The organism is Bradyrhizobium sp. MI1.11 (assembly GCF_055811255.1).
Window position 1 is genome coordinate 1 of the sequence record NZ_JBVVPM010000035.1, and the last position, 57671, is coordinate 57671.

43 protein-coding genes, 1 tRNA gene and 1 pseudogene are annotated in these 57671 nt (G+C 61.9%); 26 read left to right on the forward strand and 19 right to left on the reverse strand.

Going from position 1 to position 57671, the window contains the following annotated elements:
* The first annotated feature begins 344 nt into the window (after positions 1-344).
* The 3 genes from AC0L30_RS28640 (at position 345) to AC0L30_RS28650 (ending at position 2824) form a co-directional block, all read left to right on the forward strand.
* Positions 345-1190, forward strand: coding sequence for a CmcJ/NvfI family oxidoreductase (locus AC0L30_RS28640; RefSeq protein WP_473405741.1), 846 nt, complete (start codon positions 345-347; stop codon positions 1188-1190).
* A gap of 103 nt (positions 1191-1293) precedes the next feature.
* Entirely contained in the window at positions 1294-1605 is a 312-nt protein-coding gene (locus AC0L30_RS28645; RefSeq protein WP_007601095.1) for a septal ring lytic transglycosylase RlpA family protein, read from the forward strand.
* A gap of 49 nt (positions 1606-1654) precedes the next feature.
* Complete coding sequence (locus AC0L30_RS28650; RefSeq protein WP_473405742.1) at positions 1655-2824, forward strand: Gfo/Idh/MocA family protein; 1170 nt, start codon at positions 1655-1657, stop codon at positions 2822-2824.
* A 311-nt stretch (positions 2825-3135) separates the two neighbouring features.
* Here AC0L30_RS28650 and AC0L30_RS28655 read toward each other — a convergent pair whose 3' ends face one another.
* The 9 genes from AC0L30_RS28655 to AC0L30_RS28695 all read right to left on the reverse strand — a co-directional run bounded on the left by AC0L30_RS28655 (position 3136) and on the right by AC0L30_RS28695 (position 14520).
* Positions 3136-4446 (reverse strand): ABC transporter substrate-binding protein, encoded by a 1311-nt coding sequence (locus AC0L30_RS28655; RefSeq protein WP_473405743.1) that lies wholly within the window; start codon positions 4444-4446, stop codon positions 3136-3138.
* 188 nt (positions 4447-4634) lie between these two features.
* Positions 4635-5876 carry an ABC transporter substrate-binding protein gene (locus AC0L30_RS28660; RefSeq protein WP_473405744.1) on the reverse strand — a complete coding sequence of 414 codons (1242 nt, stop codon included), beginning with the start codon at positions 5874-5876 and terminating at the stop codon, positions 4635-4637.
* Positions 5877-5919: 43 nt separating this feature from the next.
* Complete coding sequence (locus AC0L30_RS28665) at positions 5920-7401, reverse strand: ATP-binding cassette domain-containing protein (RefSeq protein WP_473405745.1); 1482 nt, start codon at positions 7399-7401, stop codon at positions 5920-5922.
* The gene (locus AC0L30_RS28670; RefSeq protein ID WP_219683503.1) at positions 7401-8327 is read right to left on the reverse strand and encodes a branched-chain amino acid ABC transporter permease; all 927 of its coding nucleotides are present in this window, start codon (positions 8325-8327) and stop codon (positions 7401-7403) included. The genes AC0L30_RS28665 and AC0L30_RS28670 overlap by 1 nt, the downstream gene beginning before the upstream one ends.
* 1 nt (position 8328) lies before the next feature.
* Positions 8329-9204 (reverse strand): branched-chain amino acid ABC transporter permease, encoded by an 876-nt coding sequence (locus AC0L30_RS28675; RefSeq protein WP_007601104.1) that lies wholly within the window; start codon positions 9202-9204, stop codon positions 8329-8331.
* A gap of 104 nt (positions 9205-9308) precedes the next feature.
* Positions 9309-10550 carry an ABC transporter substrate-binding protein gene (locus AC0L30_RS28680; RefSeq protein WP_473405746.1) on the reverse strand — a complete coding sequence of 414 codons (1242 nt, stop codon included), beginning with the start codon at positions 10548-10550 and terminating at the stop codon, positions 9309-9311.
* Positions 10551-10802: 252 nt separating this feature from the next.
* On the reverse strand, positions 10803-11906 hold the full coding sequence (locus AC0L30_RS28685; protein WP_473405747.1) for an NAD(P)/FAD-dependent oxidoreductase: 1104 nt from the start codon (positions 11904-11906) through the stop codon (positions 10803-10805).
* A 10-nt stretch (positions 11907-11916) separates the two neighbouring features.
* The gene (locus AC0L30_RS28690) at positions 11917-13101 is read right to left on the reverse strand and encodes a calcium-binding protein (protein ID WP_473405748.1); all 1185 of its coding nucleotides are present in this window, start codon (positions 13099-13101) and stop codon (positions 11917-11919) included.
* 198 nt (positions 13102-13299) lie between these two features.
* Positions 13300-14520, reverse strand: coding sequence for an SMP-30/gluconolactonase/LRE family protein (locus tag AC0L30_RS28695; RefSeq protein ID WP_473405749.1), 1221 nt, complete (start codon positions 14518-14520; stop codon positions 13300-13302).
* 280 nt (positions 14521-14800) lie between these two features.
* Here AC0L30_RS28695 and AC0L30_RS28700 point away from each other — a divergent pair, with 280 nt between their 5' ends.
* From AC0L30_RS28700 to AC0L30_RS28720, 5 genes are all read left to right on the forward strand, one after another.
* Complete coding sequence (locus AC0L30_RS28700) at positions 14801-15064, forward strand: hypothetical protein (RefSeq protein WP_247288140.1); 264 nt, start codon at positions 14801-14803, stop codon at positions 15062-15064.
* A gap of 438 nt (positions 15065-15502) precedes the next feature.
* Complete coding sequence (locus AC0L30_RS28705) at positions 15503-17065, forward strand: 2-isopropylmalate synthase (protein WP_007601112.1); 1563 nt, start codon at positions 15503-15505, stop codon at positions 17063-17065.
* 223 nt (positions 17066-17288) lie between these two features.
* The gene (locus AC0L30_RS28710; protein ID WP_354128132.1) at positions 17289-18293 is read left to right on the forward strand and encodes a TRAP transporter substrate-binding protein; all 1005 of its coding nucleotides are present in this window, start codon (positions 17289-17291) and stop codon (positions 18291-18293) included.
* A gap of 194 nt (positions 18294-18487) precedes the next feature.
* Positions 18488-19123, forward strand: coding sequence for a Spy/CpxP family protein refolding chaperone (locus tag AC0L30_RS28715; protein ID WP_473405750.1), 636 nt, complete (start codon positions 18488-18490; stop codon positions 19121-19123).
* Positions 19124-19312: 189 nt separating this feature from the next.
* Positions 19313-19388: transfer RNA gene (locus AC0L30_RS28720), tRNA-Lys, on the forward strand.
* 749 nt (positions 19389-20137) lie between these two features.
* Here AC0L30_RS28720 and AC0L30_RS28725 read toward each other — a convergent pair.
* A complete protein-coding gene (locus AC0L30_RS28725; protein WP_219684610.1) occupies positions 20138-21016 on the reverse strand; it encodes a GNAT family N-acetyltransferase in 879 nt (292 codons plus the stop codon).
* Between the two features lie 278 nt (positions 21017-21294).
* Here AC0L30_RS28725 and AC0L30_RS28730 point away from each other — a divergent pair, with 278 nt between their 5' ends.
* The 3 genes from AC0L30_RS28730 to AC0L30_RS28740 all read left to right on the forward strand — a co-directional run bounded on the left by AC0L30_RS28730 (position 21295) and on the right by AC0L30_RS28740 (position 24327).
* Positions 21295-22218 carry a 2-hydroxyacid dehydrogenase gene (locus AC0L30_RS28730; RefSeq protein ID WP_007601116.1) on the forward strand — a complete coding sequence of 308 codons (924 nt, stop codon included), beginning with the start codon at positions 21295-21297 and terminating at the stop codon, positions 22216-22218.
* A gap of 14 nt (positions 22219-22232) precedes the next feature.
* A complete protein-coding gene (locus AC0L30_RS28735) occupies positions 22233-22589 on the forward strand; it encodes a cupin domain-containing protein (protein ID WP_007601117.1) in 357 nt (118 codons plus the stop codon).
* A gap of 280 nt (positions 22590-22869) precedes the next feature.
* Positions 22870-24327 carry an NAD-dependent succinate-semialdehyde dehydrogenase gene (locus AC0L30_RS28740; protein WP_219684609.1) on the forward strand — a complete coding sequence of 486 codons (1458 nt, stop codon included), beginning with the start codon at positions 22870-22872 and terminating at the stop codon, positions 24325-24327.
* A gap of 239 nt (positions 24328-24566) precedes the next feature.
* Here AC0L30_RS28740 and AC0L30_RS28745 read toward each other — a convergent pair whose 3' ends face one another.
* Positions 24567-25256 (reverse strand): haloacid dehalogenase type II, encoded by a 690-nt coding sequence (locus AC0L30_RS28745; protein ID WP_007601119.1) that lies wholly within the window; start codon positions 25254-25256, stop codon positions 24567-24569.
* A 314-nt stretch (positions 25257-25570) separates the two neighbouring features.
* On the opposite strand from AC0L30_RS28745, the gene AC0L30_RS28750 reads away from it, so the two are divergent.
* Complete coding sequence (locus AC0L30_RS28750) at positions 25571-26944, forward strand: aspartate aminotransferase family protein (protein ID WP_219684608.1); 1374 nt, start codon at positions 25571-25573, stop codon at positions 26942-26944.
* A gap of 95 nt (positions 26945-27039) precedes the next feature.
* Here AC0L30_RS28750 and AC0L30_RS28755 read toward each other — a convergent pair whose 3' ends face one another.
* A complete protein-coding gene (locus tag AC0L30_RS28755; RefSeq protein WP_018453188.1) occupies positions 27040-27516 on the reverse strand; it encodes an Lrp/AsnC family transcriptional regulator in 477 nt (158 codons plus the stop codon).
* Positions 27517-27631: 115 nt separating this feature from the next.
* Entirely contained in the window at positions 27632-28957 is a 1326-nt protein-coding gene (locus AC0L30_RS28760) for an NAD(P)/FAD-dependent oxidoreductase (RefSeq protein WP_007601123.1), read from the reverse strand.
* A gap of 754 nt (positions 28958-29711) precedes the next feature.
* Here AC0L30_RS28760 and AC0L30_RS28765 point away from each other — a divergent pair.
* The 10 genes from AC0L30_RS28765 to AC0L30_RS28810 all read left to right on the forward strand — a co-directional run bounded on the left by AC0L30_RS28765 (position 29712) and on the right by AC0L30_RS28810 (position 42414).
* Positions 29712-31415, forward strand: a complete 1704-nt coding sequence (locus tag AC0L30_RS28765; protein WP_473405763.1) for an ABC transporter ATP-binding protein — start codon at positions 29712-29714, stop codon at positions 31413-31415.
* Complete coding sequence (locus AC0L30_RS28770) at positions 31412-33076, forward strand: peptide ABC transporter substrate-binding protein (protein WP_473405751.1); 1665 nt, start codon at positions 31412-31414, stop codon at positions 33074-33076. Before AC0L30_RS28765 ends, AC0L30_RS28770 begins: the two co-directional genes overlap by 4 nt.
* Positions 33077-33152: 76 nt before the next feature.
* Entirely contained in the window at positions 33153-34103 is a 951-nt protein-coding gene (locus tag AC0L30_RS28775) for an ABC transporter permease (RefSeq protein WP_007601128.1), read from the forward strand.
* Positions 34104-34139: 36 nt separating this feature from the next.
* Positions 34140-35018: an ABC transporter permease gene (locus tag AC0L30_RS28780; protein WP_007601129.1), complete on the forward strand. Its 879-nt coding sequence runs from the start codon at positions 34140-34142 to the stop codon at positions 35016-35018.
* Positions 35019-35171: 153 nt separating this feature from the next.
* Positions 35172-36482 (forward strand): NAD(P)/FAD-dependent oxidoreductase, encoded by a 1311-nt coding sequence (locus AC0L30_RS28785; protein WP_007601130.1) that lies wholly within the window; start codon positions 35172-35174, stop codon positions 36480-36482.
* An 87-nt stretch (positions 36483-36569) separates the two neighbouring features.
* A complete protein-coding gene (thrC, locus tag AC0L30_RS28790) occupies positions 36570-37997 on the forward strand; it encodes a threonine synthase (protein ID WP_219684605.1) in 1428 nt (475 codons plus the stop codon).
* Positions 37998-38391: 394 nt separating this feature from the next.
* Positions 38392-39264: a GNAT family N-acetyltransferase gene (locus tag AC0L30_RS28795; protein ID WP_219684604.1), complete on the forward strand. Its 873-nt coding sequence runs from the start codon at positions 38392-38394 to the stop codon at positions 39262-39264.
* Between the two features lie 11 nt (positions 39265-39275).
* Positions 39276-40469, forward strand: a complete 1194-nt coding sequence (locus tag AC0L30_RS28800; RefSeq protein WP_473405752.1) for an alanine racemase — start codon at positions 39276-39278, stop codon at positions 40467-40469.
* 68 nt (positions 40470-40537) lie between these two features.
* Positions 40538-40960, forward strand: coding sequence for an FAD-dependent oxidoreductase (locus AC0L30_RS28805; protein WP_473405753.1), 423 nt, complete (start codon positions 40538-40540; stop codon positions 40958-40960).
* Positions 40957-42414, forward strand: a complete 1458-nt coding sequence (locus AC0L30_RS28810) for an aldehyde dehydrogenase family protein (protein WP_473405754.1) — start codon at positions 40957-40959, stop codon at positions 42412-42414. Before AC0L30_RS28805 ends, AC0L30_RS28810 begins: the two co-directional genes overlap by 4 nt.
* Before the next feature lie 86 nt (positions 42415-42500).
* On the opposite strand, the gene AC0L30_RS28815 is transcribed toward AC0L30_RS28810, so the two are convergent.
* Positions 42501-43403 (reverse strand): LysR family transcriptional regulator, encoded by a 903-nt coding sequence (locus AC0L30_RS28815; RefSeq protein ID WP_473405755.1) that lies wholly within the window; start codon positions 43401-43403, stop codon positions 42501-42503.
* A 44-nt stretch (positions 43404-43447) separates the two neighbouring features.
* Here AC0L30_RS28815 and AC0L30_RS28820 point away from each other — a divergent pair, with 44 nt between their 5' ends.
* The 4 genes from AC0L30_RS28820 to AC0L30_RS28835 all read left to right on the forward strand — a co-directional run bounded on the left by AC0L30_RS28820 (position 43448) and on the right by AC0L30_RS28835 (position 48199).
* Entirely contained in the window at positions 43448-44515 is a 1068-nt protein-coding gene (locus tag AC0L30_RS28820; protein WP_473405756.1) for a four-carbon acid sugar kinase family protein, read from the forward strand.
* Positions 44512-45516, forward strand: coding sequence for a 4-hydroxythreonine-4-phosphate dehydrogenase PdxA (gene pdxA / locus AC0L30_RS28825; protein WP_007601137.1), 1005 nt, complete (start codon positions 44512-44514; stop codon positions 45514-45516). Before AC0L30_RS28820 ends, pdxA begins: the two co-directional genes overlap by 4 nt.
* Positions 45516-46550, forward strand: coding sequence for a cupin domain-containing protein (locus tag AC0L30_RS28830; RefSeq protein WP_354128136.1), 1035 nt, complete (start codon positions 45516-45518; stop codon positions 46548-46550). The genes pdxA and AC0L30_RS28830 overlap by 1 nt, the downstream gene beginning before the upstream one ends.
* A 329-nt stretch (positions 46551-46879) precedes the next feature.
* Positions 46880-48199: an NAD(P)/FAD-dependent oxidoreductase gene (locus tag AC0L30_RS28835; RefSeq protein WP_473405757.1), complete on the forward strand. Its 1320-nt coding sequence runs from the start codon at positions 46880-46882 to the stop codon at positions 48197-48199.
* Between the two features lie 321 nt (positions 48200-48520).
* Here the strand turns inward: AC0L30_RS28835 and AC0L30_RS28840 are convergent, their stop codons facing one another.
* From AC0L30_RS28840 to AC0L30_RS28860, 5 genes and pseudogenes are all read right to left on the reverse strand, one after another.
* Positions 48521-49960, reverse strand: a complete 1440-nt coding sequence (locus AC0L30_RS28840) for an FAD-binding oxidoreductase (protein WP_354128137.1) — start codon at positions 49958-49960, stop codon at positions 48521-48523.
* 1084 nt (positions 49961-51044) lie between these two features.
* The gene (locus tag AC0L30_RS28845) at positions 51045-51365 is read right to left on the reverse strand and encodes a hypothetical protein (RefSeq protein WP_007601140.1); all 321 of its coding nucleotides are present in this window, start codon (positions 51363-51365) and stop codon (positions 51045-51047) included.
* Positions 51366-51416: 51 nt separating this feature from the next.
* Positions 51417-56244, reverse strand: a pseudogene (locus AC0L30_RS28850) (NAD-glutamate dehydrogenase).
* A gap of 169 nt (positions 56245-56413) precedes the next feature.
* The gene (locus tag AC0L30_RS28855) at positions 56414-56833 is read right to left on the reverse strand and encodes a CBS domain-containing protein (protein WP_473405764.1); all 420 of its coding nucleotides are present in this window, start codon (positions 56831-56833) and stop codon (positions 56414-56416) included.
* Positions 56834-57066: 233 nt separating this feature from the next.
* A complete protein-coding gene (locus AC0L30_RS28860) occupies positions 57067-57372 on the reverse strand; it encodes an aminoacyl-tRNA deacylase (RefSeq protein ID WP_473405758.1) in 306 nt (101 codons plus the stop codon).
* Positions 57373-57671: the final 299 nt, after the last annotated feature.

Sequence of the window (57671 nt, forward strand, 5' to 3'; positions counted from 1 at the left end):
CGCCGCAGCCGACCAAATCATGAACGACTGTTACCCATCCATCCGGTCTGTTTTGTTACCCATCCATCCGCTGGACACACCGCGTAGCGGCGAGACGGGTGAGGGGTTCTCTCCGCGAGTATCCCTCTCGTATTCGAATTCGCTGAGGCAACCCCTCATCCGGCGCTTCGCGCCACCTTCTCCCACAAGGGGAGAAGGGGAACAGCGTTCGCCGGGCCTTCCTTGAAACGTTTCTTCTGCACTTCGCATTGACGACAACAACCCATTGCTATTTGCAGGACCTCCCTTGCAGCACGCCTGGTCCCCTCAAAAATCATCCAGACGACCACATCGGGAGACCGGCCATGGGCCTACAAGAAACAAAAATCGAATCGCTTCCCTTCGTCACCGCCGAACTCAACTATCTCGCGCCGACATCGGGCAAACCCCGCACCTATGCCTTCGATCCGCCGCCCGGCGAGCCCAAAAGCACGTCGCTGCCGGAGCCGCACCAGGTCCCGATCTTCGATGCGCGCCTGATTGCCAACAACATCTCGCTTGATCGCGAGGGCTTTGCGCTGGTGCGCCATCCGACCCAGGTGAAGGACTTCTCCAACGAGGAGGAAATCCGCACGGTCTATTATCCCGCCGTCGAGGCCTTCCTGCGCGCAACGCTGAAAGCAGACCGCGTCGTCATCTTCGACCATACCGTGCGCAGGCGCGTCGAGGGTGCCGCGGACATTCGCGACGGTGGCCCACGTCAGCCGGCAACGCGCGTCCACGTCGACCAGACCGCAGTCTCGGGCGCCAACCGTGTGCGCGAGCATCTGCCCGACGAGGCCGAGGAGTTGCTAAAGGGCCGCGTCCAGGTGATCAATCTGTGGCGGCCGATCCGCGGTCCCTTGCGGGATTCGCCGCTGGCGATGGCCGACGGCACGACGGTCGCGCCTGACGATCTCGTCGCCTCCGATCTGATCTATCCTAACCGCCGCGGCGAGACTTACTCGGTGAAATACAATCCGAACCATCGCTGGTTCTATTTCCCCGAGATGACGGCGGACGAAGCGCTGTTGCTGAAGTGCTACGATTCCGCAACCGATGGCCGCACCCGCTTCGGGCCGCACACCGCGTTCGTCGATCCTACCACGCCGGCCGACGCGGCGCCGCGTGAGAGCATCGAAGTCCGCACGCTGGTCTTTCACAAACAGTAACAATGTGTGATGGCGCCGCCGGGCGTAGCCCGGTGGCGGCCCAGGAACCCACGGGAACCAACAAACGTTGCTGCGCGGGGCAGGGCCAACCGGGAGCGGTGCCGTGCGAGCGCAGACCACGCTATTTTCTTGCCTTGCTACTTTTTCGCTTTCTGCAGTTTCCTTCGCCCAGGCCGAAAGCGGGCTTGCCTCCTATTACGGATACGGAAAAGCCGGGAAAGGTGAGTTGACCTGCGCGCACCGGACGCGCCCGTTCGGAAGCGTGCTGAGGGTGTCCTACGGCAGCCGCTCGATTCAATGCCGCGTCAACGATCGCGGCCCCTTCATCCGCGGCCGGATCGTCGATCTCTCCGTCCCTGCCGCCAAGGCGCTGGGCATGATGAGTGCCGGCGTGGTGCGGGTCTCGGTGGAATAGACCTGCCAGCGCGTTATAGTGCCGCCTAAAGCATGGGTCAGGGGGCGCTATGGCCAGGATCAGGGTGGGACTCGTCGGCTGCGGCTTCGTGTCGGAGCTGCATATGTATGCGTTCCGGCGCGTCTACGGCGTGGATGTCGAGGTCGCGGCGGTCGCTGCGCGCGGCGACCACGTCGTCGAATTTGCACACCGCCACCAGATCCCACGGGTCCATCGCAGCTTCGCCGAGCTGATCGCGGACGGCGAGCTCGATGTCATTGACATCTGCACGCCGCCCAATCTTCATGCGGGGATGATCGTCGCCGCCATGCAGGCCGGCAAGCATGTCATCTGCGAAAAGCCGTTCGCCGGCTATTTCGGCCGCGACGGCGACCGGCAGCCGATCGGCAAGCACGTGCCGAAGGCGCTGATGTATGAGCGCGTGCTGGAAGAGATGGGCGCCACGCGTGCCGCGATCGAGCGCACCGGAAAGCTCTTCATGTATGCCGAGGACTGGATCTACGCACCCGCAGTGACCAAGACCGCGGAGATCATCAAGGCGACGAAAGACAAAATCCTGTTCATGAAGGGCGAGGAGAGCCATTCCGGCTCGCATGCGGTCCATGCCGCGCAATGGGCGATGACCGGCGGCGGCTCGCTGATCCGAATGGGCTGCCATCCGCTCTCCGCCGTGCTGTATCTCAAGCAGGTCGAGGCCAAGGCGCGCGGTGAAACCATCCGCGTCGCCAGCGTCAGTGGCGATGTCGGCAATGTTTTGGCCGTCCTCAAGCCGGAGGAGCGTACTTACATCAAGGCCAATCCTGTTGACGTCGAGGATTGGGGCACGCTGACCGCGACATTTTCGGACGGCACCAAGGCCACCGTGTTCTCCGGCGACATGATCATGGGCGGCGTGCGCAATCTGATCGAGACCTACACGTCAGGCGGCTCGCTGTTTGCCAATATCACGCCGAACAATCATCTGATGAGCTACCAAACCTCCGAGGAGAAGCTCGCCTCGGTCTACATCACCGAGAAGGTCGACCGCAAAACCGGCTGGCAATATGTCTGCATCGAGGAGGAGTGGACCCGCGGCTATCTCCAGGAGATCCAGGACTTCATGGAATGCGCCGCGACGGGACGCCAGCCGCTGTCGGACCTGGCGCTGGCGTATGAGACGATCAAGGTGAACTACGCCGGCTATTGGGCGGCGGAGGAGGGACGGCGGGTGGTGTTGTAGAGCCGCGGTGAACTCACTGACCCAGCCGCAGGCACGCTGCTAATCCTTCTCCCCTTGCGGGAGAAGGTGGCGCGAAGCGCCGGATGAGGGGTTCTATCCGCAAACGCAGCTGCAAGAGGATCGCTCGCGGAGACAACCCCTCACCCGTGGTTGGGGGGTGGGGGGGGGGGCCCCCCCCCCCCCCCACCGGGGGGGGGGGGGGGGGGGGGGGGAAACAACCAACCCCCCCCCCCCCCCCCCGGCCCCCCCGGGGGGGGCCCCGCCACCCTCTCCCGCAAGGGAGAGGGACGCACCGTCTGCGCGGCTTGAACCTACGTCCCGTAGGTCGATCCCTTCGGCAGCGGAAACACCGGGTCCCGCGTCCTGATGTTCGTCGGCCACACCACCGAGATGTGCTCGCCGGCATTTTGCATCACGACCGGGGTCGATCGCTCGTTCTGGCCGGAGAGCGGCGTGCCCGGCGGGAAGAATTTCACGCCATAGCCCTGGATGGTGCCGCCGGCGGGAATGTCGACGTCGAGCGCGGCCTTGCGAATGGCCTCGGGCTCGAAGCTGCCGTACTTCTCCTTGGCGACCGGCAGCACGTTGTTGAGCAGGATCCAGGTCTGGTTGAAACCCATCGAGCAATGCGGCGGCACGTCGGTGGCGCCGGTCTTGGCCTGGTAGCGCGAGACCATGGTCTTGGTCAGATCGCCGATTCCAGGCGCAAGCTTGGCTGGATCGAGCAGTTGCGCGGGCACCGGATCGATGTTGCAGAAATTATCGATGTCGGGGCCGAAGGTCGCGCGCAGCTTGTCGAGCTGGCTGTAGCCGGCGCCCGCGCCGAACAGCATCTTGAACCGCAGGCCGCTCTCGCGGGCCTGACGCAGGAACAGGGTGATGTCGGGGTTGTAGCCGGCATGCGAGATCACATCGACCTTGGCGCGCTTGAGCTTGGTCACAAGCACCGACAGATCAGGGGCGGAAGCCGAATAGCCCTCGCGCATCACGACCTGGATGCCCGCCTGCTTGGCATAGGCCTCGTCCGCCGCCGCGACGCCGACGCCATAAGGGCCGTCCTCGTGAATCAGCGCAACCTTGACGTCCTTCGGGTCCATGCCGAGCTTGCCTTGCGCGTGCTCGGCGACGAAGCCTGCGAAGGCCTGGCCGTACTGATCGGAATGGATCTGCGCGCGAAACACATATTGCAGGTTCTTGTCCTTGAACACGGCGGTCGAGACCGCGGTCGTGATCCAGAGGATCTTCTTCTGCTGCTCGACCTTCGCGGCCATCGGCACCGCATGCGCGCTGGAATAGACGCCGTTGATGATGTCGATCTTCTCCTGGCTGATCAGCCGCTCGGCCTCGTTGATCGCGACGTCGGCCTTGCTCTGCGAGTCCGCCGCGACCGGCACGATCTTGGTCTTGCCGCCGATGCCGCCCTTTTCGTTGACGAGGTCGATGGCGATCTGTGCGCCGACCGAGGAGGCGACCGAGCCGCCGGCGGCGAACGGACCGGTGAGGTCGTAGATCAGGCCGATGCGCAAATTCTCGGCTTGCGCCTGGGCGCGTGTCCAATCGAGGCTGAGTGCGGCGGCGGCAGCCGCCGAGCTCTTCAGCAGCTGCCTGCGTGAAGTCGGCATCCTATCCTCCCTCAAAACCGTTTTATGATTTGGTCTTGTTATTCTTTTTCGAATTATGGGGAGCGGGGCGGCGGAAAGTCAACATCGCCCAAGGTCGATAGGCGGTGCGCCGCACAACGCATCTGCGAAAGACAAAGAAAAGCCCACCGTTCCCGCGGAGCGATGGGCTCGACGTCAGAGCGGGCCGGTTACTGCGACAGCTTCACGAAGCTCGGAAACTTCAGCTTGCCGTCCGCGATCTTCTCGGGCCAGACCACGACCTGCTTGGAGTCCTGCCACTGGAAGACCAGACCCGAAACGGTCGTCGGACCGGACTTGATGCCGTGGGTAAACTCGTCGTCCTTGCCGTAGAACTGGATGCGGCCGATCGTGCCCTCGTAGTCGGTCTTTTCGAGTTCAGTGACCATCTTGTCGGGATCGGTCGAGCCCGCGCGCTTGATCGCCTCCGTGATGAAGTAGACCTCGTCATAGGCGGTGTAGCCGGTATAGGCCGGCGGCGAGCCGAACTTGGCCTTGAAGGCGGCCGCGAACGGCTTCGTCTTGGAGGTCACGGCGACATCGGGCGTTGCGACCGCCAGCGACGGGACGCCGTCGGCGGCGCCATTGGTGTCCTTCCAGAAGGTCGGGCTCAGCGCCTGCGCGCTGATACCGAACATCGGGATCGGCACCTGCTGGTTCTTCCACTGCACCGTCGGCTGCACGCCGACATGCGAGATGCCGGTGACGATCACGTCCGGCTTCTTGGCCTCGATATTGTTGAAGATCGGCGTGAAGTCGGTGGTATCAGGCGAGAACCGCACGTGCTCGACGACCTTGAGGCCCGCGTTCGGGAGACAAGCCTCGTAGCCGACGTCGAGCGGCTTGGTCCAGGCGGCGTCCTCGCTCATGATCGCGACCGTCTTGAACTTGAGCTTGTCGACCAGGAGATCCTTGGCGGCGTCGCAGACGAGCTGGGCTTGCGCGGCCGAGGTCAGATAGCCGTGGAAGGTGTACTTGTTCTTCTCGTAGTCGTTGTGGATCGCCTTGGTGATCTCGTTCGAGGCCGCGCCGGGCGTGATCAGCGGCATCTTCAGCCGCGCCGCCCAGGGTTCGAGCGCGAGAACGACTTCGCTGATATAGCTTGCGATCACGGCAGAGACCTTGTCCTCGCTCACCGCGCGCTGGAACGCACGCACCGAGTCCGCCGAGGAGCTCTTGTTGTCGTAGGTCACGATCTCGATCTTGCGGCCGAGAATGCCACCCTTGGCGTTGATCTCGTCGGCAGCGATCTGCGCGCCGCCGGGCGTCGCGGCCCCCGCGATCGACTGCACTTCGGCGATGACGCCGATCTTGATCGGGTCGTTCGACTGCGCGTAGGCGGGAGCGGCGAGGCACAGCGCCAGCGCGGAAGCGAGGAGGAAGCAGCTGCTCAAATTCGGGGATGGTCGCATGGTCGTTTTTCCCTTTGCTTGTTTTGTTGTTGGTATGGGCGAATCAGAGAAAATCGGCGCCAGCCTCCGCGGCGAAGCGGCCGGGATCGCCCTCCCAGACGATCCTTGCATGCTCGAGCACATAGACGCGGTCGGCATGTGGAAGCGCGAAGGTCACGTTCTGCTCGCCGAGCAGCACCGTGATCGACGTCGTCTGCCGCAGCCTCGTGAGGGCCTTGGACAAGAGTTCGAGGATGACGGGGGCGAGGCCCAGCGTCGGCTCGTCCAGGATCAGGATCTGCGGCTGCATCATCAGCGCGCGGCCGATCGCAAGCATCTGCTGCTCGCCGCCGGACAGCGTTTGCGCCATCTGGCCCTGACGCTCTTTCAGGATCGGGAACAGCTCGAACAGCCAGGCCAGCTGTGCCGCGCGCTTGTCGTCGGCCAGATGTTGCCCCCCGAGATCGAGGTTTTCCCGCACGCTCATCTCGCCGAACAGCTCGCGCGATTCCGGGCACTGCACGAGGCCGCTGCGGGCGATTTTCGCTGGGCTCGTTCCGCGCAGCTTCTCGCCGTTGCGTACGATCTCACCGGTATAGGGCAGGAAGCCGGAGATGGTGTTGAACAATGTGGTCTTGCCGGCGCCGTTGAGGCCGACGATCGAGACGAACTCGCCCTCGTGGACGTGGATCGAGACGTTCTCCAGCGCCTGCGCCTTGCCGTAGAACACGCTGACATTCTCGACCTGGAGCAGCGGCACCTTGTCCTTGAAGCTGGTCTCGGGCCGCGCATGGGTCTCGATGGCGCCGCCGAGATAGACCCGCCGCACCGTCTCGTTCTTCATGACGTCATCGGCCTTGCCGGTGACGATCTCCTCGCCGAGATACATCGCGAGCACGCGGTCGACCAGCGCCGCGACGCTCTTGACGTTGTGGTCGACCAGCATCACCGCGCGGCCCTCGTCGCGAAAACTGCGGATCAGGTCGGAGAAGATTTCAACCTCGGCGCGCGTTAGTCCGGCAAAGGGCTCGTCCACCAGCACGACCTTGGGATCGCGCGCGATCGCCTTGGCAAGCTCGAGCCGGCGCAGGTCGGCGAAGGGCAGCGTCGGCGGACGGCGGTTCATCACGTTGCCGAGCCCGACGCGGTCGGCGATCCATTTGGCGCGCTCGAGCAGCGCCTTGTCCGGAAACAGCATGAACAGGCTGTCCGGCAGCAGCGCGACCATGATGTTCTCCAGCACGGTCTGCCGGTTCAGCGGCCGCGAATGCTGGAACACCATGCCGAAGCCTTTGCGCGCGATCTTGTGCGCGGGAAGGCCGGCGACGTCCTCGCCCTCGAAGATCACTTCGCCTGATGTCGGGCGCTCGATGCCCATCACGCTCTTCATCGCGGTCGACTTGCCCGAGCCGTTCGGCCCGATCAGGCCAAAAATCTCGCCGCTATTGACCTCGAAGCCGAGGTTCTTCACCGCCGTCAACCCGCCGAAGCGCTTGGTGAGGCCGCGGACTTCGAGCACGGCCCTGTTTGAAGATCGCATATCCATCACGAGCGCGCCTCACGCGAGAGGGCCGCTCCGAGGAAGCCGCCGGGGAAGAACAGCACGACGAGCAGCGCGACCGCCGAGACGATGAAGGTTGCGAGCTCGCCGGTGGGGCGCAGGAATTCGCCGGCGACGATCAGGAAGATCGCGCCCAGCGCCGCACCGAGCACGGTGCGGCGGCCGCCGAGCACGGCCGAGACGATCACGTTGACGCCGACCGCGACGTCGACCACGGTGCCGACCGAGGCGGTGCCGAAATAGAACACCAGCAGCGCGCCTGATAACCCCGAGAAGAACGCGCTGACGATGAAGGCGGCGAGCTTGTGCTTGACGATGTTGAAGCCGAGCGCACCGGCCTGCACCGGGTCCTGGCCGCTGGCTTGCAGCACCAGGCCAACAGGCGATTGCGAGAGGCCATAGAGGATCGCCGCCGAGATCGTCATGAAGCCGAGCGCAATCCAGTAATTGACACCGGCGTTAATGGAGATGACGTCGGGAATGGTCAGGCCGATCTCGCCGCCGGTCAGGTCGGCAAACACCACGATGAAATTCTGCAGCATCAGCACCGCGACCAGCGTGGTCAGGCCGAAATACGGTCCGCGCACCCGCAGCGCCGGCAGCGCCAGCACGAGGCCGGCGATGACGGAGGCGAGCGCACCGAGCACGATGCAAGCGTAAACCGACCAGCCGAACTGGGCATTCAGGATGCCGGCGGTGTAGGCGCCGACGCCGATCAGGAAGGTCGGGCCGAAATTGACCTCGCCGGCGAAGCCGAACAGCAGGTCCCACGCCATCGCGAACACGCCGAAGTAAAAGGCGACGGTGAGCAAGCCGAGCACATAGCCCGAGACATAAAGCGGCAGCGTGGCTGCGATCACCACCAGCGCGAGCGAGATGAAGAACAGGCGGGTCGTAAAGAAGCTGGCCATCTCAGCGCCTCCCCAGAAGGCCCTGGGGCCGTATGTACATCACGAACACGAGCAGCAGCAGCGCCGGAATGGTGCGGTAGGCCGGCGAGACCAGATAGGCCGTGAGCGTTTCGAGATAACCGACCACAAAGGCCGCGATCAGCGAGCCGGAGACGCTGCCGAGGCCGCCGAGCACGACGATCGAGAACGCGCTCGCGGTCAGCGGTCCGACGCTGTAGGAGCTGACGCCGAGGAACATTCCGAGCAGCACGCCGGCGATGCCGGCGAGAATGCCGTAGATCGCCCACACCACGACGTAGATGTTGGTGAGCTCGAGGCCGAGCAGGGTGACGCCGCGTGGGTTCATCGAGGCCGCGAGCACCGCCTTGCCGGTGCGGGTGCGGTTCACCAGGAGCCACAGCAGCGCGATGACGAAGCAGCACACGATCGCGGTAAAGATCTCGTTGCTGGGCGTGCGTACGCCGAGGATCTCGACGACGCCCTCGACGATCGGCAACACGGTCTTGGCGTTGTTGGTGAAGAAATAAGCGATCACCTCCTGGATCATGATCCCCCACAGCAGCGTGCCGGTGAGGACGAAGATCTCCTTCTCTTCATTCGGGATGCGCCGGGAGTCCTGGATCGGCTTCACCACCGCAAAATAGGTGGCGAAGGATGTCAGGAGAGCGACACCGACCCCGATCAGTGCGCCGGCATAGGTGCCGACATTCAGGATGCTGGCGGCGGCCCAGGCCGCCACCGCTGCTGCCACCATGATGGCCCCATGAGAGAGGTTGAGGACGCCGGACACGCCGAAGATCAGCGTGAAGCCGGTGGCACCGAGAGCATAGAGAGCGCTGATGGCAAAGCCATCGATCAGAATCTGGAAAGCACGCATCTAAGGTTGGCAATCTGATTCATGAGAGACGATGTTGCTGGGGCAACGTGCTGCGGGAGCCGCATGTGGAAGCTCCCGGGAGCTGGTCCCGGGAGCGTGTCCTGCTAGTTCGAGAGCTTGATGAAGCTCGGGAACTTGATGTCGACCTTGGCGACTTCCTTGGGCCAGACCGCGCTCTGCTTGCCGCCCTGCCATTGCAGCATCAGCCCGGTGATCAGGCCCTTGCCGTATTTGATCGAGTGCGTGAACGGATCGTCCTTGCCGTAGAACTGGACGCGGCCGATCGTACCTTCCCAGTCGGTCGTCTCAAGCGCGGCGACCAGCTTGTCGGCGTCGGTCGAGCCCGCGCGCTTCACCGCGTCGGCGATGTAGTAGACCTCGTCATAGGCGGTGTAGCCGGCATACGAGGGATAATTGCCGAACTTCTTCTTGAAGGCTTCGGCGAACGGCACCGATTTGGGCGTCACCGCGACGCCCGGGCCGGAGACGCCCTGGTAGAGCACGCCTTCGGCCGCCTGATTGGTGTCCTTGCCAAAAGTCTCGTTGGTGGCCTGCGAGGCGATGCCGAACATCGGGATCGGCACCTGCTGGTTCTTCCACTGCACCGTCGGCTGCACGCCGACATGGGAGATGCCGGTGATGATCACGTCGGGCTTGGAGCCTTCGATCTTGTTGAAGATCGGCGTGAAGTCGGTGGTATCGGGCGAGAAGCGGATGTGGTCGAGCACCTTCAGCCCGATCTTGGGCAGGCATTCCTCGTAGCCGAGGTCGAGCGGCTTGGTCCAGGCGGCGTCCTCGCTCATGATGACGGCGGTCTTCATGTGCATCTTGTCGACCAGCAGGTCCTTGGCGCCGTCGCAGACCGAGAGCGCCAGCGCGGCGGAGGTCAGATAGCCGTGGAAGGTGTACTTGTTCTTCTCGTAGTCGGCATGCACGCTCTTGCTGATTTCGTTGGAGGCTGCACCGGGCGTGACGAACGGCGTCTTCAGCCGCGAGGCCCAGGGCTCCAGTGCCAGCACGACTTCGCTGATGTAGCTGGCGATGACCGCGTTGACCTTGTCCTCGTTTACCGCGCGCTGGAATGCGCGCACCGAATCTGCCGAGGAGGAATGATTGTCGTAAGAGACGATCTCGATCTTGCGGCCGTCGACGCCGCCATTGGCGTTGATCTCGTCGGCGGCGAGCTGTGCCGCCTGGGGGATGGAGGCGCCGGCAATCGCCTGCGCTTCCGCGATCACACCGATCTTGATCGGGTCGGCCGCAAGTGCCGCGCCTGACGTCATCAACACAGCGGCCGCGGCGGTACCGAGTGTTATCCGCAACGCAACAGAGAGCGGTTTCTTCATCTTGTTCTCTCCCTTAACAGGCCTCTTATGAGCCATTATGCGCGCGACTATACCGGCGGAGACATTCTCGGCAAGTGAAACCGCGTCCAGGATTGTGAGGCACGGACTAAAGTCTAGCGCTGCGCAAATAGCGGGCAGGAAAGCTGTCGGACCCGTTTCACGCGCAGGCATGCAGATTTCGTCGGTAGGCATGCGCAGCTATCGCAGGCGCACAGCAACCCGATCGCTGAATGGCGATGCCGTCGCGTCGGCTCAGCGCGCTTGCAGCAGCGACGGATCGAGCGGCGCGAGGCGGGCCGGATCGAATGGCGAGATGTCGACGTTGCGTGTCGCACCCTCCGCGATCAGTTGCGCCATGGCCTCGCCCGTGGCGGGCGCATTCAGGATGCCCCACACATTGTGCCCGGTCGCAACGTACAGACCTTCACTTTGCGGCACCTTGCCGATCAGCGGCAGGCCATCCTGTGTCACCGGCCGGAAGCAGGCTTGCCGCGCAATGATCCTCTCGGATCGGAACCGTGGCGACAGCCGCTCGGACATGGTTTGCAGGCGCGCGATCGCGTCGTGGTCCGGCGTCACGGCAGCCGGATCGAGAGGCAGCGGCGCGATGTCGGAGAGAGCGGTGATATGCGTGCTGCCGTCGGCGCGAGGAAAGACCTCGATCGATACGGCACTGCCATTCTCTTCAGACTCCAGGAACAGCGCATCGGTCGGCGCATCCGTGCCGGTGTCGTACACGATGCTCGGGCTGCGCTGGCCGTAGACGGCGGGCAGGCTCATCCATTGCGCGGCGAGCAGCGACCATGGTCCCATCGCGATCACGATGGCGTCCGCCTCGACGATGCGGCCGTCGACCTCGACGCCTGTCGCGGTTGTGCCATCTGCATCACGCATGATGCCGGTCACCTGGCCGGGACGAAACTCGGCGCCTTCCGCGAGCGCCGCGTTCATCACGGCTGAGGTGAATTTCTTGGGGTGAACGATCGCAGTGGACTCCATCGTGCCGATGCGCTGCGCGATGATGACGCCGTTGCTGAGCCAGCCGAGCGCGGACGGTGCATCCCGGCGCGGATGGCCATCGGCGGCAACGAAGCCGCTATAAGCGCTCATCGGGCGATAGCCCCAATCGCCTGCGATCTCGTCCGGCAGTTGCGCATGGATCGCGAAGCTCCGTCGCGCCAGCGCATCGAGCGGCGAGCCCTCGCACCAGTCGCGTGCGAGGAAGCCGCCCGCCTTGCCTGACGCCGCGGCCGCGACGTCCGCCCGCTCCACGACGACGACGTCGATGCCGCGGCGGCGGAGAAACCAGGCGGTGCAGGCGCCGATCACGCCGCCGCCGCAGATCACAACGCGCATGAACGCTCTCTTACACAATGAAATCCTTCGCATGGAGATCCGCGGTATGGACCCCCTCCAGCGTAATCGTATCGGTCGCCGTCAGGTGGATCACCGCATTTCCTGTGCTGTCATCGCTGATCAGGCTTTTTAGCGCCGCCCAGTCTGCGAAGCCGTAATCGTGCAGATTGATCACATCGTGCTCGCGCGCCGTGCTGCCGACAGCCTTGTTGCCCTGGTCGAAATCGTTGATCACGTCCAGGCCTGAACCTTTGTTGAAGACGAATCTGTCGTCGTTCGGTCCGCCCCAGAGCTGGTCATTTCCGCGACCGCCATTCAGCATGTCCTTGCCGCCCGTGATCGAGCCGGCCGTGAACGGAGCGTAGGTCTGTGCATCGCCATACAGCAGATCGTCGCGGCTGCTGCCGAGGAGGATATCATCTCCGCCGCGCGCATTGCCTGACATGTTCGAGGCATCCCCGACGAGCACGATGGACGTGGAGTCCGGGTTGCCGTCGACGGCAGCGATCAGGATATCGTTGCCGCCACGGGTATCGTCGCTCATGTAGCCGGCGTCTCCGACCAGAGACGCGCCTCCGGATTGGGCGGCGGCACCGACGGTGTAGATGAGGATGTCGTTGCCGCCGTGCGCATCGCCGCTCATGGAGACGAGGGCGTCGCCCGATATCGAAGCGCCGCCGTAACTGCCGACCTGGGTCACGCTGAGGATATCATTGCCGCCGCGAGCATGATCGCTCATGGAACTACCGGAGTCTCCGCTGAACGTGCCGGACGCTCTGTTTCCCATCGATGCAACGACGACATCATTGCCGCCCCTCGTGTCGGCCGACATGGCGGTTTCGGCGTCGCCAAAAACACCGAGGGTCGCGTAGATCGATGTCGATGCATCGACATGAAGTACATCGTTGCCGCCATGGGCGTCGCCGGACATCGCCTGCGCATCGCCGTCCAGGAACACGTAGTCCCCGAAGCCTGTGACGGTCGCAGCGAGCTGGTCGTTTCCGCCGTGAGAATGTCCTTGCAGGGTCTGGTCGTCCCCAACGAATATCAGGACCGCGTTGCTCCCATCGACGGTCGCGATCATCTTGTCGCTGCCGCCGCGGCCGTCGCTCGGCAGGCCCGGGTCCCCGAACTCAGTGACAAATTGCTGGTCCCCAACGCTGACGATGATGGTGTCGTTTGGCATACGGCGCATCGCGCAACTCCCGGTTCAAGTCGGACGCGAGAACGAAGAGCATCATGCCTTCGCACCGCGCTGCGGCTTTGCCGCGCGATTCAATCTTCGTTGGATTGATGGCGGAGATTTGCTCGGGGCGTAGCTTGATTGCGATCAGGGAACCGCGGGCGCCGGCGGTCCACGCCGACGCCCGTGCTTGCGATCGCGCGCGCGGGCTCAGCCCGGGCCTGCGCCTTGCGTGGCGGTATACACCGCGTAGAGCGATTGGCTCGCGGCCATGAACAGGCGATTGCGCTTGGGGCCGCCGAAGCAGATGTTGCCGCACACTTCGGGCAGCCGGATGCGGCCGAGCAGCTTGCCCTCCGGCGACCACGTCGTCACGCCGCTGTAGCCGACGGCGCGGCCGGCATTGCTGGAGGCCCAGACGTTGCCGTTGACGTCGCAGCGCACGCCGTCCGGCCCGCACTTCACGCCGTCGATCACGCACTCGCTGAATCGCTTCTGGTTCGACAGCTTGTTGTCGCCGCCGACGTCGAAGACGAAAATCTCATCCTTGCCGCCGGGACTGGTGTCGCCGGGTCCCTTGCCGGTTGATACGACGTAGAGCTTCTTGAAGTCCGGCGAGAAGCACAGCCCGTTCGGGTCGGGCACCTGCTCCTCGGTGACGACGAGGTCGACACGGCCGCTAGGGTCGATGCGATAGCAATTGGTCGGCAGCTCGCGCTTGCCTGGTGCAAAGCCGGCCGGCTGTCCAATTCGCGGATTGAGCTTGCCGCCGGAATTGCTCGGACCGCCCGCGGCGTCGGGCTCACCTTCGTAGAGCTGGCCGCCATAGGGCGGATCGGTAAACCAGTAGCTGCCGTCAGGATGCGCGACGACGTCGTTCGGCGAGTTCAGCTTCTTGCCGTTGTAATTATCGCAAAGCACGGTCGCGGTGCCGTCATGTTCATAACGCGTCACCCGCCGGGTCAAATGTTCGCAGGAGAGTTGACGGCCCTGGAAGTCGAACGAGTTGCCGTTGGAGTTGTTGGACGGCGAGCGGAACACGCTGACGCGACCGTCGTCTTCGCTCCAGCGCATCTGCCTGTTGTTGGGAATGTCGCTCCAGAGCAGATAGCGGCCCTGTGCACTCCACGCCGGGCCTTCAGCCCACAGCAGGCCCGTATAGAGACGCTTGATCGCCGTGTTAGGCTGCGCGAGATCGTTGAAGGACGGATCGACCGCGATCACGTCGGGGTCCCAGAAATAGGTGGTCGGCGCGCCGTGGGGACCGAAATCGCGTGGCGGGGTGGTGATCGTCGTCGGCGGCGCGGCAGGTCCGGTCTGGGCCAGCGCGGAGCCGGCGCCGGCAAGAGTGGCGGCGCCGAGCGCAAGTCCCTGAACGAGCGTTCGTCGTGAAAGCGCAGCATCCTGGTCACGCTGCTTTTGGCGTGTCATCGCATCCTCCCGGTCATGTTCGGCTAGCCGGTTGATCCGGCCGAGCAGGGCAAGGTTAGTCCGGTCCGATGACGGTTGCGAGGGGGAGGTACGCATCCTCAGCGAGAGCGGGGCGGCAAAAGCGCTGCAACGTCGAACATGGAAACGACAAATTCATCCGGCGTGACGGGGTTTACCGGAATTGCGTTCAGGGCATCGCCGAGCTGTGGAGCATGTCAAGCCTTGACCTCCCGCGCGATGCTGGCAGAACGTTATTCGGGGGCGTAAGTCGGAGTTCACTGTGGTCGCTGTCGTCGTACTGGTTTTGCTGCTCGGGATTGCATTTGCGGCCGGCTATTTCACCCGCGACTACGTCTCCCGCAAAAGGCGAGCCGAGGCGCGCCGCTGGCGTGAGTACAGCGAGCCGGATTGGCTCAGTGCCAACGCACCGGCCAACACCAACGAGATCGCGATCGCCGGCAAGGCTGCGCCGGTTGCCACCGGCGAGCTCGGTCAGATGCTGAACCGCTGGGAGAGCAGGGCTCGCGCCCGCCGTACGGCGTAGCTCGACGGTCTCGCTTGGGTCCAATCGGGCAGACACACCGGCACCGGGTCCTTCCACGCATCCGGCGGTGCGATCATGTCAGCCCTTCTGTCCATCTTTTGGCGTTGCGGTTGCGGCCATTTCTCGTCTAGAAACGACGCATCGAGCCTCCCGGCAACCAACCGTCAACGGTTTTGACCGAGGATTTGAGGGCTCAAAAGGGTCTGGCAATGCTGATTCGCGGCCAATGCGATGGGATTTCGAGGGAGGTGGCTCTGGCCGCCGCCACGATCCCGGCCGCGCTGCTGCCCACCCTCCTGATTGGCGGGCTTCTTCTTACTTGCCCCTGAGGGCCGGCTGGGCGCCATGCGCCTGGGCGCTCAGGGGTTGGTCGAGATCACCGGACACCTCAAGCGCCCAGAAGACTGACGGCGCAAAAGCTCAAAAGGAATTTTCGAAATGGCCATCGTGAACAAGTCCGAGAAGGACCGCGTCATCATTTTCGACACCACCCTGCGCGACGGCGAGCAGTGCCCCGGCGCCACCATGACCTTCGAGGAGAAGCTCGAGGTAGCCGAGATGCTGGACGATATGGGCGTCGACGTCATCGAGGCCGGCTTCCCAATTACCTCGGAAGGCGACTTCCAGGCGGTCAGCGAGATCGCTCGCCGCTCCAAGAACGCCGTCATCGCCGGTCTGTCGCGTGCCCATCCGGCCGACATCGACCGCTGCGCAGAAGCGGTGAAATTCGCCAAGCGTGGCCGCGTCCACACCGTGATCGCGACTTCACCGCTGCATATGCGGGTGAAGCTGAACAAGACCCCGGAGCAGGTGCTCGAGACTTCGGTTGCCATGGTCGCGCGCGCCCGCAACCAGATCGACGACGTCGAATGGTCGGCCGAAGACGGCACCCGCAGCGAGATGGACTATCTGTGCCGCATCGTCGAAGCCGTCATCAAGGCCGGCGCCACCACGGTGAACATTCCGGACACCGTCGGTTACACCACGCCCGACGAATACACCCACTTCATGAAGACGCTGATCGAGCGCGTGCCGAACTCGGACAAGGCGGTGTTCTCCGTGCATTGCCATAACGACCTCGGCATGGCGGTGGCGAACTCGCTGGCCGGCGTCGTCGGCGGCGCGCGCCAGGTCGAATGCACCATCAACGGCATCGGCGAGCGTGCCGGCAACGCCGCGCTGGAAGAGATCGTGATGGCGATCAACGTCCGCAACGACAAATTCCCGTTCTGGAACAAGATCGACACCACGCAGCTGACCCGCGCCTCGAAAGTGGTGTCGGCGGCGACCTCGTTCCCGGTGCAGTACAACAAGGCGATCGTCGGCCGTAACGCGTTCGCGCACGAGAGCGGCATCCATCAGGACGGCGTGCTGAAGGACGCTTCCACCTACGAGATCATGCGGCCCGAGATGGTCGGCCTGAAGCAGTCCTCGCTGGTGCTCGGCAAGCATTCTGGTCGCCACGCCTTCGTGCACAAACTGGAGGAGATGGGCTACAAGCTCGGCCCGAACCAGCTGGAAGACGCGTTCACACGGATGAAGGCATTGGCCGACCGCAAGAAGGACATCTACGACGAGGACATCGAGGCGCTGGTCGATGAGGAGATGGCGGCTTCGCACGACCGCATCAAGCTGACCTCACTGACGGTGATCGCCGGCACCCATGGCCCGCAGCGCGCGACCATGAAGCTCGACGTCGATGGCCAGATCAAGATCGAGGAGGCCGAGGGCAACGGTCCGGTCGATGCGGTGTTCAACTGCATCAAGCGCTTGGTGCCGCACGAAGCCAAGCTCGAGCTGTACCAGGTCCACGCAGTGACCCAAGGCACCGACGCGCAGGCCGAAGTCTCGGTGCGGCTGTCGCATGAGGGACGTGCGATGACCGCGCGCGCGGCGGATCCGGATACGCTGGTGGCCTCGGCAAAGGCCTATCTCGGCGCACTGAACAAGATCGTCATGAAACGCCAGCGCGACACCGTGACGACCGCGGCGGCAAGCTGACGAACGAAGTTCGTCATTCCGGGGCTCGCGAAGCGAGATCCCGGAATCTCGAGATTCCGGGTTAGGTCCTAACGGACCTCCCCGGAATGACTCTGCATGTGGCGGCGAATAGCTGCCCTGCTAAGGGCCAATAGCGGCTCCGCCTTCCAGCCGCTATTGATGCAACCGGTATAGGATCGGCCGCCCGCGCGCCGGGTGGCCCAAACAACAACAGGGAGAGATTATGCGCACCTTCGCGATCGCTGCGTCCATGGCGGTCCTGGCACTTGGCTTGACCGGGCCGGCGTCGGCCCAAGCGCCTATCATCATCAAGTTCAGCCACGTGGTGGCCACCGACACGCCGAAGGGCAAGGCGTCGGAGAAATTCAAGGAGCTCGCCGAGAAGTATACCGGCGGCAAGGTCAAGGTTGAGATCTACCCGAACTCGACGCTCTACAAGGACAAGGAAGAGCTCGAGGCGCTCCAACTCGGCAGCGTGCAGATGCTGGCGCCGTCCAACTCCAAGTTCGGCCCGCTCGGCATCCGCGAGTTCGAGGTATTCGATCTGCCCTACATCCTCCCCGATCTGAAGACGCTGCGGAAGGTGACGGAAGGTCCGCTCGGTGCCAGGTTGCTCAAGCTGCTCGAACCGAAGGGTATCACCGGCCTTGCCTATTGGGACAACGGCTTCAAGGAGATGAGCGCCAACAAGAAGCTGGTGACGCCGGCCGACTATCAGGGCGTCAAGTTCCGCATCCAGTCCTCGCGCGTGCTCCAGGCCCAGTTCAAGGCGCTCGGCTCGCTGCCGCAGGTGATGGCGTTCGGCGAAGTCTACCAGGCGCTCCAGACCGGCGTCGTCGACGGGCAGGAGAACACCTGGTCGAACATCTATACCCAGAAGATGCATGAGGTGCAGAAGTACATCACCGAGAGCAATCACGGCTACATCGGCTACGTCGTGATCGTGAACAAGAAGTTCTGGGACGATCTGCCGGCCGACATCCGCGACCAGCTGACGAAGGCGATGAAGGAAGCGACCGACTTCAACAATACGCAGTCGCAGAAGGAGAACGAGGACGCGCTCGCCGAGATCAGGAAGAGCGGCAAGAGCGAGATCATCAAGCTCACGCCGGAGCAGGATGAGGCGATGCGTAAGGCCATGGAGCCGGTCTACAAGGACGCCGCAGGCCGCATCGGCCAACCGTTGATCGACGAGTTCCAGAAGGAAGCGAAGAGCACGACGAACTGATTTGAACGGACCATGAATGGAGCTTCCGTGCCGGGCGCGGAAGCCCCTTTTGTTGCGAATGATTTCCGATTGCGACTGAACTAAAATTCAGGAGCGTTACATCTTCGAAAGAACGCGCTCCCTGTCCAAGTTGTAAGTTGCGCGTAAGCCGCGCTGCGCCCATCCTCACGGCATCCTTCCAGAGGAGAGTTCGCATGAGGAAATTCACCATCGCCGCCATCGCCGTGCTCAGCATCGCCGGCTCGGGCGCGGTCTATGCCCACTATCATCGCCCGTGGATGCACGAGCACACGCGCCACATCCGCATGAACCCGGAAGACCGCGCCGCCATGGTCGACGCGCGGATCGCCGCCGTCCATGCCGGGCTGAAGCTCAACGCCGATCAGGAGAAGCTGTGGCCGCCGGTCGAGGCCGCCGTGCGCGACTTCGCCAAGCTGCGCATGGACCGCGCCAATGCGCGGATGAATGCCGGTCCCGGCGATGCCGGCAAGGACGCCAATAAGGACGCCAACAAGGATGCCGACAGGCCGGAAGATCCGGTCGCCCGCCTGCGCCAGCGCGCCGAGGACATGGGGGCGACGTCGGCGGCCCTGAAGAAGATCGCCGATGCCGCCGATCCGCTCTACAAGACTCTGGACGAGGGCCAGAAGCGGCGCCTCGCCGTGCTGACCCGCCACCGCGGCCCGTTCGGCGGTGGCGAAGACGGCCCGCGCGGCCACTTCATGGAGCGTGGCATGGACCGCATGATGGAGCGCGGTATGGACCACTTCCACCGTGACCGTTTCGACCGCGACGGCGGCTCAGACGGGGACCGCGAGGGCCGGCTCTGAGCCTGCAACGGTGGCCGCGATCAACCCTGGCGAAGCCGCTGGAATCCAGCGGCTTTTCGCTTTTTTGGGGGATGTGGGCGAGCTCTCGGCATACCCTTGTCATAGCCTTGGAAAACTTACGTGCCATCGCTTGCCAGACCCGGATCGCTTTGCTAAACGACCGGCCTCGCAAGGCTTTAACCGCCTTTCGGGCGCATAGCTCAGTTGGTAGAGCAGCTGACTCTTAATCAGCGGGTCCCAGGTTCGAGCCCTGGTGCGCCCACCACCCTTAAGAGATTGGCCCGCAAGGGCTTTTTTAAATTCCTCCGCAGAACAAGCCGGGTCTCGTGCGACGCTTTTGATGGTCGCACGCCGTGCGACGAGTCGGATAATTAGGACCCAAGCCCCTCCACCTGTAACACGAAATCTACCGGTCTGCGTTCAGCTCTTCATACCGTCCTTCAGCACCTGCAATTCAAGCCTATCGATACCGAAATCGGCGCGAGCCGCATTGCGGGCGCGGCAGTGCTTCACGATGGTCTGCGCGCTTCGGTATGAATGTCCAGTAGAAGGCGCGGAGCTTCGGTTTGCACCTGAAGCGAAGGTCGGTATCGGCTGTTGCGCCTCCCCGATGTGAATCTATCGGGGGCGCTTCGCGACGCTCTCCGGTCCGGTGGTCCGCCAAGGCTTCGGCCCATTTTTCCTGCCGGCCGGTCAAACAGTGGGTTTTGCTCTACCTACGAAGCTCGAAAATGCCATATCCATTAATGAGGGCGAACCTACAATTTTGTACGTTCGCGCGCTTAAGGACGTTGCCAGCGAGTCTATTTCCGGCGGAGACCCTCGTCAGCTTCTTCAGGTCGAGGCGACATCGGCAAAAACGACGGCTAATTTGTTGAGCTTATATGGCCAAATTGGCGAGAGCACGTTAGTGACCTCAACCATTTCCATGAATCGGCGCCAAGCCGTTGCCCGTAGAATAAGGGCGAGCACCGGCGTCGGAAACCAGCGCCGATCAACGATTTGCTTCTCAGCTCAGCTCAACGCGTGAGCGGCCAATCCGTAGACCCACGGCTCGTTTTCCTTTCGGTTCAGGAATCGCCGTCCCTTGGACATGGTTGTGACCGTCTCGCTTATAGCGAGGCGGCTCTGCTGAAGATAATCAGCAAATAGGCCCGTCTGCTCCCGAGTATCGACGCGGGCGAAACGGCCGGTGAGATCCTTAAGATGCACGGCCGTGAGATGGATCGCGTCATAATCATTGCTGGCGACAATGGGACCGATCACGTGACCACGCCCGAACTCGCGCTTCATGGAGTAGCCGACTGTCTTGCCGTCGCGGCGCAGTACACAGATTGACGCACCTTCCGAAAGCAGAGCAAGCAGCTCCCGGCGGCTCGTGCCGAACGCACGCTCATCCAGCGCTGCAATCTCATTGAGTGTTTCGGCTGACGCCGATCTCAATTCGCCATCCAGAACTGATATCGGTGGAAGGGGTGATACGACCTCTCCCTGCCACTGATACACGACCGCTTCCTTGGTGAAGCCCAGCGACAGATAAAGATGATAGGCAGCATCGGTCGAGTTCAGGGTAAGATTCCGATCCCCACACCGTTCGAATACCTGTTCCATAAGCCATCGGCCGGTACCTTGTGCTTGGGTGCGCGGCGATGTGAGTACCAAGCCGATGGTGGCGAATTCGCTTCCGTGCGGGAACCACATCGCGCTTCCGAAAACGCGCCCGATGCCGTCAACAGCGACGATGCCTTGACCGGCGCGGCGCAGGAAATCCCAGTCCTTTGGCCGATGCGGCCAGCCGACCGCAATCGAGAGCGCGTGGAGCAGCTTCACATCAACGTCTCGAATGTCGCGCGCGACCAATTCGAAGGACTTCAGGCGTACGGATCGTCCCATCTCAGTTCATTCCTTCGCGGAATGCCAAAGTCTATGGCTTGGCGTGCTTTATGAACCTGCTGCCCAGTTGCGACAGCAAACGTGTTTGCCGCAGCATTGCACGGAAGGCCAGCAGGTTTCACCTGTTTTGGTACAAGTGTTCGAAATGTTCGGCATATAGCGCACCGAGATTCGGCAGAGAAAGCTTCTGCTTGCCGCTAGGCTGTAGATGTCCGGCGAGCTCGCTGCGCGCCAACAAGTCATTGAGCATCTCGCCGCGTGACACGAAGGGTCCCTCGATGGGGTTTCTTTTCAATTCCGATGCCGCTCGGGGCGCAATATTCCGCCAGATATTTGCGCGCGAGCTCCCCGATCTGGAATTCTACCAGGGGAGGAAAAGCATCGACCCGGAAAAGGTGCGGTATCTGCTGACCTGGAAAGTGCCGGACGACGTCTCGCGTTATCGCAATTTGGAGGTGCTCTTTTCCATCGGTGCCGGAGTCGACCAGTTCGTGCCCGAGATCATACCCGACCATGTGATGCTGGTGCGTATGGTCGAGGATGGCATCATACGCATGATGCAGGAATACGTCGTGCTCGGCGTGCTGGCGCTCCATCGCGAGATGCTCGCATATCGGGAGCAGCAGAGAAGGGGCAGGTGGCAAGATCTTGTCACCCCACAGGCGACCGAACGCCGCGTGGGTTTCCTGGGCGTTGGGATGCTGGCGCAAGCGGCAATCGATCGCCTCAAGCCCTTTGGATTTCCCCTTGCCGCATGGAGCCGCAGCAAAAATGTGGTCGAGGGCGTCACCTGCTTTCATGGCGACGATCAGCTGGGCAGTTTCCTGAGAGGAACGGATATTCTCGTCTGTCTTCTGCCCCTGACGGAGCAAACCCGCGGCCTCCTGAACTCAAAACTCTTCTCGTTTTTGCCGATGGGAGCGCGACTGCTGCATGTCGGCCGCGGCCCGCAGCTCGACCAGGCCGCACTCATCGAGGCGCTCGACGGCGGCCGCCTTGCAGCAGCTATGCTCGATGTCACCGACCCCGAGCCGCTGCCGGAAGGCCATGCGCTCTGGTCGCACCCGAAGGTGATGATAACTCCGCACATCGCATCCGTGACGCAACCGCATTCGGCGGCACAATCCGTCGTAGAAAACATCCGGCGCCACCGCGCTGGAAAAAATCCGATCGGGCTTGTCGATCGAACACTCGGCTATTAACCAAGGATGATGTCATGTCCCTTCTGATTTCTATCGATCCCGATCCGGACTTCGCACCAAAGAACGCCTTGCCTGTTCCGGAACGGCTCATTTCGGGCAATCCATCCTTCAAGACCTGGGCGCAGGACGCCTCCAAAGCCGAGAAGGTGCTGACCGGCGTCTGGGAAGCAACGCCCGGCGAGACCCATTCCATTAAGGGCACCACTTACGAGTTCTGCCACATCATCTCGGGTCTCATCGAAATTGAGGAAAAGGGTGGTGAGACGAAGACTTACCGCGCCGGCGACAGCTTTGTGATGAAGCCGGGCTTTGTCGGCATCTGGCGCACGATCGAGACCGTGCGAAAGATCTACGTCTGCGCTTATGACTGAGCACAAAGCTCGAAGTGCGCTCCTAATATAGGCGCGCTGCCAGAATAATCGGCTTTTCGAGTCGCGTTTTATGCGATTCAACGCCGCCAGGCGCTTAATTCTCGATGAAAAATGCGGCGTTCGATCCTGTATTGCTCGGATGAGAAGATTCGATCTCACCGATGGCAAATCCAACAGCGTGCTTGTCGAACTCACGTCGAGCAGACTCGCTCGTGGACAAGGAACATGAGCCGATTACGCATCGCTGTGATGGCGGGGTTGGCCCCGAAGGGAAAAGAAGATGATCGCATTGAAGGACAAGGATCTGTTTCGCCAGCAGGCGTTGATCGGCGGCAACTGGCGGGATGCGAACGCGAAATCGACCGTTGATGTCATCGATCCTGCCAGCCAGAACGTCCTTGGCACTATCCCCGACATGGGGCGTGACGAGACTGCGGCTGCAATCAACGCTGCGGCTGATGCGTTCAAACGTTGGAAGAAGACTACTCACGCAGAACGCGCGGCACTTTTGGAGCGTTGGTATGAGCTCATGCGGCAGCATGAGCAGGATCTGGCGCTCTTGCTGACTTTGGAACAGGGCAAACCGCTTGCTGAATCGCTCGGAGAAATCCGCTATGGGGCATCCTTCGTAAAATGGTTTGCGGAAGAGGCTCGCCGGATCAACGGATCGACCATCCCGTCACCTACTGCCGATCGCCGCATTCTGGTGCTGAAAGAGCCGGTCGGCGTCTGCGGGATTATCACGCCCTGGAACTTTCCTAACGCCATGATCACGCGCAAGGTGGCACCTGCGCTTGCTGCGGGCTGCACCGTGGTCATCAAGCCATCTGAATTTACGCCGTTTTCGGCGCTCGCGATCGGCGTACTTGCGGAGCAGGCAGGGATCCCGGCGGGCGTCATTAATATAGTGACGGGCATGCCCGCGGAAATCGGCCAGGAATTGATGGCCAATGAAACTGTTCGCAAGATCTCGTTTACCGGGTCGACTCGCGTCGGCGCATTGCTGATGAAAGGCGCCGCCGACAACATCAAGAAGCTCAGCCTCGAGCTCGGCGGCAACGCGCCGTTCATCGTCTTTGATGATGCCGATCTCGACCGGGCCGTTGAGGGCGCGATTGCGTCGAAGTTTCGTAATGGTGGACAGACCTGCGTTTGCTGCAATCGCATTTTGGTACAATCAGGCATTTACGATGCCTTTGCAGAAAAGCTGGCCAGACGGGTTGCGAAAATGAAGGTCGGGGCCGGCACCGAAGAAGGCGTCGAAATCGGACCAATGATCAATGGCGCGGCGATAGAAAAGATCAAGCGGCACATCACAGACGCTCTGGACAAGGGCGCGAGGATCATCTCGCAGAGCGAATATATGCCGGAAGGTAGGCAATATGCCCGCCCCGTCGTGCTCGGTGAGGCAACGGCTGACATGCTCTTGGCCTCAGAAGAGACGTTCGGACCAGTCGCGCCGCTTTTCCGCTTCAAGACGGAGGACGAAGCGATCGCGATCGCGAACGGCACGCCCTTCGGTCTTGCCGCCTATTTCTATACGGAAAGCCTCAAGCGCTCATGGCGCGTTGCCGAGGCGCTGGAATTCGGCATGGTAGGCCTGAACACCGGCCTGATCTCGACCGAGGTCGCGCCTTTCGGCGGCGTAAAACAATCGGGGCTGGGGCGCGAAGGATCCCAGCTCGGGATAGATGAATATCTCGAGATCAAAACGCTTCATGTCGGCGGATTGGAATAAGGGGACGATTCCTGGTTTCAGGAGAGGAATCGAAGGGTTCTTCGATTTTGCGGCGGACCGCGTCCGCGCGATAAACAGCATGATGCCTCAACAGCGAAGTAACACAATTCTGTCGGATGAGTAGTTCAAACACAGAAAAAGGGGGCGGTTGAACCGCCCCCTTTATTCATCACGCAACAGTCTCTACTGAAATTTTCGAAGGTCTACGTGCCGCGAAAGAGCCCGAAAAGGATACGCCTTCACGCGCTTCTTCGAAGGGGCTCCAAGCCGACTGCGGCGGCGAGCCCGCCGATGTCCGCGACCTCAGTGTATTCATAGAAGGGGTTCGCGGGCTCGTGACCGCGGTTCACCCACACCTTGCTCTTGATGCCCAGGTCGTAGGCCGTCATCAGGTCGTACCGGAAGGACGAGGAGACGTGGGTAATATCTTCCGGGCCGCAGCCCAGCTTGTCGAGCATGTACTCGAAGCCCTTCATGTGCGGCTTGTAGGCGCCGGTCTCCTCGGCCGTGATGATCATGTGGAAGGGCGCGCCGAGCTTTTCGACGTTCGACATGATGAGGTTCTTCATGGAGTTCGACAGGATCACCAGCGGTAACTCCGTGGCGACTTTGGCCAGACCGGCCGGGACGTCGGGATGTGGACCCCATGTGTGGATCTCTTCATTGATGCGCTGGGCATCCTCCGGCCGAAATACGACACCGTTGCGCTTGCACGCGCGCTCTACCGAATTATGCACGACCTCGAAGTATGACTTCCACGCGCCAAGAACCTCGTCCAGGCGATAGGCAGCGAAATCCTTGATGAAACTTGCCATCGTCGTGGCAGAAAGCCGGGAGCCGTAGACTCGCCTTGCCGCACCGGCCATGTCGAAATTCGTCAGCGTGCCATAGCAATCGAAAGTGATATATTTCGGTCGGAACTTGGTCATGACGTGGAATCCTCCAATCTTCTCGGCACCGCGCGCCGGTACGACAAGCATCATAAGGAGCATCTCGTAAGATAAAGCGCCGCTTTCGCTGAAGCCGGAAGCAGATTGTGTCGTACCGGATCGAAGCTTTGGCAGAGAGTTGCGCCAAGCAACCGCTCGCGTTGAGCAGCACCGTCATGCGCCGGGCCTGCTCCGGCATAAGCTGCGGCATCGATCACCAACGAAAGTCAAAACTCCTCCGATCCGGGCGCGGCTTGGGAGGAACTGCCGTCCTGGATATCCTAATCTGCCTTCGGGTTGATATGGAGGACGACATGTTGAGCAATTCGCTGATCGAGCTGGATCGTGCGCATCTGGTTCACCCGGTCTCATCCTATCGCACTCACGAGGCCTTGGGTGTGCGGGTGTTAAGATCGGCGAAGGGCGCGACGCTGACCGACGTCTCGGGCCATCAATTGCTCGACGGCTTCGCCGGCCTGTGGTGTGTCAATGCCGGGTACGGACAAGACAGCATCGTTGATGCAGCCACGAGACAACTGCGCGAACTGCCCTATGCGACGGGCTATTTCGGGTTGGGCTCCGATCCAGCCATCCGGCTGGCCGCCAGGTTGGCCGAATTAGCGCCTGGCGATTTGAACCATGTTTACTTCACGCTGGGTGGCTCCGATGCCGTCGACAGCACGATCCGATTTATTCGGTACTATTATCATGCCAAGGGTACGCCGGAGAAGGATCAGTTCATTTCCGTCGAGCATGGCTACCATGGATCGTCGACGGCAGGGTCCGGCTTGACCGCGATCCCTGCCTTTCATGCGGGCTTTGGGGTACCTTATAGCTGGCAGCACAAAATTCCGTCGCACTATGCCTATCGTAATCCTGTCGGTTCCCATCCTCAGGCTATCATTGCTGCGTCGGTTGCGGCCCTGCGAGCCAAGATCGCCGAACTGGGCGCAGACCGCGTTGCGGCTTTTTACGTCGAGCCAATTCAGGGATCAGGGGGTGTCCTCGTGCCACCGCCGTCTTGGCTGAAAGCCATGCACGCTGTTTGCCGGGAGAACGATATTTTGTTCGTTGCCGATGAGGTCATCACTGGCTTTGGTCGTGTCGGCCCATTTTTCGCATGCGAAGAAGACGACGTCGTGCCGGATTTCATGACCACCGCAAAGGGTCTGACGTCGGGCTATGTGCCGATGGGAGCCGTTTTCATGTCCGACCGCGTCTACAATACGATTGCGGACGGAGCCGGCAGGACGGCGGTCGGCCACGGCTACACCTATTCCGCACATCCCGTCAGTGCAGCGGTCGGACTCGCGTGCCTGGATCTTTACGAAAGCGGCTTGTTGGCAAACGGCCGGAAGGCCGGGCACCGCCTGATGGAGGGCCTTCGCGCGCTTGCAGATCATCCACTTGTCGGCGATGTCCGTGGTCGCGGCATGCTGGCCGCAATCGAGCTCGTCACGGACAAGGAGCGCAAGACGCCCCTGCCGGCGGAAGCCGACGCGGCGCGCCGCATCTTCGACCGCGCATGGGACAACGGTCTCGTCATCCGCGCCTTTGCCCAGGGCGTGCTGGGTTTTGCGCCCCCGCTCTGCTGCACGGATGGGGACATCGACGGCATCATCGAACGAACTCGCATGACGCTCGACCAAACCCTCGAAGACAGCGACGTCCGCGCGGCGATGAAATGATGATCACTGCGCCTGTCATTCCGAGGCCAGCAAAAGCCTGAGCCGTAGCGCGACGCGACGATCTGTCCATGCCCCCCGAGGTGGAGGATTGTTCTTCAGCTATTGAATATGCTTTCGAGAGGCAGATGGGATTTCACGATCGGGGACTTCAGCACGACAAAACTGAAGTATTTGTCGATTCCGATATCCATCTCGACGAGACGTTCCATCAGCGCCTGATATTCGCTGATTCCCGCTGTGATAAACTTCACGAGGTAGTCATATCCGCCCGAAACCAGATGGCATTCGACGACTGAATCTATCTTTTCGATAGTCGTGAGAAAGCGCGCGAAATCGATCTGGCGATGATTTTTGAGCGTGATCTCGGCGAACACAGTCAGAGTTTGTCCGAGCTTGGAGACGTCGATCTGGGCGGAATAGCCGGTGATGAAGCCCTCCGTCTGGAGTCTCTTGACGCGCATCAGGCAGGGGCTCGGGGAAAGGTTTATAAGCTCTGCGAGCTCGACGTTGGAAGTCCGCCCGTTCTTCTGCAGTTCGCATAAAATCCTGATGTCGATCTTATCGAGCTTCATAAGCAATGCCATGAGATGGGAGCCATAGCGGCGTCAAGGCTTTGAGGCTTCAGCGTCATACGCACTGTCATAGCACCAACCAGCTTCCTTTCCCACCGGGCGGAGAGATTGCTTTTCAGAACTCGGCGACCTTGCCCCAGGCACCCGTTTTCAGCCGCTCCGGCCTGTATGGACGCGGGTCGACGATCGGCGCAGTACCCGTAATGATGTCGGCGATTAGGTGCCCCGCGCCGGGGCCAATCCCGAAACCGTGGCCGCTGAACCCTGCCGCAAGGATAAAGCCTGGAATCGCCCCCACCTCACCGATTGCGGGAACGCCATCCGGTGTGCTGTCAATATAACCGGCCCAGACATTGGAGATTGCGACGCGACGGAGTTCAGGCAGCAATTCGCAAGCTCGTTGATGTGTCAGCCGAATCTGCCGCATGTCGGGACGGGGACTAAGTGTCCGGTTCAGCTCCATCGGGGTCGTCTCATCGAGCGCCCACTTCGCCAAGGATTCATGACCTTGGCGCATGCCCTCGAATGCTCCAGGGGCGAGACTGCGCCAGCGTCGCGCGAACATAGGCACGAATTCGCGAGCGAACCTGAATTGCTGCGGCGTTGGATCGACGCGCGCACGCCCGCCGATCGCCGCAGTGTATCCGCCGTTGCTACGTCGCGTAAGCGACACGAGTGCGGTGTGCAGGGCATCAGGCAGGCCGGCTGCGCCAGGAGCCACGGCGAGAATGGACTGGCGCACGGACGCCTGCGGGAAGCGAATGCCGAGCTGGTTGCAGAACGAAGAGGCCCAGGCCCCTCCTGCCATGACCACCGTGTTGGTCCGGATTGTGCCTGTTTCGGTCACTACGCCGCTCACCCGGCCGGCACGGAGCTCTATGCCGCGAGCGGCGCAGTGCTGGTGCACCGTGCCGCCAGCCGTCATGATCGCACGCGCGACTACGGGCACAGCCTTCGAAGGGTCTGCCGTTCCGTCGGTTGGAGAGAATACGCCGCCTTTCCATTTGCGGCCCGTCGCTTTGCCCCTCTCGCTCGCTTCGTTCGTGCTCAACATCTGTGTCGTAACGCCGACCGTCTTTGCAAAATCGCGCCACTTCGCCCAGCCGGTCAGCTCATTTTCGTCATTCGACAGATAGAGAAGCCCGCAGCGGCGGAACCCCGTGTCTTCCCCGGTCTCCTGTGCTACTGTCTCCCAAAGATCGAGACTCTTGGTGGCAATCGGTAGCTCGCGCGCGTCGCGATTCTGTTGACGACACCATCCCCAATTGCGACTGGACTGCTCGGCGGCGACACGCCCCTTTTCGAGCAAGGCGACCTTAACGCCGCGGCGGGCGAGATAGTACGCCGTGAACACGCCCACCACGCCGCCGCCAATGACGACGACGTCAGCCTCTTGAGGCAGAGACGGGCTTGATTCAATATGGATGAGCGGCGCACTCATGAAGCGAGGACTCCCGGCGTTTGACCTATCGTAGCTGAGCATTCGCGGCAGGTGCTCTGCGGGAATTTGTGATTAGACGGAATATTCTGCGGTTTGCCGACTTCTGTTCAAGCTATTATTGTGAGAACACGTCGCTGGCGCCCACCTCATTCGCCAAAGCACCAGGGCATCAAGCTTTGAGCGCGTGCGGCCGTGCCGTGCACAACGATAGTGCGCTTGTGCGTAAAAGACAGGCCGCCTGAGAGTTCTCTCGTCGCGGCGGCAATCTCAATCTAGTCCGGTTCGGTAATTGATCTCCGACGTTTGGCGGCGCAGACTGAAATGCCAGATGGCACTTCGTTTTCAGAACTTCCTGCTGCCCATACGGCGCGTTTCGGCGACTCTGGGGTGATTGAAGCAGTCAAACTCGCGAATGCCGGGTCAATGTCGATCAATGGCAGAAGTTCTAAAGGGAAGCTGGATGAGCCTTGTCCAGGAACAGACCTCCACAAGAGCAATCAAGCTGGATGGGATTGTTAGCTCCAAGAACTTCGATTCAGTGATCGAGTTGGCCGCTCGTCCGATGTTTTGGCTTGAGCGACAGCTTTTTTTGCTGTTGAGCACCAAGCTTTGAATCATGTCGCACTCTCCGAACAGGGAATGGCAAAATGAGCGGCGAATTTTCGACCTGTCCGATCGTCGCGGCGCCAACAATGGCCGAAGAGCCAATCCGCAGCAGAACGACCCAACGCCGTTGAAAGGGGAGACTGTTCAAATGGCCTCTGCCTCTCAGGCTGTAGCTTCGGAAGATGTGGCACTCTCGGTGCGTGACCTGACCGTGAGCTTGCCGGCCGGGATGGAGCGGGCTCACGCCGTCGAGAACGTCTCCTTTGATCTGAAGCGTGGTCAGATACTGTGCATCATTGGAGAGTCCGGATCGGGCAAGTCGGTCACAGCCAATGCGATCATGGGGCTTCTGCCCAAGGCGATACGTGTTACCTCGGGTTCGATCGACCTGAATGGGACCAACATCGTAGCCATTTCGCCCGATAAGCTCCGCAACCTTCGCGGCCGCGTCGTCTCGATGATCTTTCAAGATCCGCTCTCAGCGCTCAATCCGCTGATGACCGTGGGCGCGCAGATCGAGGAAGTGATGGCAGCGCACGACGTTGGGACCGCGAAATCCCGTCGCAGCCGCGCCATAGACTTGTTGGTTGAAGTCGGTCTTCCCGATCCGCAACTCATGTATCACCAGTATCCATTCCGGCTTTCGGGCGGGCAACGGCAGCGGGTGATGATTGCCATGGCCCTGGCTCTTGAGCCCGCGATCCTGATTGCGGACGAGCCGACGACCGCACTCGACGTGACGACGCAGGCGCAGATCCTCAAACTGATCCGCGACATTCAGCGCCGCAAGAGAATGAGCGTGATGTTCATCACCCATGACTTTGGAGTCGTGGCGGAGATTGCCGATTCCGTTGTGGTGATGGAGAAGGGCCATTGCGTGGAGCAAGGCAGTGCCGAGCAAGTGCTCAAGTCGCCCAGTCACCTCTATACGCGCCGCCTGATCGCGGCCGTGCCGCACCTGACCGGCAAGGACCGCAATCCGTTGGAAGCCGCCGACAGGGCGTCAATCCTGAAGGTCGAGTGTCTGGTCAAGACCTATCGCAGCGGCAGTGCGCTTTTCCGCACGCAGCGCATCGTGACTGCGGTCAATGGTGTCTCGTTCGATCTCACGCAGGGCCGCACGCTAGGCGTTGTCGGAGAAAGCGGTTCGGGCAAATCGTCGCTCGGCCGGCTGCTGATCAAGCTCATGGAGAGCGACGGTGGCTCGATTCTGTTCGAAGGCCGCGACGTCGCCGGGCTTACCGAGGCCGAGTTTCGGCCGCTGCGGCCAAAAATCCAGATGATCTTCCAGGATCCGTTTGCGTCGCTCAACCCGCGCTCGACGGTCGGGCAAATTCTCACAGTAGGGCCGGTCGCGCACGGCGTGCCGCACAGAGAGGCTGGTGAGCGGGCGCGGGAGCTTCTGTCCCATGTCGGCCTAGATTCAGGCGCCTTCGACCGCTATCCGCACGAATTCTCCGGCGGGCAGCGCCAGCGCGTCGGCATCGCCCGGGCGCTGATGTTCAAACCAAAATTGCTGATCGCCGACGAAGCCGTCTCCGCGCTTGACGTGTCAATCCAGGCCCAGATCCTGAAGCTGCTGGACCAGATTCAGCGGGAGACTGGCGTCTCGATGATCTTCATCACGCATGATCTGCGCGTCGCCAGCCAGATCTGCGATGAAATTGCGGTTATGCATCGAGGACAGATCATCGAACGCGGACCGCCGTCGCAGATCTTCCTGGACCCGAAATCCGCCTACACGCGCGAGCTCGTCGCTGCCATCCCCGGCGAGCAGCCAAGGGGCGCTCGCGCGCTCGCGGGAGTCAATGAACACCGGCGGGACACAGCCAAGAACGAGGAGAGGTCATGACGGAAGCTTATTTTGACTCGAGCTATTCACGGCGCAATGCACTTCGATTGATGGTGGCCGGGGCTGCCGGCCTCGCTGCACCAGGCCTGTTGGGTACGCCCGCCTTCGCTCAGAAGGCCTCCGCCAAACCGAGCGGTCGCATCGTCGTCGGACTTGGACAAGAGCCGACAGTCTTCAATCCGCTGATGGTACACATTGAAGTCGATGATGGTGTCCATTTCTCGGTTTTTGACGCGCTGTTCCGGATCGACCCAAAAGGCGAGATTCAGCCCAACCTTGCCGTCGAAGTACCGAACCAGAAGAACGGCGGCATTTCGGAGGACGGTCTCAAATGGCACCTTCGTTTGCGTGATGATGTCCGCTGGCACGACGGCAAACCCTTCACGGCCGAGGATGTGAAGTTCACCCTCGAACTGATCACCAACCCGGACTTCCGGAGTTGGCGCACCGCCGGCCATGCCCTCGTGCGCGACATCACGGTGATCTCGCCCACGGAGATCTCGTGGCGAATGGAACAGGTTTTTGCGCCTTATCTGTCGTTCCTCACCGAAACCTTCATCGTGCCCAAGCACATCCTCGAGAAGGAGGCCAATCCAAACAACGCTGCCTTCAACCAGGCGCCTGTTGGCACCGGCGCGTTCAAGTGGGGCCAGCGGGTCGCAGGCGATCATCTCGAGCTCGTGGCTAACTCCGAATATTTCGGAGAAGGCCCTCACATCGAGAAGCTGATCTTCAAATACATTCCCGACCTCACCGTCCTCTACACTCAGTTCAAGAGCGGCGACGTGGACCTGATGGGGCAGCCGTACATCACAGCTGACCATTACGAGGAAGCCAAGGCGCTGGCGAACCGAGTTGTGACACTGGTCCCGAAGGCCTCATTCGAGTCCTTTTACCTGAATCTGGAGCGTCCACAGTTCAGGGAGCTTGCAGTCCGTGAGGCGCTCTATGCAGCCATCGACAAGGAATCGATTATCCAGGGGCTCTATTACGGCGTGCCGACTCCGACGGAGACCTTCATGCCGAGGCAGGCCATCTACTATAACCCCAATCTTCCAGCGCACGCATACAATCTGGACCGCGCGCGCCAGATCCTCGACCAAGCCGGCTGGATGCCCGGGCGGGATGGCATTCGGGCCAAAAGCGGCGTCCGCCTGTCCTTTGCCAGTTCGACCACTTCAGGCGATCCGCTTCGCGAGCAGGTGCAGCAGTTCTTGCAGCAGACATTTTCTCAGTTGGGCGTCGAGATGAAGATATCGAACTTGCCCGCCGCCGTGATGTGGGGCGAGTTCTGGCAGCAATCGCAATTCGATTCCGTGATCGTCGGTAGCACGTATCTGATCGGTGCTGACCCGGACGTGACCAATCGCTTGCACTCGCGTTCGATTAGAACGAAGGGCGGGCGTGGTTCGAATAATGCGCAGTATTCAAATCTAGAGGTCGATGCCTTGCTCGATCAAGGGGTTCGCAGCTTCGATCCGGACGCGCGGCGCACGATCTACCGTCGGGTACAAGAGCTTGTTCGTCGCGACCTGCCCTTCCTTCCGCTGTACCAGATCAATGCGGTCCAGGGTAACAAGAAAGGCATTTCCGGGGTCGCGCCGAACGTCAACACGCGCACTGAATCCTGGAACGCGCTGGCTTGGTCTTGGGCGAGTTGACGTATCGCCGCCCGGGGCCCGGATAGGCGCAGGGCGGCGACCGACTAGCCGCTGTCAAGTTAATATGGAGACTCGAATGCCCGGGTTCCTGCTCAATCGTTTTTCGCAGAGCATCGTGCTGTTGGTGATCGTCTCGATCATCGGCTTCACGGTGCTCAACTTCATGCCGGGCGGTCCTCTCGCGCAGTTCGGGCTGGATCCCGGCATGACTCAGAAGGACATTGAGCGACTGGCAGAGCAGCTCGGGCTGAACCGGCCGCTGTGGATTCAGTATTTTGATTGGGCTTGGCGGCTGGTTCAAGGCGACTGGGGACACTCTTTCCGCGACGGCACGCCGGTGCTGGCGGTGATTGGGCGTCACCTCTTCGCGACGTTGCTGCTCATGGGCACCTCCACGGCACTGGCCATTGCCATTGGTTCCTGGATCGGGATCCGCGGTGCCACCCACCGCTATTCCCTGTTCGATTATTGCGCGACGATCGGCGCCATGGTCGCGCTGTCGGTCCCGACCTTCTGGTTCGGCCTCGTCGGCATCTATATCTTCACGTTGAAGCTCGGTTGGGTGCCTGCAGGGAACATGTACACGATCGGCGACGGATCGGTGCTGGATTACTTGCATCACCTGATCTTGCCAAGCTTGGTGCTGTCTCTGGTCCATGTCGCGGTCTGGAGCCGCTACATGCGCACGGCGACTCTCGATGCGCTGAGCCAGGATTTCGTCAAGACGGCTCGCGCCAAGGGCCTGAGTGAGCGCCGCATCCTGCTGAAGCATGTCGTCGGCAACGCGCTGTTGCCGATGATCACGCTGGCTGGGGTGCAGTTGCCGAGCATTCTGACCGGCGCGTTGGTCACTGAGACCATCTTTACCTGGCCGGGAATGGGGCGGCTGTTTCTCGACAGCCTCGGCTACAGTGATTATCCGATGGTCATGGGGCTGTTGATATTCTCAGCCATCCTTGTCGTGCTTGGCAATCTCGTCGCAGACATCCTTGTCGCACTCGTCGATCCGCGCATTCGTCTCAGCTGAAGACGCAGGCTCGTGCCGTCAACAGGAGTCCCAATTATGACTGACATCGCCGCCCACCTCCCTCCAATTCGCTGGTGGCACAGCCGCGGGGTGCGCCGCTTCATGCGCCACCACCTGGCGCTGCTCGGATTCGCGATGATCGCCCTGCTCGTGTTGGCGTGCGTCTTGGGCCCCTATGCCTTGCCTTACGACTCGCTCCACATTGATATGCGCGCCCGTTTTGCTCCTCCGTTGAGTGGTCATCATTATTTCGGCACTGACCCGTTGGGGCGAGACTTGGCTGTGCGGCTGTTGATGGCTGGGCGCGTCTCACTGCTGGTGGGATTCTCCGCGATGTTGTTGTCAACGCTGATCGGAACGCTCGTTGGCGTGACCGCAGGCTATCGCGGCGGCTGGATCGGAGCGGCGCTGATGCGCACGGTGGATGGCTTTCTGTCCTTCCCCTCGATTTTCCTCGTGCTGGCGTTGGCGGCGACGCTCCGGCCCAGTCCGATGATGATCACTGTCATCATCGCTGTCACGAGCTGGATGGAGGTTGCCAGGATCGTCGAAGCCGAGGTCCGTTCGCTGCGCGAGCGCGAGTTTGTCCAGGCCGCGCGCATGGTCGGTCTGAGCGGCAGGCATATCATGCTTCGCGAAATTCTGCCCAATGCCACCGGTCCGATCATTGTGGCCGCAAGCCTCACCGTCGCCCGTGCGATTCTTCTGGAGGCCTATATCAGTTTCCTCGGTTACGGCATCCAACCACCGCTGCCCAGCTGGGGCAATCTGCTCAACGGCGCCCAGCAATATCTGGCCAGCGCTCCCTGGCTTGCCATCATTCCAGGCGCGGCGATTACGATCGCAGTGACCAGCTTCAACTTCATCGGCGACGGGTTGCGCGATGCGCTTGACGTTAGAGATGACCACATTTGACGGCTTGAGCCCAGGTGGCAGGCAGCGGACAGCGTTGAAGGCTATCCGGCAGAACCTCCTGATAGCGTAGACGTCGCAAGCACCGCGTTGGCTGATCAGAATCCGTCTTGTCAGTAATCCAAGGCCACCTTTAACACCCGAGAAGTCAGCGACATGCACGAGCCCAGAGCCGCAGAGAAGGACACGCCCTATTGGTGGGAAGCCGCACCACTTAGGTCGCTGCCTCAACAGACTCTTCCCAAGAAACTTGACGTACTGATCGTGGGCGCTGGCTATGCCTCTCTTTCGGCCGGGCTGGTGCTGGCGCGCGAGGGACGCTCGGTTGCGGCCTTTGACGCGATGACTCCGGGCGAGGGCGCCTCGACGCGCAACGGTGGAATAACCAGCGCAAGCATACGGCCGGATTACGCGGCGATCTCCCGACGCTTCGGCGAAGACAAGGCGTTGGCAATCGAGGCCGAAGGCAAGATCGCCCGCGAATTCCTTTACGATTTCATCAAGACTGAAGGGCTCGCCTGTGATTTCCGACTGGTCGGGCAGTTCAAGGGCGCGTTCGGATATGAGCAGTACGACACGATGGCGCGTAGCGCGGAAGTATTAGCGAAGAGGCTGCGGATCGAGTCTCACGCCGTACCCTATGCCGAGCAGCGCAGTTACATCGGCACCGATGTCTACCGGGGTGGAACAGTCCGGATGGATATCGGTGGGCTACAACCGGCGAAGTTTCACGCTGAACTGCTTCGCGTGGCGCTCGCTTCGGGCGTCGCGGTTCATGCGGACACGCCCGTCATCTCAATTGAGAGGGACGGCTCCGGATTCCGCATCGTGACCTCGGCCGGTTCGGTGCAGGCGCGTCAGGTTCTGGTTTGCACGAATGGCTATACTGATAGCGCCGTTCCCTTCCTGCGCCGCAGGCTGGTCCCGGTTCGCAGCCGGATCATTGCAACCGAGGAGCTCGCACCTGACGTCATGGCGCGGCTGATGCCCAAACGCATGATGATGACCGAGAACCGCCAGATCGGGTTCTATTACCGCCCATCGCCCGACGGCAAACGTATCCTGTTAGGGGGGCGCGACAGCTCTCGTGTCGGTAACCCGGTGGCTCCAAAGCTCCTGCTGCGCAAGGGGCTGGTGAACCTTTTCCCCGAACTCGAGAATGTTCGCCTTTCGCACAGCTGGTTCGGCAATGTGGCGATGAATCGCGACATGCTCCCGCGCATCTTCGAAGAGGACGGTGTGGTTTATGCCACTGGCTTCTGCGGTTCAGGCGTCGTCTGGGCGCCTTGGATCGGGATGCACGCGGCCCACAAGCTGATGGGAAACCACGAACGGGCGCGCACCGCCTTTGACTTCCGTCCGCCGGACTCCATCCCGCTCTATCGTGGCGATCCCTGGTTCATGCCCGCCATGATCTGGGGATATCGGATGCAGGATCATTTCGCGCTGTGGCGCGACCGCCGCTGACGGCTGGAAGCTCCATCGGGCATTCTCAAAGGTACAACCCGGGTCATGGAGCTGGCGGCACTGCCGCCTCTCGAAAGAAGAGCATCGATGCACTACGTATCCACGCGCGGACATTCGGGTCGCAGACAGTTCTGCGAGACATTGCTTGAAGGCCTCGCCGAGGACGGCGGGCTGTACGTACCTGAGACCTACCCGCGTGTGGACGCCGCTACATTGGATGCATGGCGTTCCTTGTCCTATCCCAGCCTCGCCTTCGAGGTCCTGTCGCTCTACGTCAGCGATATTCCGCCCGCTGACCTGAAGGCAATCTGCGAAAAGACCTACACGCCCGAGATATTTGGAGCCTCGAGCATCGTTTTGCTTCGAAAGCTGGAGACGCGGCTTTACCTCCAGGAATTGTCGAACGGTCCTACGCTGGCGTTCAAGGACATGGCCATGCAGTTGCTCGGCAATCTGCTCGAGTACGAACTGGCACGCCGGCACGACGAATTGAACATTCTTGGGGCCACCAGTGGCGACACCGGGAGCGCTGCGGAATACGCAATGCGCGGCAAGAAGGGGGTGCGGATCTTCATGATGTCGCCCCTCGGACGGATGAGCTCCTTTCAGCAAGCTCAGATGTTCAGCCTGCAGGACGCCAACATCCACAACATCGCCATAGATGGCGTGTTCGACGATTGCCAAGACATCGTCAAATGTGTGTCCAGCGATCTGGAATTCAAACGACGATATAAGATAGGTGCAGTGAATTCGATCAACTGGGCCCGACTGGTCGCGCAGGTCGTCTATTACTTCTCCGGCTATTTTCAAGTCTCCGAAGGGAGGTCAGCAGGCGTTGACTTTTCCGTGCCTTCAGGAAACTTCGGAAACATCTGCGCTGGTCATGTTGCGCGCATGATGGGACTTCCAATATCCCGTCTCGTCCTTGCGACCAACGAAAACGACGTGCTCGACGAGTTTTTCCGCACCGGCGTTTATCGCGCCAGAAGCCGAGCTGACACGCTTGAAACATCGAGCCCTTCCATGGATATTTCCAAGGCATCAAATCTCGAGCGGTTCATCTTCGATTTACTCGGTCGCAACGCCAGTCGGACGAAATCGCTGTTTGAGAACCAACTTCGGAAATGCGGTTCGTTCGACCTCAGCGGTGATCCCAGCTTCGTAACGGCGGCGGCGCGTTTTGGATTCCGCAGCGGCAGGAGCACCCATGCCGATCGACTGGCGACGATCCGTGACACGTGGGACCGCTACAACACAATGATCGATCCTCACACTGCGGATGGTGTGACGGTCGGGCGCATGCATGCGAACCCCGAGACGCCGATGCTTGTGCTCGAAACTGCACAGCCAATCAAATTCGCTTCGACGATCAAGGAAGCGTTAGGCCGGCAGCCAGATCGTCCGCAACGGTTCGATGGACTAGAAGGGCTGCCGAGGCGAGTCAAAGTCCTTCCCCCGGATGGACGGGCCGTGAAGAACTACATCGCCGACGTCGTGCAGGGTGCGACGTGCTGAAGGGTCGGTTTCGGATCGAGGAGTGTTTCAGCCTCGGCCATATCTACGGAGTTGTCATGCGACGAGGTTCGCAACGCAAAAGCGACCGCGACGTTGCAAGCACGCCTGAGGATGGCGACCGGTGTCAGCGGACGCGAGTAAAGTTGCGGTCGGCCCTCACGGGTTCGGCGGGGCTTGGCGCGAAGCTGACCTTGGCGCACGAGCCGCTGACAGCAGATTGTCTCTTCTACCGTATCATCAATGCAATACCCTGCCGAACTTTGCGTCAGTCTGATCGCGTAATGCTGTCGGAGCCAAGGTACGCTGCAATTCGTGTGAACATCGTCAGACGGACCTCGCCGTGTCAGGCACTGACGATTAGTCCGGTAACCCAAGCGAGAGACGTCGACGCATCATGGCAACCGCAGCTACCCAGGCCGGAGATCGCGCGAACGAAGACGTGGCCCTGATCCCTTTCGCGAGAGCGCACCTGAAAGGTGCGCTGAAGCTCTCGCAGGAGATGTCTTGGCCGTATCTGCTCAAGGATTGGGAATTTGCGCTGCAGCTTGGCCGCGGTTTCGTGGTGACGAGTGCGGGTGCTGTGGTAGGGACCGCGCTGTGGTGGCCTTACGGCGACACCCATGCTTCCGCCGGAATGATCATCGTCTCGAAAGCCGTTCAGGGACGGGGTTACGGGGCCCGGCTGATGGACGCGCTGCTCGCGGCGGCACGACCACGGATCATCACGCTGAATTCGACGGCAGAGGGCCTTGCGCTTTACGCACGCCGCGGCTTCGCGAGCATCGGCATGCTGCACCAGCATCATGGCGTTCCTCGCCAGCGCCGCGACACGCCGCCGCTCGCAAACGTCAGATTGATGGTTCCATCGGACTTCGGGGCGATCGTGGAGCTCGATCACGAGGCCTCCGGCTGGACGAGGCGCGAGATGCTGAACCGGCTGATCGAGGTCGGCGACGGCTACGTCCTCTTGCGTGACGGCACGCCCCGCGGCTACGCCATTTCCCGTCTCTTCGGCCGCGGGCATGTCATCGGCCCTGTGGTTGCCGAGAGCCCGACTGATGCGCGCGCATTGATCGAGGCCGCGCTCGCGCCCCTCGGGAGTGTCTTCGTCCGGATCGACACCTCTGCCTCCTCGCAGCTCGGGGACTGGCTCGAAAGCATCGGGCTGCAGCAGGTCAGCGACGCCACCACCATGGTCATGGGGGCGCAGACGCCATCGACCGGGCCAGCGCGCAGGTTCGCGGTCGCCAACCAGTCGTTCGGCTAGGAGACCTTGAGATGCAACGCTGGGATATGCGCGGGATCGATGTCCACAACGCCGCGCCATGCGAAATAGCCGCGACGGTCGGCGCGTTGGCGACGCCGGCCCTCCTGCTCGACAAAGACCGGCTGGATCGCAATCTCGCCCGTCTGTCCTCTCGTATGGCCGCGGCTGGCGTCGTGCTGCGCCCCCATATGAAAACCGCGAAATCCATTGAGGTCGCCCGGCGCGCCTATCCCTCCGGGCCCGGGCCGATCACCGTCTCCACCTTGGCGGAGGCTGAGTACTTCGCGCAGTACGGTTTCCGTGACGTGACATATGCCGTCGGCGTGGCACCGCACACCGCTGAAAGGGCGATCCGTCTCCGCAAAGCCGGCGTTGACCTTAAGGTGCTGCTCGATTCCCCTGAACAGGCGGCGATGTTGGGCACGGCCGCGCACGCCGCCGGCGTGACGCCCTCCGCCTTCATCGAGATCGACTGCGACGGCCATCGCGGGGGGCTGACCGCCACCGATCCCAAACTCATCGCCGTCGCGGCGGCCCTGGCCGAGGCCGGCGTCACGCTCGCCGGCATTCTCACCCATGCCGGCGAATCCTACAGCCTTTACACGTCCGATGCTCTCGTCGCGGCAGCAGAGAACGAAAGGGCCGTGGCCGTGGCGGCCGCGGAGACATTGCGGGCGGCGGGGCATGAATGCCCGGTCGTGAGTGTCGGTTCGACGCCGACCGCCCATTTCGCCGATGACCTGACCGGTGTCACGGAGATGCGGGCCGGCGTCTACATGTTCTTCGATCTGGTGATGCACGGCGTCGGTGTTTGCACGACCGACGACATCGCGATCTCGGTTCTCGCCACCGTGATCGGCACGAAGCCGGAGAAGGGATGGATTTTGGTCGATGCGGGCTGGATGGCACTGTCACGCGATCGCGGCACCGCGGCGCAGCGGGTCGACCAAGGTTACGGTCTCGTCTGCGATCTGTCCGGCCAACTCTATCCGAACCTGATCGTCGCGCAGGCGAGCCAGGAGCACGGCATCCTCGCCATCAGGCCCGGATCGGCTGCAGCCCTCCCGCATATCACGATCGGGGCGAAGGTCAGGATTCTGCCCAACCATGCCTGCGCGATGGCGTCACAGCACGAACTTTACAATGTCATCTCGGCAGGAAGTGACGCAATCGAAGCTCAGTGGCCGCGGATGCGCGGCTGGTAGACCTGAAACAGAATCGGGCGGCGATTTGCGCATGCCCAGCGCTCAGATAGCGGGTTTCTGGAGTCGATATGAAGCTCACATCCTATTGGTTGGACACATCGGAGCCATTCAAGAGCGACACCGCAGCACCGGTGCAAGGCACCTGCGACGTTGCAGTGATTGGCGGCGGCTTGACCGGTTCTTCGGCCGCCCTGCCTCTCGCCAAGAAGGACGCGCCCGTCGTGCTCCCCGAAGCGGAGACGATCGGGCACGCGGCGTCCGGCCGGAACGGCAACATCTGCAACAACGGGTTCGCTCAGGACTACGGCACGCTCTCGGCCAAGCTTGGCAAGAAAGTCGCCGACCGGCTCTACCGGTCTTTTGAGGCCGGGGTCACCGAGCTCAATCCCTGGAAGGACTTCGCCTGGCCCGCCATTGCGGGCCATCTCGGTCCTCCCTGGTTCCTTCCGCTGGTCGGCGCCTATTACCGGATCAAGGATCGCTTCCAATGACCTCGGCCGTTCGACACCTGACGGAAGCCGGCTTCCTCGGCAAATTCTACATCGACGGAGAATGGCGCAAGCCCAGCGGATCGGCGATGGCGGTCGTCGTCAACCCGGCGGCCGAGCAGCCAATCGCCGAAGTCGCGCTCGGAAACGACGAGGACGTGGAATACGCGGTCGCCGCGGCCAGACGAGCCTTCGCGGGCTGGTCTTGCAAGCCGGCTCCGGAGCGTGCAGCGCTGCTCGACCGGATCCATGGTTTGCTCCTGGAGCGGCTCGAGCTGTTCGCGCAGGCGATCACGAGCGAGATGGGGGCCGCTATCACCTATGCGCGCCGCGCCCAAGTGCCGCTGGCCGCCGAACATATCCGCGTCGCGCGTGACAATCTCGCGACCTATTCTTTCATCAGCCCGCGCGGCAGCACCGCCCTCATGCGCGAGGCGATCGGCGTCTGTGGTCTCATCACCCCTTGGAATTGGCCTCTCTACCAGATCACAGCCAAGGTCGGTCCGGCGCTCGCGGCGGGCTGCACGGTGGTGTTGAAGCCAAGCGAATTGTCGCCCCTGAGCGCCTTGATGTTCGCCGAGGTGATGGACGATGCCGGTTGTCCGCCCGGCGTATTCAACCTCGTCAATGGGACCGGTCCCGTCGTGGGCGCCGGTCTGGCGTCGCATCCGCAGGTCGACATGGTCTCGATCACCGGCTCGACCCGTGCCGGAGTTCTCGTTGCGCAGGCGGCTGCGCCCACCGTCAAGCGGGTTGCCCAGGAACTCGGTGGCAAGTCGCCAAATATCATTCTGCCGGATGCCGAGCTGAGCCGGGCCGTTCCACTCGGCGTCGGCGCCGCTTTCCGCAATCTCGGCCAATCCTGCAGCGCGCCGACGCGCATGCTTGTGTCCCGCTCGCAGATGGCGGAGGTTGAGGCTCTCGCCGCGGCGGCTGCTTCCGAAATAGTGGTCGGCGATCCGCTTTCGGAATGCACGACCCATGGTCCGATCGCCAACCGGCCGCAGTTCGAGCGCGTCCAGACTATGATCGACGTCGGCCTGGAGGAACGCGCCAAGCTTGTCATTGGCGGGCCGGGGCGGCCCGACGACCTTCAGATCGGCCTCTATGCGCGGCCGACGATCTTCTCGAACGTCCGTCGCGACATGAGGATAGCTCAGGAGGAGATCTTCGGCCCGGTGTTGTCTATCATTCCATACGATTCGGTTGACGAGGCGATCGAGATCGCCAACGACACGGTCTACGGCCTCGGCGCGCATGTGCAGGGCACTGATATGGACACCGCGAGGAAAGTGGCTGGGCAGATCCAGTCCGGTCAGGTCCATCTCAACTATCCCGACTGGGATCCGAACGCACCTTTTGGCGGATACAAGCGTTCCGGGAACGGCAGGGAATACGGCTGCGAAGGCATGGAAGAATATCTCGAGACCAAGGCCGTTCTCGGATTTTATCAATGAAACGCTACCTCTAGGGCGAGCCGTTCAAAACTAAGATGCTGCATGCAAGGTAGCGCCGAGCCCTTGAGGAGCGCGAAGTTAAATCATTAGATCAGATTGCACTGTTCCTGCAGCCATGAAGCAAGATAGTTCGCTTTCCCAGACAGTTCAGTTTCTCCCGCCCAGATAAGGCCATAGTGGCTTTCGTCAGGATCGAAACCGGCAGGTGCGATGAGCCGCCCTCTATCTACGTCGTCCGTTGCAAGGACCCGCGGGCTGAGGGCAACGCCCAATCCGGCCAATGCTGCTTCAACGATGAGGAAGTGGTGATCGTAGAAGCGTATCTCCGTGGGGCGCCGCACCGACGGGTGGGTGGAAAGCCACCGCGACCAAGCGTCCGCCCGAGTCTTCGAACCTAGGGCGATGTAGTTTCCTGAGGCAAACACCGGCGCGAGCTGAGGGCTCATGACCGGTCCTACCCTTTCAGGAAAAAGGCGCCGGACGTGCCACGCCTCTGGGAGCGCAAAGTCGAGCCGACGTATAGCAAGATCGATCCGATCGCGGCGAAACTCGACGGGGCCGCCGGCGACTGAGAGATGTAGAGCGATGTTAGGATGGACGGCCTGAAAGTTTGCAAGCCGTGGAATAAGCCAGCGCATAGCGACTGAAGGCTCGCATGAGAGAACGAGGGAATTCTGCTGTGCGTTGGCAGCACGCAAGCTCTCAACGGTTGTCGCCAGCTCGGTGAAGAAACGGCCGAGGGTGAGGTTGAGCACTTCTCCAGAAGCCGTGAGGCGCAAGCCACGTCCGCTTTTTTCAAAGAGTTTGAAGCCAAGGTCTTCCGAGAGTTTGGTGATACGGCGGCTCACAGCCCCATGGGTCAAGGCAAGGCTGTTCGCGGCAAGCCGAACCGACCCCAGCCGCGCAGTGGTCTCGAACGCACGTAAGTCGTCCAACGAAGGTATTTCTGATCGCCTCATTGGTGACCTGATATCACTGATGTAGCGCAAAAACTATCGCTTTTCATGCTGGATTAGCTTGGCATAATTGATCCATGCGAACCAATGGCGAATACACAATCGGTATTCTGGCCGATGACCTGACCAGCGCCGCCGATGGGGCCGGTCCGTTTGTCGAGCGGTGCCTGCGAGCCGTTGTCGGCCGACGTCGGAGGCCGCTAGAGGATGCAAAGATCATCGCCGTCGATAGCGGATCGCGATCGGTACCAGCTTCGCAAGCGGCACAGCGGGTGTCGGAACTTGCCGAGCAGCTCGCTTCACGGGATGTCCTCTACAAGACCGTGGACTCGACTCTTCGCGGGCATGTGACGGCCGAGATGGAAGCGGCCTTCGTGGCAAGCGGCCGCAAGATGCTGGTCTTTGCACCGGCGTTCCCCGGCGCTGGGCGTACAACCGTCAGCGGCATTCAGCTTGTGGGCGGCATTCCTGTCGCGGAGACCGAATACGGTCGCGACCCCGTCCATCCTGCGCGACATTCTCGGCTGGCTGAGCTCGTTCCGGCCTCCATTGGAAGCGTCGTCATCCTTGATGCTGCGACACAGGCCGATCTCGACAAACAAGTTGCCGCCCTGCCGGATCCGGAGTCGATCCTATGGGTGGGCTCTCCGGGCATGGCCCTTGCTCTGGCGAAGCGTCTTGCGCCGCTTGCGGTGGCGTCGAACGTGACCGTCACGGTTTGTGGCGACATTCTTGTTGCTATCGGCAGCGCCAATCCGCGCAGCCATCGTCAGGCCGACTGCATTGCAATGGAGCCTGGAATCGCTCTGCTGCGGGCTCCGATCGAACGGATGAATGATCCCGGATCCGTCCTGCACGACATTGCCCAAACTGCGGCTCGACGGTTGGCCGACGAGCGTTTCGACATGGTGATCGCCACAGGCGGGGACACCATGGAGGCGATCCTGGATGGCCTGGACATTTATGAGTTCGAGATCCTGAAAGAGCTCGAGCCGGGCTTTCCGCTTGGCCGCACGTCCCTCGGAGATGGACGAGAGCTACTGATCGCCATGAAGGCAGGCGGCTTTGGCGACGACGATACGCTGCGTCGTGCGATCACGCAGCTCCGCCTCGGCACCTCGGTATCAGAACTGGTTGTATCATGACCCAATCCGCTCCCCTCGCCATCACAATGGGCGATGCCTCCGGCATCGGCCCGGAGATCGTGGCAAAGACATTGGCCAAAGCCGGCGAAGGCACGGTCGTATTCGGCAGCTACGTCGTGATGGAGAATATCGTCCACCGTCTGGGCCTCGAGCTGACGGTCAGGCGTATCGCCGGACCTGAAGAGGCGCGCTCTGAGCCGCGGTCCATTGAGGTTGTCGAGGCGACGCAAATCATCGCGCCGCCTCCGCTCGGGAGCGTCAGCGCCATGTCCGGCCAAGCTTCCTTCGATGCCATCGTCGCCGCCGTCGCGGCAGCCAAGGCCGGCAAGGTCAGCGGCATCGTCACCGCACCGATCAACAAGGAAGCGATGGCAAACGCGGGCATTCGCTATCCCGGGCACACCGAAATCCTCGCCGACTATGGTGGTGCGAAGCGCGTTGCGATGATGCTGGCGAACGACGATATCCGCACGGTTCTCGTCACCATCCACACGTCGCTGCGCAAGGCCATCGACCAAGCGGATTTCGATGCCCAGATGTCAGCGATCCGGCTCGCAAATGAGGGCGGCAAGGCCCTCGGGATCGCGGCGCCGCGCATTGCGGTCGCAGGGCTCAACCCCCATGCCGGCGAAGGTGGTCTCTTCGGCGACGAAGAAATCCAGATCATACGGCCTGCGATCGAAGCAGCCCGCGCCGAGGGCGTCGACGCCAGTGGCCCCTGGCCCGGGGACACTGTCTACATGCAGGCCCGCAAGGGCCGCTTCGATGTGGTCGTGGCCCAATATCACGATCAGGGCCTGATCCCGGTGAAATATCTCGGCCTCGAAAAGGGTGTGAACATCACGCTCGGCCTGCCGTTCGTCCGTACAAGCCCTGATCACGGCACGGCATTCGACATTGCAGGCCGAGGCATCGCCGACACCGGCAGTCTCGAGACCGCCCTGACTTACGCGCGAAGGCTCGTCGCCGCGCAAATTAAGACCAAAGAAGGGGTAGTCTAATGGGCCTTCGCTTCATCTTCATGCTCACGCGCAACGATCGCACCGTCGAGGACGCCTCTGAACAACTCAAGACCGCCCTCAGCCTTGGCGTTCGCCACATCGGTTTCAAGGACATCGGCCTGCCGATCGATCGACTCAAAGTTCTCAACCAGGTCATCAAGGCAGACGGCGCCACCTCCTATCTCGAAGTCGTCTCACTCGACCGGCAAAGTGAGATCGTTTCGGCGAAAGCGGCGGTTGAAATCGGCGTCGACGTCTTGCTCGGCGGCACACGTCTTGACGACGTGCTGCCGATCCTTGCTGGCACCGGCATTCAATACTGCCCCTTCCCGGGTCGCATTACCGGTCACCCGAGCGTGCTCGAAGGGAGCATCGAGGAGATCGTTGAGAGCGCCAAGGCGCTCGCCCTGCGGGAGGGCGTGTATGGCCTCGACCTGCTCGCCTATCGCTCCAAGGAAGACGTCCCGGCCCTCATCAAAGCGGTGTGCGCGGCGGTGCCCAAGCCCGTCTATGTGGCCGGCTCGATTGATACGCCTGAGCGGATCGCCATCCTGAAGGACGCAGGAGCCGCCGGCTTCACTATCGGCACGGCCGCGTTGGACGGCAAGTATCCGGCCGACGACAAGGACGTCGCTCGCCAGCTTGGGGCCATCATTCGTGACGTGGCCTCCCTGAACCGACATCTCTCCCCACTCCACAAGAGGAACCTGGCCAACTCGTTCGGGCAGCTCAAGGAGACTTGGTCTTCGAAGATCGCGGGTCAGATTAACGACATGCAGATCAAGCTCGCCAAGTTCGCGGGCGAGTTCGCCTGGCGCTTTCACAGGAGCGGTGACGAACTCTTCCTCGTGCACAAGGGCCGCCTGCTGATGAAGTTCCGTGATCGGGACGAGATCATCGAGCAAGGCGAGTTCATCGTGGTCCCGCATGGGGTAGAGCATTGCCCTGTCGCGCTGGACGACATCTGCGAGGTCGTGCTGCTCGAACCCGGCACATCCATGGATGCCGGCACCGCTCACGACCTCGAAGGCTAGACCGTCTGCCTGCGATCGGAACAAACGCCCGACGCTCGTGGTTCAGGACATCACTCGTCCCGGTGTCGCCGACCCAATCGCGACGGTCTGGGTCCATTTTGCTGGGGCATCGAAAAGCGGTCCGGTCTCCGTGGACAAGCAGGTCGCGTCGCCATTGCGCCGAACTGGGACGATCGCGCTTGAGCAGCTCGTATCGCACAAGCGCTCAAAAACCCGAACATCTTGCGAAGTTCTAGGTGATTTCAGCACATTCTATCGCGCGCACGATGCGATGAAGGGCTGATCGGAACGTTGCTTCCGCATTCTTGGCAGCTGAGGTTCGTTGGAACATGTCGCCCCAAGTCGAGCGCATTCACAGCGATGAGCGTCTCCCGGTCGAGGCCGACGTCGTCATCGTCGGCGGCGGCATCCTCGGCTCTACGGCCGCCTATTACCTGGCGAAGCGTGGCCTCTCTGTGGCGCTGCTCGAGAAGGGCCACGTCGCCTGTGAACAATCGAGCCGAAACTGGGGTTGGTGCCGCCAGCAGAACCGCGACCGGCGCGAACTGCCGCTCTCGGTGCTCTCCATGCGGCTGTGGGACGAGCTCACGCGCGATATCAATCGGGACCTAGGATTTCGGCGCTGCGGTCTCGTCTATGCGACCCACGACGAGGCTGTGCTCGCGGGCTGGGAAAAGTGGCGCAAGCTCGCCAGGGAGTACGACGTCGACACCCGGGTGCTGAGCCGGGCGGAGGTGGCCGAGCGCGTCCCCGAAGCGCGCGGCAAATGGGTCGGTGGGACCTATTCGGAGCGGGACGGCAAGGCCGAACCTGCGCTGGCCGCGCCGGCTATCGCCGAGGGGGCCAGAACTCTGGGCGCCACGATCCACCAGGGATGCGCCGCGCGGGCGCTCGACTTGGCCAATGGCAAGATTGCAGGCGTGCACACGGAGAAGGGCTATATCAGAACCAGCGCGGTGCTGTGCGCCGCCGGCGCCTGGTCCTCGCGCTTCCTTCGGCCGCTCGGAATCAGTTTCCCCCAAGCGAGCATCCGGCAGACCGCGCTGCGTTCTACCCCGACAATCAACATCGGCGAGGCGGTCTCGACACCCTACTGCACGATCACGCGCCGACTGGACGGCAGCTATACGCTTGCGATCAGCGGCAAGGCGAACCTCGAAATCACGCCCCAGGCGATCAGGTACAGCCGGGAATTCATGCCGCAGTTCTTGCGTCGCCTGAAGAACGTCAGGATTGGTGTCGGCCAATCGTTCGTTTCGGGGCCGGATTCAATGGCGGCGTTGCTGACCAACGATCGGATCTTCGAGCAGAATCGCGTGCTGGATCCTCCGCCCTTGAAATGGCTGGTGAACCAAGTGGTGAAGAGTGTCCGGAAAACCTTCCCCCAACTCGGCGAAATCAAGATCGATAGCGCCTGGGGCGGCTTCGTCGATTGCACGCCTGATGCAGTGCCTGTCGTGTCGAAGGTGGACGGGGTGGAAGGCCTCGTCCTCGCGGCGGGCTGCTCGGGTCACGGCTTCGGTTTGGGCCCGGGGCTCGGCTATCTGGCCGCACAGCTTCTCGTCAACGACACGCCTTGCGTCGATCCCGCACCGTTCCGGCTGTCGCGTCTGACCGACGGCTCGAAGCTGAACATCTCCGCCATCTGAAGATCGAGCCGGAAGTCAGGCTGACGCGTACCGAGCGAAGCCAAGGTTCCGGCAGACGAGTGAGCGGGACTCCATGTTTCCGCGCCGTCAAGTCCGCCGGCTTATGGACGCAAAACGGTAGGAGTTGGTCGAGTTCGTCAGGTTCTACGAAGAAACCTCAAGCTGCTCACGCGACGGCATCAGGAATTCCTCCCCAACCTGAGCCACTCCTTCGGAGTGGCTCTTTCTTTAAGGACAAGGCGATTTGGGCAATCGAGGTACCCCAGCCGACGATGCACCGTTCGACCCGCGACGAAAGATCGCCAGCGCGCCGCCGATGATTCAAGAGGCAGACGTCTCGCCCAGCGGACGAACGATTGCGCCGGCGTTCATGATATCAGCCGGATCAAAGGCGGTCTTGATCCGGCGCATCGCCGCGATACGCCCAACATCGCCGTATCGCTCCAGAAGGTGCTTTTTGAAACGACCGACGCCGTGCTCCGCGCTGAACGTGCCGCCGAGCGCCGCGGCCGTGTCGTAGAGTTGCAGCGACAGGCTGCCTTCGATCCGCTCGGTGAACTCCAGTCGGTCGACATCGGGAGGAACGAGCACGTTATAGTGCAGATTACCGTCGCCGACATGGCCATAGACGGACAGCTCAAGGTCGGCGTCATACGATCGCACCTGCGAACCGGCCAAATCCAGAAAGTGTTGAATAGACGAAAGCGGCACCGAGATGTCGTGCTTGACCGATCCGTTCCGGCATTTCTCGCCCTCGGGGATGGTCTCGCGGAGCCGCCACATCGCGGTCCGCTGCGATCCGCTCTGCGCCAGCAATGCGTCCTCGATCCATCCGGACTCTATCGCCTCGGCCAGAACGGCTTCCATCAGTTCGTCGAGATCGAGATGACGTGAGGAAGAGGCGAACTCGACGAGGACGGCGCCTGCTGGGCCCGCTCCAAGCGAGGGGGGGTCGGTCATTGCTGCGGTTGCGAGCGCGATGGATCGGGCCGCCATGAATTCGAAAGTGGTCAGCAGATCCGCGGACTCGCGACGGACCAGGGCGAGAAGCTCAGCGAGCGGCGCGCCGCTCGCGAGCTTCAGCCAGGCAGTAGCGCGGCGGGTCGGCAAGGGCGCGAGACGCAACACTGCGCCGGTGACGATGCCGAGAGTCCCCTCGCTTCCGACGAAGCACTGTTTGACGTCATAGCCGGTATTGTTCTTCCGCAGCTTGCGCATGTCGGACACCACCGTCCCGTCCGGCAGCACCGCCTCGATTCCGAGCAGCAGATCGCGCGTCATCCCGTACCTGACGACCGACAGCCCGCCCGCGTTCGTGCCGATGTTGCCGCCGATCCTGCAACTGCCTTCCGCGCCGAGGCTGAGCGGCAACAGAAGTCCGGCAGCCGCCGCGGCGTCCTGTATGTTCTTCAGGATGACGCCGGCATCGACAGAGATGCTCATGGAGACGGGATCGATTTCGCGGATCCGGTCCATCCGCTCGAGGCTCACGACAATCTGGCGCCCGGAGGCATCCGGCGTCGCGCCGCCGCAATAGCTGGTGTTGCCGCCTTGTGGAACAATTCCGATACCGTGGTGCGCCGCCAGCCGTACAATGTCGGCGACCTGCTTTGTCGTCGCCGGCTTCAGCACGGCAAACGTCGAGCCCGTGAAGAGCTGGCGCTGATCCGTTGTGTAGGCCGCGATCCGCCCTGGATCGTCAACGACGCCCCTGTCGTCCAGAAGATCGCGAAAGGCGTGAACGTGTACCGACTGAGACATGCTCCAGCTTCCAATGGGCGTTATCGGATCATTTTCGCGCGTTTGTGCGGCATTGTTTGCCGTTCGGTCGCGGTTCCGAAGACACCAATGCCGAAATGCCACGATGTTCGGCAGTTTGCGCCGGTGCAGCCTCGTATTGAACGCCTTCATCGCGAGTCCCTTCGGATTTCGGAGGAGGCAATCGATGACTCGGCAGACAATCTATCGGAGGCCAGTATTTCGAAAAAGCGCGCCAGTTCGACCGCGTCGCCACCTACTCAACCTGTCGTTCGACGAGAGCGACCGGCTGCGGCTCCGTCGGAATCGTGAATTTCACGTGGACGCATGGACGTGCGTGGACCGCGCGAGAACGGCGGCTTCTGGCGGGCTATCAAGGTGCGAGGCCGGGAGTTAAGCTGCCCTCCGGTAAGAGAACAGCGCCTCCACAGTAGTGGGCCCAGCCATGTAGCGGTCTCCTGACTCGAACCCCCGACGCCTCGTCCTGTCGCGTGCTGCGCGTATTTGGTACCGGGACATTCCGACAAATGGAAATCCAATTGTGGATTTAATGCACGTTCAACGAGTCTTTTGTCGGAATGGCCATTGATCTTACAGATAAATCATACGCCTCTTAATCAGCGGGTCCCAGGTTCGAGCCCTGGTGCGCCGACCACTCTCAAGCGATTGGCCCGCAAGCACGCTTTCCTCCTAAAACCGAAACCGCGTGGCACCGATTTGGCACCGCCAAACGGGAGGCCGTGACGCGCCAAAATATTTCTTGCGTCATGCGTTGGGTTCTTACTCCGTGCTTGTGGTGGATAGTAATACCATGCGGTGGATCAAGGTATTTCGTCCTAAGAGAACAGAATGAGATCGCTGCGACAGCAGATTGAATCTAACAGCGGCCCGATTCGAGCATAAGGTTCCCGAGCGTGCATCGGCGCATGCGGGGCGCGGGGCATGCCAGGCCCTGTGAGTGGGTTAAGCCACGACTGACAGGATGCTGCGTAGCACGCTTGGCCGGTTGCTCTAGCTAGGGAGCGCCATTGCCGTTTCGCTGACGACGTCGCCAATCGATCATCGCCATTGCTGCGCTTCCCGTGGCTTAGCGGATACTCGCCACAATTTCGAGCCGGTTCTTCTCGAGCCAGGCCACGGCGTCGGGTCCATCGACGACGCATTCGAAAGTTTCCCAGGTTGGGTGCTCCTGGGATTCCGGTTGCAGTCGCTTTGCTGCATACTCAACGAGGTCGTGCAAGCGTTCGTATCCTCGTCGGCGCTCAAGGGACTCTGCAATCGCCGTGCTGACCCATCCTCGTTGGGCCAAATCGATAATGCTCGGAGCGTCAGCCTCGTTGAACCAAGTTGTGGCATCGAACTCGATGCAGCGGAGATTATCGGCGGTATGGCAAGTCGCGTGGATCATGGGAGTCCTCCGTTTCGCCGGCCAAATTTCACATCCCTGCCTCGCACGCCCTCAGGCTTTGACCAGATCCCCCAGCAAGTTCGCGGCCACAGTCAGCTTGGCGAGCGTCAGTCCGGTGGCGGCAATTTCCTCGACCGAGCGGCGGATGCGCGTCGCTTCGGGGTGAGCCGCGAGCCAGGTCTCGACGGCCTGCTGGCCGGACTGGCCGGTTGCCAGCATATGCGCTGCCAGTCTTCTTTCGGCGCAAGCGATCTGCTCAACGGCGCGATCGATGGCCATACGTTCGAAATAATCGTTTGCCAGCACGCTGCGCGCGGCGGCAATGATCCGGTCGAGCCGGAAATTCGCCTCGGCGGCAAAGAATGTCGCGGCGGCATCGCTGATGTTGCGGCTGGTGCGCTCCGCCACGGTCACGATATCCGGTGCCGAGACCAGGAAGTCGAGATCGGCGAGTTCGCAGGCGAGGCCGGCCGGGACGCCGGCATCAGTCAGGTCCTGCCGACGCTTGGCACGTGCGGGCTGCAAGTCCGTCGGCAGGGTGGTGTCGAGCCCGGCGACGATCTGGCGGATAGCTTGGCCGAAGCGCGCGACAACGGCCTCCAGCCCGTCCTTGAAATCGACATTGCGCACGTACCAGACCATGCGGGAGAGCAGGAGGTCCTGGATCGCCGCGTAGAGGCTGAGCTGCAACTGCCCGTCGATACGTGTGTCGAGCGCGTCGATCTCGTCATTGAGCCGCCTGAGCTCGTAGATCGCGTCCACCGCCACCTGCGCCATGACGATGGTCCAGATATCGGCGTCGGTCTCGTCGGTCAGGCGCACGACGCAGGCCGGGCCCCCGCGGTTGATCACGGCATTGACGAGACTGGTTGCGATGATCTCGCGTCGGAGACGATGGAGCTCGACCGCGCTCGGGAACTTGTCCGGAACCTCGCGCGGGAAGTAAAGGGTCAGTCTGCGGGCGAGATAAGGATCGTCCGGCACGCTGGTGAGGAGCAGGTCCTCGTAGAGCGTCAGCTTGGCGTAGGCGAGCAATACGGCAAGCTCCGGCCGTGTCAGGGCTTGGCCGCGCCGCGTGCGCTCGGTGAGCGCTGCGTCGTCCGGCAAGAACTCGACGGAGCGGCTCAGCAAACCGCGCTGCTCGAGCGACTGCATCAGGCGGGTCAGGAAGCCGGTCTCGGCCACGCCTTTGCGCTCGGCGAGCGAGAGCGCCAGCGTCTGCAGGTAGTTGTTGCGCAGCACCAGCGTGCCGACCTCGTCGGTCATCGTAGCTAGCAGGCTGTTGCGGTCGGCGGGGCTGAGGCGTCCCTCGCGTTCGGGGCGCGCCAGCGCGATCTTGATATTGACCTCGAGGTCGGACGTGTTCACACCGGCCGAGTTGTCGATGGCGTCGGTGTTGAGCTTGACGCCCTTCTGCGCCGCTTCGATGCGGCCGCGCTGGGTGACGCCGAGATTGGCGCCTTCGCCGATCACCCGGGCGCGAACATCGGCGCCCGCGATGCGGATCGGATCGTTGGCGCGGTCACCGGCCTGATCGTCGCTCTCTCCCGATGCGCGTATATAGGTGCCGATGCCGCCAAACCATAGAAGGTCGGCGCGCGCTTTCAGGATCGCGGTCATCACCTCGAACGGCGTAGCCTGCGGCTTGTCGAGATCGAGCAGGCTCCGCACTTCCGGTGCGAGCGGGACCGCCTTGAGCGTGCGCGAGAACACGCCGCCGCCTTGCGAGATCAGCGACTTGTTGTAGTCCTGCCAGCTTGATCGCGTCAGGTCGAACAGGCGCTTGCGTTCGGCGAAGCTGATCGTCGGATCGGGGGAGGGATCGATGAAGATGTCGCGGTGATCGAAAGCCGCCACGAGCTTTGTCGCCGGCGAGAGCAGCATGCCATTGCCGAAGACATCGCCGGACATGTCGCCGACGCCGACCACGGTGAAAGGCATGGTCTGAATATCGGTGCCGAGCTCGCGGAAGTGGCGCTTGACCGCTTCCCAAGCGCCGCGCGCTGTGATCCCCATCTTCTTGTGGTCGTAGCCCTGGCTGCCGCCGGAGGCGAAGGCATCGCCGAGCCAATGGTTCTTTTCGGCCGAAATCGCATTGGCGATGTCGGAGAAGGTCGCGGTGCCTTTGTCGGCGGCGACGACCAGATAGGGGTCGTCGCCGTCATGCCGCACGGTCGAACCGGGCGGCACGATGATGTCGCCGTCGAGATTGTCGGTGAGTTCGAGCAGCGAGCGAACGAAGATGCGATAGGCTTCGGTGCCCTCCGCGAGCCAGGCGTCGCGATTGGAAGGCGGCGGCAGGCGCTTGGGCACGAAGCCGCCCTTGGCGCCGACCGGCACGATCACGGCGTTCTTGACCTGCTGGGCCTTGACCAGGCCGAGGATCTCGGTGCGGAAATCCTGCGGCCGATCGGACCAGCGCAAGCCACCGCGCGCAACCTTGCCGAAGCGCAGGTGAATGCCTTCGACACGAGGCGAATAGACGAAGATCTCGTAGAGAGGTCGCGGCGCCGGCAAATCGTCGATCCGCCGCGCGTCGAACTTGAAGGAGATTACCGGACGCGGATGCCCATCCTCGCCGATCTGCCACAGATTGGTGCGGATGGTCGACTGCACCAGATTGGTGAAACGGCGCAGGATGCGGTCTTCGTCGAGCGAGGCGACGGATTTGAGCTGCTCCTCGATCTCGGCAAGGAGAGTTGTCTCGCGCGCCGAACGCTCGCGATCGGTAAGGTCAAGGCGCGGATCGCAGCGGGACTGGAACAGCGCGACGAGGTTGGCTGTGATCCCGGCGTTCTTGCGCAAGGTCTCCCACATATAGTCCTGGGTGAAAGGGGGCGCGGATCTGGTGCAAATAGCGCGACAGTGCCCGGATGGTCGAGACTTCCCGCCAGCCGAGGGGCGTGCGCAGTATCAGGGCGTTGTATCCGTCGGATTCGGCGCGATCAGCGACCACCGCCATGATCGAGGCTTCCAGGCGATGGCTGAAGTCCGGGCTGATCTCGATCGGCTCGCCGTCGCTGGTCTCGATCGTCATGTCGTGCAGCCAGACCGGCTCGGGCCTGTTACCGGGCACGATCTGATAAGTGCGTTCGTTGACCACGCGCAGGCCGTGGTTTTCGATCACCGGTACGCGATAGGATAGCGATAGCGGTGCGGCGTCGGAGAACACCTTCAGCCCGAAGCGCCTGGGATCGTCCTCGCCCTTGTCCCGGTGCACCGAAATCGTCACCGGGCGGGCTGGGGTCAGCCTTTCGATGGTCGCGATATCGGCGATGGCCTGCTCCGCTGTGAAAACCTCGGTATAACCGCCGCTAAAGGATTGGGCATAGCGGTTGGCGAGCATGCGCGCCCGCATGCCGTCGGTCGACGCGGTGAGCGCGGCTTTCAGCTTGTCGGCCCAGGTCGCGGCAATGGCGCTGATCCCGGCTTCGAGCGTGGCGCGCTCGACGACGGGCGTCTTGCCTTCATAGCGCCCGATGATGAAGTGGACGCGCGCAAGCGCGCCTTCAGGGAACGATACGTAGGAAGCCGACAGGGTCCCCTTGTAGACCTGCGACAGGAAGGCTCCGACGCGCGTGCGGACGTCGGTGTCGTATTTGTCGCGCGGAATGAAGGTGAGGATGGAGACGAAGCGATCGAACTTGTCTACGCGCGCTAGCGCCCGGACGCGTGGGCGCTCGTAGAGGATCAGGACCTCGATGACGAAATTGTAGAGCGAGTCGACGTCGATCTGGAACAGCTCGTCACGCGGATAATCTTCGAGGATATGCATGAGCGCCTTGCCCGAATGGCCGTTCGGGTCGAAGCCGGCGCGCTGCAGCACCCGCGAAACCTTGTGGCGCACATAAGGGATCTGCCGCACCGAGCGGGTATAGGCCCCTGATGTAAACAGGCCGACGACGCGCAATTCGCCCTCGAGCCGGCCGTCGGGTGCATAGAGCTTGATGCCGACATAATCCATCCGGATGCGGCGATGGACGAGGCTTGAGACATTGGCCTTGATGACGATCAGCAGCGTCGGCTCGTGCATGAACTCGCGAATTTCCGATGTCATCACCACCATTTCGTTGCCGCGTCGCAGGACCTTCGTATCCGGATCGCGGAGGATGCCGAGGCCTTCGCCGGTCGTGATGTCGTCCGACGCATCGCTGTCGGGCGAGAAGCGATATTCGCGCACGCCGAGGAAAGTGAAATTGTCCGCGCAGAGCCATTGCAGGAACTGGTTGGCTTCGGCGACCTCGTCGATCGGCAGCGGCGGCGGATTGGAAGAGAACGTCTTGATCGCTTCCTCGACGCGGTCACGCATGGCGCGCCAGTCGGTGACGCAGGCGCGGACGTTGTTCAACGCCCTGGCGAGTCCGTCGATCAGCTTCTGGCGATCGGCGTCGGCGTCCAGGCGGGTGATATGGAGGTGAACCAGGCTTTCGCGTGCGCCCCTTGCTCCCTCTGGCAGTGCTTCGCCGTAGAAGCGCAGCAGCTTGCCCTCAGCATCGCGCTCCACTGCGATGATCGGGTGGGCGACGAGTGTGACTTCGATACCCTGCTCGGCGAGCTCTGCCATCGTGGAGTCGTACAGGAAAGGCATGTTGTCGTTGAGAATCTCGAGCACGGAAATCTCGCGCCCGTTCGGCAACGTCGGATTGACCACGCGGATATCGGCGCAGCCCGACGTGCGCCGCTGTACATGCTCCCAGGCGTGCTCCGCCAGGAGGGCGAGCGAGGCGGCATCGTAATTGTCGAGATCCTCGATATTGCTGTAGCCGAACAGAGGCTCGGCAAAGGCCCGGGAGCTCTTTCCCGGCGGCACGCTGCCTGCTGCGTCGCGGATCAGGGTTGCGCGGGCCTTGTCGTCACGCCACGCCATCGCGTCCTCCATTTGCCGCGCCGTGTCCGCATTATTATCATTTTGCGGTCACACCGACGCAAAGTAGAGCACGTCGGGCCGCCGCTTTCGCGCCGCGCGATGGGTCCTTGTTAAACGCATGGCTCGGGCTCAGCTCAACGTCGGACCGAGCGGTGATCGCGAGAGGAGCCCTGGCCCTACTTCAGTGATGCGCCGCAACACTCCTGACGGTGTCGGTCAGCACATCACCGGACGCGGAATGGCTGGCGTCACCCAGACTGATGATGCCGACCATCCGCTTGCTCTTGTTGATCACCGGCAGCCTGCGGACCTGCAGCTTCTCCATATGATGCATCGCCTTCGCGAGGTCATCGTCCTCCCGGCAGCAATGGATGCCTTCGGTCATCACATCGCGCGCTGTCGCGCGGCCGGCATCGAAGTTGTGGCTTGCGAGCCCTTTGCAGACGATGTCGCGGTCGGTCACCATCCCGACCAGCTTGTCGTCCTCGCCAACCGGAATGCAGCCGATGTCGTGCGCCCGCATTAATTTGGCAAGTTCGGTGGTAGGGGTGTCAGGGCTGACCCAGTCGACACCCTTGTGCATCACGTCTTTGACCTTCATGGCGAGTCTCCGTTCCTGGGTTTCAGGTGCGTTGATGCAATGCAGCAGCGCCCCCATTTTCTGAACTGTACAACCGATCGGGTGCGGTGTCGCAGGAGAAAGCATCACTCCTTGGCGATCCGGCAGACAAACGCCGACGCTGTCGCCGTCACCCTTCCCAACGATTTAACAGCGACGTCGCGAGCCGCGTTCCCGCCCAGGATTGCAAAGGCATTGGGCGGTGCGCAAATTCCTCAGTCGTGCGCGCTAAAACGCCCGTGCGGTGCGTTGCTCGTCAGGCGCGCAAACTGCGCGTGACCCATATGAAGCAGCGTCTCATGATCGCCGGCTTCCATATAGATGTCCGGCTGTGCCTCGATACTGTCGTCGACGATGATATCCAACCCGTAGCATTTGCCGACGGCAGGAACGGCACCGTGTGCACAGTCACTGAACAGCCGATTGATCTCGCTTGCATCGGCCATGTGGACATTGTCGCCGAGACTTGTCCTCAGGTCCGACAGGCGAAGGTGATGCGATGCGGGCAAGATGGCCAGCATGTATTCGCCGTTGCGCCGCAACACGATGCCTTTGGCGAGGCGGTCGCCCGAGTATGGCAGGTCTCAGCCGTTCGCGTGGACGTCATGCTGAGTTCGTGCGGGATCAGCTCGTATTGGATGTTTTCAGCGGCCAGGTATTTCTGGAGCGTGGGAGCAATGGCCATGACATCACCTCCGATGCAGGATGCAAACCATCCACCCCCGGCAGACTCTCGCCATAGGATGGGCGGCTGCCTATAGACCCAACACGGGTCTTCCATCCGCAATTATATACGGGTTCGCAATTTCATACAGGGTGG

What these genes read in the sequence shown, in the direction of transcription:
- AC0L30_RS28640 (WP_473405741.1), top strand. Translation starts at nt 345, where the DNA reads ATGGGCCTACAAGAAACAAAAATCGAATCGCTTCCCTTCGTCACCGCC.
- AC0L30_RS28650 (WP_473405742.1), top strand. Translation starts at nt 1,655, where the DNA reads ATGGCCAGGATCAGGGTGGGACTCGTCGGCTGCGGCTTCGTGTCGGAG.
- AC0L30_RS28655 (WP_473405743.1), bottom strand. Translation starts at nt 4,446, where the DNA reads ATGCCGACTTCACGCAGGCAGCTGCTGAAGAGCTCGGCGGCTGCCGCC.
- AC0L30_RS28660 (WP_473405744.1), bottom strand. Translation starts at nt 5,876, where the DNA reads ATGCGACCATCCCCGAATTTGAGCAGCTGCTTCCTCCTCGCTTCCGCG.
- AC0L30_RS28665 (WP_473405745.1), bottom strand. Translation starts at nt 7,401, where the DNA reads ATGGATATGCGATCTTCAAACAGGGCCGTGCTCGAAGTCCGCGGCCTC.
- AC0L30_RS28670 (WP_219683503.1), bottom strand. Translation starts at nt 8,327, where the DNA reads ATGGCCAGCTTCTTTACGACCCGCCTGTTCTTCATCTCGCTCGCGCTG.
- AC0L30_RS28675 (WP_007601104.1), bottom strand. Translation starts at nt 9,204, where the DNA reads ATGCGTGCTTTCCAGATTCTGATCGATGGCTTTGCCATCAGCGCTCTC.
- AC0L30_RS28680 (WP_473405746.1), bottom strand. Translation starts at nt 10,550, where the DNA reads ATGAAGAAACCGCTCTCTGTTGCGTTGCGGATAACACTCGGTACCGCC.
- AC0L30_RS28685 (WP_473405747.1), bottom strand. Translation starts at nt 11,906, where the DNA reads ATGCGCGTTGTGATCTGCGGCGGCGGCGTGATCGGCGCCTGCACCGCC.
- AC0L30_RS28690 (WP_473405748.1), bottom strand. Translation starts at nt 13,101, where the DNA reads ATGCGCCGTATGCCAAACGACACCATCATCGTCAGCGTTGGGGACCAG.
- AC0L30_RS28695 (WP_473405749.1), bottom strand. Translation starts at nt 14,520, where the DNA reads ATGACACGCCAAAAGCAGCGTGACCAGGATGCTGCGCTTTCACGACGA.
- AC0L30_RS28705 (WP_007601112.1), top strand. Translation starts at nt 15,503, where the DNA reads ATGGCCATCGTGAACAAGTCCGAGAAGGACCGCGTCATCATTTTCGAC.
- AC0L30_RS28710 (WP_354128132.1), top strand. Translation starts at nt 17,289, where the DNA reads ATGCGCACCTTCGCGATCGCTGCGTCCATGGCGGTCCTGGCACTTGGC.
- AC0L30_RS28715 (WP_473405750.1), top strand. Translation starts at nt 18,488, where the DNA reads ATGAGGAAATTCACCATCGCCGCCATCGCCGTGCTCAGCATCGCCGGC.
- AC0L30_RS28725 (WP_219684610.1), bottom strand. Translation starts at nt 21,016, where the DNA reads ATGGGACGATCCGTACGCCTGAAGTCCTTCGAATTGGTCGCGCGCGAC.
- AC0L30_RS28730 (WP_007601116.1), top strand. Translation starts at nt 21,295, where the DNA reads ATGGGGTTTCTTTTCAATTCCGATGCCGCTCGGGGCGCAATATTCCGC.
- AC0L30_RS28735 (WP_007601117.1), top strand. Translation starts at nt 22,233, where the DNA reads ATGTCCCTTCTGATTTCTATCGATCCCGATCCGGACTTCGCACCAAAG.
- AC0L30_RS28740 (WP_219684609.1), top strand. Translation starts at nt 22,870, where the DNA reads ATGATCGCATTGAAGGACAAGGATCTGTTTCGCCAGCAGGCGTTGATC.
- AC0L30_RS28745 (WP_007601119.1), bottom strand. Translation starts at nt 25,256, where the DNA reads ATGACCAAGTTCCGACCGAAATATATCACTTTCGATTGCTATGGCACG.
- AC0L30_RS28750 (WP_219684608.1), top strand. Translation starts at nt 25,571, where the DNA reads ATGTTGAGCAATTCGCTGATCGAGCTGGATCGTGCGCATCTGGTTCAC.
- AC0L30_RS28755 (WP_018453188.1), bottom strand. Translation starts at nt 27,516, where the DNA reads ATGAAGCTCGATAAGATCGACATCAGGATTTTATGCGAACTGCAGAAG.
- AC0L30_RS28760 (WP_007601123.1), bottom strand. Translation starts at nt 28,957, where the DNA reads ATGAGTGCGCCGCTCATCCATATTGAATCAAGCCCGTCTCTGCCTCAA.
- AC0L30_RS28765 (WP_473405763.1), top strand. Translation starts at nt 29,712, where the DNA reads ATGGCCTCTGCCTCTCAGGCTGTAGCTTCGGAAGATGTGGCACTCTCG.
- AC0L30_RS28770 (WP_473405751.1), top strand. Translation starts at nt 31,412, where the DNA reads ATGACGGAAGCTTATTTTGACTCGAGCTATTCACGGCGCAATGCACTT.
- AC0L30_RS28775 (WP_007601128.1), top strand. Translation starts at nt 33,153, where the DNA reads ATGCCCGGGTTCCTGCTCAATCGTTTTTCGCAGAGCATCGTGCTGTTG.
- AC0L30_RS28780 (WP_007601129.1), top strand. Translation starts at nt 34,140, where the DNA reads ATGACTGACATCGCCGCCCACCTCCCTCCAATTCGCTGGTGGCACAGC.
- AC0L30_RS28785 (WP_007601130.1), top strand. Translation starts at nt 35,172, where the DNA reads ATGCACGAGCCCAGAGCCGCAGAGAAGGACACGCCCTATTGGTGGGAA.
- thrC (WP_219684605.1), top strand. Translation starts at nt 36,570, where the DNA reads ATGCACTACGTATCCACGCGCGGACATTCGGGTCGCAGACAGTTCTGC.
- AC0L30_RS28795 (WP_219684604.1), top strand. Translation starts at nt 38,392, where the DNA reads ATGGCAACCGCAGCTACCCAGGCCGGAGATCGCGCGAACGAAGACGTG.
- AC0L30_RS28800 (WP_473405752.1), top strand. Translation starts at nt 39,276, where the DNA reads ATGCAACGCTGGGATATGCGCGGGATCGATGTCCACAACGCCGCGCCA.
- AC0L30_RS28805 (WP_473405753.1), top strand. Translation starts at nt 40,538, where the DNA reads ATGAAGCTCACATCCTATTGGTTGGACACATCGGAGCCATTCAAGAGC.
- AC0L30_RS28810 (WP_473405754.1), top strand. Translation starts at nt 40,957, where the DNA reads ATGACCTCGGCCGTTCGACACCTGACGGAAGCCGGCTTCCTCGGCAAA.
- AC0L30_RS28820 (WP_473405756.1), top strand. Translation starts at nt 43,448, where the DNA reads ATGCGAACCAATGGCGAATACACAATCGGTATTCTGGCCGATGACCTG.
- pdxA (WP_007601137.1), top strand. Translation starts at nt 44,512, where the DNA reads ATGACCCAATCCGCTCCCCTCGCCATCACAATGGGCGATGCCTCCGGC.
- AC0L30_RS28830 (WP_354128136.1), top strand. Translation starts at nt 45,516, where the DNA reads ATGGGCCTTCGCTTCATCTTCATGCTCACGCGCAACGATCGCACCGTC.
- AC0L30_RS28835 (WP_473405757.1), top strand. Translation starts at nt 46,880, where the DNA reads ATGTCGCCCCAAGTCGAGCGCATTCACAGCGATGAGCGTCTCCCGGTC.
- AC0L30_RS28840 (WP_354128137.1), bottom strand. Translation starts at nt 49,960, where the DNA reads ATGTCTCAGTCGGTACACGTTCACGCCTTTCGCGATCTTCTGGACGAC.
- AC0L30_RS28845 (WP_007601140.1), bottom strand. Translation starts at nt 51,365, where the DNA reads ATGATCCACGCGACTTGCCATACCGCCGATAATCTCCGCTGCATCGAG.
- AC0L30_RS28855 (WP_473405764.1), bottom strand. Translation starts at nt 56,833, where the DNA reads ATGAAGGTCAAAGACGTGATGCACAAGGGTGTCGACTGGGTCAGCCCT.
- AC0L30_RS28860 (WP_473405758.1), bottom strand. Translation starts at nt 57,372, where the DNA reads ATGCTGGCCATCTTGCCCGCATCGCATCACCTTCGCCTGTCGGACCTG.